Below are 56,714 nucleotides of genomic sequence, written 5' to 3' on the forward strand. Positions count from 1 at the left end.
CCCCTGGTCCGCTCCTCCTACCGCGCCGGCCGGCTCTGGGCCACCGCCATGCGCAAAAAAGGACGCGACATCCCCGCCGAACTCGCCCACATCGCCGACGGCATCCAGGACTCCGGAACCACCCGCCAGGAAGCCAGCTCCCTGCTCGCGGCGCACCAGTAGCAGCACGTATTTCCCGTGGCCAGGGGCCGGACGCCGGAACTTTTCGGCGTCCGGCCCTTTGTCGTGCATCACGTAGAATTAAGGCACTATGGCGAAATCCCCTGACTCCAGCAACAACACTCCTGCAGCCGCTGATGGCTCCAAGCGCGGTCTTTTTGGGCGCAAGCCGAAGGCCGTGAAGGAAAAGAAGCCCAGCCGGCTCAAGCAGATCCGCGAAGTCTTTAACATGACCCGCCGCCACGACCCCATGGTGCCGTGGCTCATGCTGCTGGCGTTCCTGGGCGTTGTGGCCGTCAGCCTCATTGTTGGCCTGTTGCTGAATAACTGGATTACAGGCCTGATCATCGGCATCCCGCTGGGTTTCCTGGCGGCTACCTTCATCCTGTCGCGCCGCGCCGAGCGGGCGGCCTTCGCCCAGATCGAAAACCAGCCGGGTGCGTCCGGGGCTGCCCTCAGCACGCTGAAGCGCGGCTGGATCACCGAGGAGCAGCCGGTGGCTGTGAACCCGCGTACCCAGGACGCCGTGTTCCGCGCAGTCGGGCGTCCCGGCGTCGTGCTGGTTGCCGAAGGCCCCACGCACCGCGTGCGCCCGCTGATCGAAGGCGAGCGGAAGAAGCTGGCCCGCATCCTTCCCAATGTCACCATCCACGTCATCGAAACCGGGCGCGGCGACGGCCAGGTCCCCATCAGCCAGGTGGCGAAAAAGATGAACAAGCTCAACAACGAGCTCACGAAAACCGAGGTCAGCGCCGTGTCCAAGCGCATCTCGTCGCTGGGCACCCGACTTCCGATCCCCAAGGGCGTGGACCCCTACAAGGCCCGCCCCCAGCGCGGACGCTAATCCGCTCGAAACGCCCCGGCGGCCGCCGCACTTGCGCCGGCCCCGGGGCTTTTTCGTTTTGAACGGCATTTTCGTTTGAACGGCATATTCGTTTGACCGGCGCTGTTCGTTTGAACGGCGATGCCCGTTTGAACGGCATTTACAACCCAGCCAGACCCAGCCCCTACAGAAGCCGGAGCCTCCTGTGAAACTCCCGTCCGCCGTCGTCCGTGCCTTCCGCCTGCTGGCGGTGGCCGAAGCCTGCAGCTGGGCCGCGCTCCTGGCCGGGATGTATTTCAAGTGGATCGCAGGGACCACCGAACTCGGTGTGGAGATTGCCGGCCCGGTGCACGGCGCACTGTTCATCGGCTACGGAGTGGCAGCCCTTGCGCTGTGGCGGCTGCAGCGCTGGCCGTTCAGGGTTGCCCTGTTCGCAGGGCTCTCGGCGGTCTTCCCCTTCGCCACCGTCCTGTTTGAGCGGTGGGCGCTCCGCCGGGGGCACCTCTCCCCCGCGCGGCCTCCTGCCGACAGCCAGCCACACGCGGAAAGCCGCCTACCTGCGGATGAGGACCGTGTTCATGGCCTTGTCATGGAGTCCGCGATGGTCGGGGTCGAAGATGACCGCGGGGATCACCAGGCACAGCAGGACAGTGCGGACCAGGGCGGCCAGAGGGCCGGCCGCTGACCCGTCCGGCCTCACCACGTGGATGCCCATCACACGGTGGCCGATGCTGTAGCCCAAGGTTCCAATCAGCAGGATCTGCTCCGCCGCAAAGACACCCAGCGTGGCCATGGAATTGCCGCCGAGGAACACGTTGCTGATCAGCAGCGCGATGGTCCAGTCGATGGTGATCGCCAGAATCCGCCGGCCGGCACGGGCCATGGACCCCGGGCCCGACTCGGGAAAGCCCAGGCGTTCCCCCGGGTACTTGGAAATGCCGGAAGTGTCCGGCCCGCTGAGCCACGAACCGATGTCTTTGCGATCTACCACCCACCAAGTTTACCGAGCCGCCCGCGGCCCCGCCGACGTTCACACTCTGGATAGGCATGGACCACAGTGTGGACACCGTATAGCGTTTACATATCAGTAGGTTCTGTAACCTGCCGGAAACAAAGCGGACACGGACGGGAAATCCCGAATCCCTAGGGTGGTAACAGTTGCTAGCGAGCCTGGAGCGGGGCACTTTTGTGCTACCGCCCATTGGATTGCGCTGGACCACTTGGCTTTCTAGCCAGTTATTACATATGCGTAAGGAGCATAGATGTTCAAGACTGCGGACGAAGTCCTCAAGTTCATCAAAGATGAAGATATTCGGTTTATCGATATCCGCTTCACCGACCTCCCCGGCGTTCAGCAGCACTTCAACGTGCCGGCCAAGAGCGTGGACGCAGACTTCTTCGTCAACGGCCAGCTGTTCGATGGTTCCTCCATCCGCGGCTTCCAGGGCATCGCCGAGTCTGACATGCAGCTCATTCCGGACGTCACCACCGCGTTCCTGGACACGTTCCGCATGGAGAAGACCCTTGCGCTGAACTTCTCCATCGTGAACCCCCGTACGGGCGACCCGTACCACCGCGACCCCCGTGGCGTGGCAGAGAAGGCTGAAGCCTACCTCGCCTCCACCGGCATCGCCGACACCGCGTTCTTCGCTCCCGAGGCAGAGTTCTTCGTGTTCGACAACGTCCAGTACAAGTCCTCCCCCGAGGGCAGCTTCTACAAGATCGACTCCGAAGAAGCCCACTGGAACACCGGCCGCGAAGAAGAAGGCGGAAACCTCGGTTACAAGACCCCCGTCAAGGGCGGTTACTTCCCGGTTTCCCCGACCGACAAGCAGGCCGACCTGCGTGACGCCATGTGTGTCGCACTGGACGAGGCCGGCCTCGAGGTCGAGCGCAGCCACCACGAAGTTGGTTCGGCCGGCCAGGCCGAGATCAACTACAAGTTCACCACGCTGACCCACGCGGCCGATGACCTGCAGAAATTCAAGTACGTCATCAAGAACACCGCCGACGCCTGGGGCAAGTCCGTCACCTTCATGCCGAAGCCGGTCTTCGGTGACAACGGTTCGGGCATGCACTGCCACCAGTCGCTGTGGAGCAACGGCGAGCCGCTGTTCTACGACGAGAAGGGCTACGCCGGCCTGTCCGACACTGCCCGCTGGTACATCGGCGGCCTGCTGAAGCACGCCGACGCTGTCCTCGCCTTCACCAACCCGACGGTTAACTCCTACCGCCGCCTGGTCAAGGGCTTCGAAGCCCCGGTCAACATGGTCTACTCGCAGGGCAACCGCTCCGCCGGTATCCGTATCCCGATCACAGGCTCCAACCCGAAGGCCAAGCGCATCGAATTCCGCGCTCCGGACCCCTCCTCCAACCCGTACCTGGCCTTCGCCGCCCAGCTGATGGCCGGCATCGACGGCATCCGCAACCGCATCGAGCCCCCGGCTCCGATCGACAAGGACCTCTACGAGCTCCCCGCCGAAGAAGCCAAGGATATCCCCAAGGCTCCGGGCACCCTCGAGGAAGCACTGCAGGCACTGGCTGAGGACAACGAGTTCCTGCAGGCCGGCGGCGTGTTCACCCAGGACCTGATCGATACCTGGATCGAGTACAAGTACGAGAACGAGATCCGCCCGCTGTCCCTGCGCCCGAACCCCTACGAGTTCGAGCTCTACTACGGCGTCTAGTCTGACCCCGGGAGATCCTCCTGACACCGCCAAGGGCGGCCACCGGTTACTGACCGGTGGCCGCCCTTGGCCGTTTCCCGGGCATGCCCGTTCCCGGCTAGGTGCCCGTTGCCGGGACATCCCGGTTGTCCCGTTAGGTTCCCCGGCAGGGTTCCTGCGCGTACCGTCCCCAGAGGGAATCCGGACCGGCGCCGCCGAAGGCTTCCTCATCATCGCGCAGCGCGCGGCACAGAATGAGGGAGTCGGCGAAGCTCCGCCGCATGTAGGCCTCCCAGTCCGCCCGTTCGGAGGTGAAGGCCTGGGTTCCCATCTGGTACCTGAGGTGGGCGAAGTGATCCAGGATGCGGTGGGCCGTCGCTTCCGCCCGGCCCGCCAGCTGCTCCGCCTCCAGTTTGGCCGCAGGGTCCCGGATGGCCGACGCGTCAGGCAGTTCACGGCGGTGCCAGAAATACGGCTGCAGGTCGACGTTGTCCACGAAGATCCTGTCGATCTCCTGCTGCTGGGCGTAGAGGGAGGACGCGGTGCTGCTTTCCAGCGTGCTCCTGATTCCGGCATACTGGTACGCTGCCGCGAGGAGAGTGGCCGCGACGCCCGCCCCGATCAGCAGCAGCTCGGCCCTTCGGAGCCTTCGGGCACGGCCGCTTTTCACCTGCGCGCGGGCATGGTCCGCATCCTCGCGTGCCGCATCGTGGCGCAGTTGGCGCTCCGGAAGCTGGCTCCCGACGTGCTGAGACCGGGAGCCAGCCTGTTCCGGCGAGTGCCTCCGAGACGAAGACCTTTTCAAGCCTTCCCCCCAACAAGGTTTGAAGTGCACTGCCAACACACAGAGTAGGCATGCCCCCACGCGGGCGCAACGGTTTGGCGCTGATTCTGCGACGGCTCAGCATTCAGAAGGGGGCGTACATGGTCCGCTGCGGTCCGCCCTCGCCGCCCAGATAGACGCCTCTGTCCGCAAAACCCGCCTTCAGGTAAGCACCCTGTCCGGCCGGATTGCGCTCGTTGACTGAAAGCACGACGCCGGCCTGGCCGCCTCCCAGCCTTGCCGTCAGTTTGGCGGCCGCGGCCACTGCCGCCGAGGCGGCCGCCTGGCCCAGGCCCCGGCCCTGGCGCCGCCTGTCGATCAGGAACCCGCGAAGCAGCCAGGCGGAGTCGTCGTCGGGCCAGCCGGCGAGCCGGGCTGCCCCCGACTGGAGCGTCAGCACCCCGGCTGCCCTGCCGCCCGCCTCGATGACATAGGGCCTGCGGGAACCGTCCTCGAGTCCTGCCAGCATCATGCGCAGCGGGTCGCCCACAAACTCCCGCTGGCCCGGGGCAAGTTCCAGTTCCGCCACCGCGCCCAGTTGGATGGCGCGGGCATCGGCATCCAGGTCCCGCAACGGAATGAGCCATACGTGCGGACTCATGATCCGTCAGGAGGCATGGTCCGCCCCGTCGGCGGGCGGACCTGCCGGGTCCATCCACATGACCTCCCACAGGTGCCCGTCCGGATCCTGGAAGCTGTGGCTGTACATGAACCCGTAATCCTGCACGGGCTGCGATTCGGTTCCGCCGGCCGCCAGGGCCTTGCTCACCATCTGGTCCACGGCGTCCCGGCTGTCCACGGAGAAGGCCGTGATGGCTTCGGTGGCCGAGGTCGCGTCCACGATTTCCTTGGCGGTGAACGTCTTGAAGAACTTCTCCACGAGGAGCATCACGAAGGCGTCGTCGTTGATCACCATGCAGGTGGCGTTCTCGTCCGTGTAATCCTGGTTGAACGTAAAGCCCAACGCAGTGAAGAACTGCACGGATCTGTCGAGGTCCCGGACGGGCAGGTTCATGAAGATTTGGGTAGCCATGCGCCCAAACCTAGCACCGGTTCAGTGGCCGTAGAAGACCTTCTCAAACACCGCGCGGGCCCGTCTGCTCACCCTCAGGTACTCCTCCTCGAAGGCCGTGGCCATCCCTTCCTCAAAGCCGCACCACCGTGCCACCGCCTCGAGGTCGCGCCGCGAGGAGGGCAGCAGGTCGGAAGCCCGGCCGGTCCAGATCACGTTCGCCGAACGGATCCGGCTGGCAAGCCGCCACGCGTCGGCAAGCAGGCGGGCGTCCTCGTCCTCCAGCAGCCCCAGGGTCGACGCCGCGTGAAGGGCCTTCAGGGTGGACGTTGTGCGCAGTTCGGGATGGTTTCCTGCGTGCTGGAGCTGCAGCAGCTGCACCAGCCACTCCACATCGCTCAGGCCGCCGCGTCCCAGCTTGAGGTGTCTGGCGGGATCGGCACCGCGGGGCAGCCGCTCGGATTCCACCCGCGCCTTGATCCGGCGGATCTCCCGGATGTCGGCGTCGGAGACGGCCTCCGGGTAGCGGATGGGATCGATCAGCTTCACGAAGTCCGCCGCGAGCCCGTCGTCACCGGCGATCGGCCGGGCACGGAGCAGCGCCTGCGCCTCCCAGATGAGCGACCAGCGGCGGTAGTACTCGCCGTAGGACTCCAGCGACCGCACCATGGCCCCGCTCTTCCCCTCCGGGCGGAGGTCCGCGTCCACGGCAAGGACCCGCTCAGCCATGATCGCCGGTTTGAGCGGCTGCGTCAGCAGGCTGGAAAGATGGCCTACGATCTTTGCGGCCTGCTGCTGGGCCTCGTCGTCCGACGCTCCGGGCAGGGCGCGGTGGACGTACAGAACGTCGGCGTCGGATCCGTAGCCGATTTCCTGTCCGCCCTGCCTCCCCATGGCCACCACCAGCACCGACGTCTTCAGGGGGCCGGTGGCGGAGACTATGTTTTCCGCCACGCGCAGCGCGCCCAGGATGGCGGCACGGTCCGTCTCGGCCAGCGCCGCCCCCACCTGGTCCTGGCGGAGCAGGCCGGCGCTGTCCGCAATGGCGATCCGCAGGATTTCGCGGCGGCGGATGAGCCTGATGAGGCGCATGGCGCTTTCCGGGTCCGCGTGCCGGGACATTTTCGAGGTGATCTCCTGCCACTGCGCCTCAAAGCTGAGCGGCGCGAGTTCCTTGTCCGTGCCGAGCCAGGACACCGATTCCGGCGAAACCTCGAGGAGGTCGGCGATGAGCCGGGAGTTGGACAGCACATGGCACAGCCGCTCGGCTGCCGCCGCAGAATCACGGAGCATGCCAAGGTACCAGTGCGTGGTGCCGAGGGCCTCGCTGATCCTGCGGAAGGCGAGCAGACCGGCGTCGGGGTCTACGCCCTCCGCCAGCCAGCCGAGAAGGATGGGCAGCAGTTGCCGCTGCAGGGCGGCCCGCCGGCTGACACCGGCGGTCAGTGCCTCGATGTGGCGGAGTGCGCCCTGCGGGTCCCGGTAACCGAGCGCAGCGAGCCGGCCCTGCGCGGCTTCGGGCGTCAGGCGTGCGTCCTCGCTGCTGAGCTTGGCGGCAGTGTTCAGCAGCGGACGGTAGAAGATCCGGTCATGGAGTTCACGCACGGAGCGTTTTGTCTTTTGCCACGCGGCCAGGAGTGCGTCCGGGTGCGGCCGGTCCGTTGAGAAGGGGCCCAGCACTGCCTTGGCCAGGGTGCGGAGAGGTTCCTCCTTGACCGGCATGAGGTGGGTGCGGCGCAGCTGGAACAGCTGGATGCGGTGTTCCAGCAGGCGCAGGTAACGGTACGCATGGTCGAACGCGGCCGCATCCGCCCGGCCGATGTATCCGCCGGTGGACAGGGCGGCAATGGCCGACGTCGTGTCGCGGCGGCGGAGGGATTCGTCCGATTTGCCATGTACGAGCTGGAGGAGCTGAACGGTGAATTCGACGTCGCGCAACCCGCCTCGGCCCAGCTTGATCTGCCGCTGTTCCTCGGCGGGCGGGATGTGCTCGGTCACGCGGCGGCGCATCGCCTGCACGGATTCAACGAACCCGTCGCGGTTCGCCGAGGTCCACACCAGCGGCGATACGGCCTCCTCGTAGCGGGCGCCCAGCTCTGCATCGCCCGCGATGGTCCGCGCCTTCAGGAGCGCCTGGAACTCCCAGCTTTCCGCCCAGCGGGCGTAGTAGCTCTGGTGCGAAGCCAGGGTCCGGACCAGTGGGCCGGACTTTCCTTCCGGGCGGAGGTTGGCGTCAACCTCCCACAGGCCGGGCTCACGCGCCGGGGAGGAAATGGCCCGTGAGATCCCGGAGGCAAGCGCCGTGCCGATGGTGTTGGCCCGGGCGTCGTCCAGCCCGCCCGCCTCCACCACATAGATGACATCGACGTCGGAAATGTAGTTCAGTTCGCGGGCACCGCACTTGCCCATCCCGATCACTGACAGTGCGACGTCGGCCACTTCCCCGGCGTCGAACTGTCCTGCCGCTTCGGCACGGGAGACGGCAAGGGCGGCCTCAATGGCCGCGCCGGCCAGGTCCGCGAGTTCGGCCCCGACGGCGGGCATGAAGTCCAGGGGGTCAGCCGCGCAGAGGTCCTTGACGGCCAGATCCACCACGCCCCGGCGGTAGGCCGTACGGAGCGCCTCGTAGGCCTCGGGGCCCGAGACGCCGGCCACGGGCCGGGCTGCGGTGGGGTCTGCGCGCACCGACCTGAGCAGCTGGGCCCGCAGCTCGGCCGGATCGGACTGGAGCGGTTCCGGGCTGGCGGTCACGCTGAACGCGTCGAGGTGCTCGGGGTGCCGGATCAGGAATTCACCCAGTGCCTCGCTGGCGCCCAGGACCCGGTAAAGCGGTTCGCTCACCTCGGTGTCCGCCGCAGCCAGCTTCCGCAGGTCCGGGTGCTTTTCGATCAGCCGGACAAGGGACTGCAGCGCGGCATCCGGGTTCGCCGCCATCTGCAGGCCGGCAAACAGGATGTCCTGGTCGATTCCCTCCAGTTCGGGTGCGGCGAGGAACCGTTCGCCCTTTTCGAGGTCGCTGAAGCCGGCGGTGATGAGCCGGCGGGCCAAGCTCACCCCGGCCGCCTAAAGGATGGCGAGGTTGCGCTGCAGCTCATAGGGGGTCACCTGCAAACGGTAGTCCTGCCACTCCGCCCGCTTGTTGCGCAGGAAATGTTCGAAGACCTGCTCGCCCAGGATCTGCGGCATCAGTTCCGATTCCTCCATGGCACGGATGGCGTCATGCAGGCTGGCGGGAAGGGGGTCGTGGCCCATGGCGCGGCGCTCCGCGGAGCTCAGCGACCAGATGTCGTCCTCGGCCGCTGCGGGCAGCTCGTAGCCCTCCTCGATGCCCTTCAGCCCGGCGCCCAGGAGCACGGCGTAGGCAAGGTACGGGTTGGCGGCCGAGTCGATGCCGCGGTATTCGATCCGGGCTGACTGTCCCTTGCCCGGCTTGTACAGCGGGACCCGGACCAGGGCGGAACGGTTGTTGTGACCCCAGCTCAGGTAGCTGGGTGCCTCTCCCCCGCCCCAGAGGCGCTTGTAGGAGTTGACGAACTGGTTGGTGACAGCCGTGAATTCGGGAGCGTGCTTGAGGATACCGGCGATGAACTGGCGCGCCGTCTTGGAGAGCTGGAACTCCGCGCCGGCCTCAAAGAACGCGTTGGTGTCACCCTCGAAGAGCGAGAAGTGCGTGTGCATGCCCGAACCCGGATGGGCCGTGAAGGGCTTGGGCATGAAGGTGGCGTATGTGCCCTGCTGCAGCGCCACCTCCTTGATGACGGTGCGGAAGGTCATGATGTTGTCCGCGGTCTGCAGGGCATCCGCGTAGCGCAGGTCGATTTCGTTCTGGCCCGGGCCGGCCTCGTGGTGGCTGAACTCCACGGAGATGCCCACGGATTCCAGCATGGTCACGGCGGTGCGGCGGAAGTCCTGGGCCACGCCGCCCGGGACGTGGTCAAAGTAGCCGCCCTCGTCCACCGGAACGGGTGAACCGTCGGGGCCGGGCTCCTGCGACTTCAGCAGGTAGAACTCGATCTCGGGGTGCGTGTAGCAGGTGAACCCCATGTCGGCGGCCTTGGCCAGCGTGCGCTTGAGGACGTTGCGGGGATCAGCCGCCGAGGGCTCGCCGTCGGGTGTCAGGATGTCGCAGAACATGCGGGACGTCTGCTCTGTCTCGCCGCGCCAGGGCAGGATCTGGAACGTGGACGGGTCCGGCTGGGCCAGCATGTCCGACTCGAAGACGCGGGCCAGTCCTTCGATCGCCGAGCCGTCGAAGCCGAGGCCCTCGTCGAAGGCGCCTTCGACCTCCGCCGGCGCCAGCGCCACCGACTTGAGCGAGCCCACGACGTCGGTGAACCACAAACGCACAAAACGTACGTCGCGCTCTTCGATCGTGCGCAGGACAAACTCTTGCTGGCGGTCCATGAAGGCCTCTTCTCCGGTCTACGTTCATGCCCCGGTCCGTCCACGACGAACAGGGCAGCTCACGCATCACTTTACTAAGCATTTAGGCGTGGTGCTGGCGCGGCTGCGGCGCGTAACACAGCGTTAACACTCAACCGGAGACCGGGCCGCCTTGTCCGGGCAAACCCGCTATGACGCGAATCACCCGGCTTCGCGTGGCGGCCGGTGGCTAGCACGGCGGGTCCCGGACTACGCTCTTGCCATGGCCTCAACCAGCAGTCCCGATCCAAGCACGTCCGCTGAAGTACCTGCACCCTACGGGAACGGCCCTTCGGCAGCTGCGGTGCCGCCGTCGGAATCGGCACGGAAGCCGGTCTCCCGGATCCGCACGCACCACCTGCAGCAGGCGAAGACCAGCGGCGAACATTTCGCCATGCTCACGGCCTATGACCAGTACACGGCGGAGATCTTCGACCAGGCCGGCACCGAAGTCCTGCTGGTGGGCGACTCCGCGTCCAACAATGTGTTTGGCAACGAAACCAGCATTCCCGTCACCGTAGACGAGCTGCTGCCGCTGTGCCGGGCGGTCGCACGCTCCGCGAAGCGCGCTCTCGTCGTGGCGGACCTCCCCTTCGGCAGCTACGAGGTTTCGCCGCAGCAGGCTGTGGCCACCGGCGTGCGGTTCCTCAAGGAGGGCCTGGCGCACGCAGTGAAGCTCGAGGGCGGCAAGTTCTACGCCGACACGGTCAGAGCGATGGTCCAGGCCGGCATTCCGGTCATGGGCCACATCGGCTTTACGCCCCAGAGTGAGCATTCCCTGGGCGGCTACCGCGTGCAGGGCCGGGGCGACGACGCCGCCCGGCTCGTCGAGGATGCCGCCGCGCTGGCCGACGCCGGCGCGTTCTGCGTGCTCATGGAAATGGTTCCCGCGGAAACGGCTAAGGCAGTGGACGCTGCCGTTTCGGTGCCCACCATTGGCATCGGCGCGGGCAATGCCACCACGGGGCAGGTCCTGGTCTGGCAGGACATGGCAGGCCTCCGCGGGGGCAGGATGGCCAGGTTCGTCAAGCAGTACGCGGACCTCCGGACCGTCCTGAGCGACGCCGCCAAGGCCTACGGCGACGACGTCCGGTCGGGTCAGTTCCCCGGACCGGAGCACTCGTTCTAGGGCCGGGAACCGGGTCCCTGGTCAGTCGTCGTCGCCCTTTTCCCAGGATTCATTGCGCGCCTTGACCTTCTCGAGGGCGTGCTCCGCCTCTTCGCGAGTCTTGTAGGGGCCGATCAGCTGGGTCCAGTCCGACATCGCGTCTTCCTCCACCATGTGGGTCTTGACGTTGTACCAGTACTCGGGCATCGGTGTTCCTCGCTTTCCGGTTAGCGGCACACTGCCGCCGTGATCCACGTAACGTAACCCGCAACGGTGGCCGCCGGGCGCATTAATTTACATGGCGTTCTGTGCTGCCTTATATGATCAATCTATGCCTTCCTTAGCCTCGACCGCACCCACCGGCACGCTTACTCCGGGAATCGTCAGCCCGCAGCGGCCCGTTCCCGCGTCGATCCCGCGGCCGGAGTATGTTGGCAAGCCGGGCCCGGCCAAATTCACCGGGTCAGAGGTCAAGTCACCGGAAACCATCGAGAAGATCAGGGTGGCCAGCAGGATCGCCGCTCAGGCGATCGTGGAGGTGGGCAAGCACATCCGGCCCGGCATCACCACCGACGAACTGGACCGCATCGGCCACGAGTTCCTGCTGGACCATGACGCCTACCCGTCCACGCTGGGGTACCGCGGCTTTCCCAAGTCCCTGTGCTCATCGCTGAATGAAGTCATCTGCCACGGCATTCCGGACAGCACGGTGGTGCAGGACGGCGATATCCTCAACCTCGACATCACTGCCTTCATTGGCGGGGTCCACGGTGACACCAACTACACCTTCCTGGTGGGTGACGTGGACGAGGAATCACGGCTGCTGGTTGAGCGGACCCAGGAGTCCCTGAACCGCGCCATCAAGGCCGTCGCCCCCGGACGCCAGATCAACGTGATCGGCCGCGCCATCGAGTCCTACGCCAGGCGCTTCGGCTACGGTGTGGTCCGCGATTTCACCGGACACGGGGTGGGCGAGGCCTTCCACACCGGGCTGATCATCCCGCACTACGACGCCGCGCCCGCCTACAACACCGTGATCGAGCCGGGCATGGTGTTCACCATCGAGCCCATGCTCACCCTCGGCACCATCGAATGGGACATGTGGGCCGACGACTGGACAGTGGTCACCAGGGACCACAAGCGCACCGCGCAGTTCGAACACACGCTCCTCGTCACCGAATCCGGCGCCGAAATCCTGACCCTTCCCTGACGCCAGGCAACCGCCCGCGTCATTCCGGCAAGTCACCCTTGCCCAGCCCGAGCCCCTACCCTGCCACGAACGGAATCCCATTGGCCAAGAAGGACGAAAAGACCCGCAAGAACGCCCCGCTGATCGGCATCGACATCGGCGGAACCGGAATCAAGGGCGGCATCGTCGACCTGAAGAAGGGCAAACTGATCGGCGACCGTTTCCGCCTGGCGACCCCGCAGCCGGCCACGCCGGAAGCGGTGGTCGAGGTGGTGGCCAAGGTCGTCGAGGAACTCTCGGCACGTCCGGACGCACCCGAGACTGACAGCCCCGTCGGCGTGACGTTCCCCGGCATCATCCAGCACGGTGTGGTCCACTCTGCCGCCAACGTGGACAAGAGCTGGCTCAACACGGACATTGACGCACTGCTCACGGCGCGCCTGGGCCGCCCGGTGGAGGTCATCAACGACGCCGACGCGGCCGGCCTTGCTGAAGCCCGCTACGGCGCCGGCGCCGGCATCGACGGAACGGTCCTGGTCATCACGCTCGGTACCGGCATCGGGTCCGCGTTCATCTTCAACGGCCGGCTTGTTCCCAACGCCGAACTCGGGCACCTGGAGATTGACGGGTTCGACGCCGAAAGCAAGGCGTCCGCCGTTGCCCGCGAACGTGACGGCCTCAGCTGGGAGGAATACAGCGTCCTGCTGCAGCGCTACTTCTCCCACGTGGAGTTCCTGTTCTCCCCCGAGCTCTTCATCGTGGGCGGCGGCATCTCCAAGCGCGCTGATGAGTACCTGCCGCACTTGAAGCTACGCACCCCGATCGTTCCCGCCGAGCTGAAGAATGAGGCCGGCATCGTGGGCGCTGCCCTCGAGATCGCCGTCAAGCACGAACTGGCCAAGTAAACCGGGCGGGCCGCGGTGGCGCGGCCCGCAGAACCGCTGAAGGCGGCAGACACGAGGTCTGCCGCCTTCAGCGTTTGTGACTGCACTGGAGCCGGTGGCGGCTGCGGCTTCCCCTCCGCTGCCGCCACCGGAGACTTTAGAGCGTGCTCTTCGCGGTGCTCTTTTCCGCGGAGTTCTTTTCCGTGGTGTTCTGTTCCCGCGGGCTCCTGGCCTCGGAGCCCTTGCCTTCGGGACTTCTGTCTTTTGAACTCTTGTCCTCAGCGGATTCGTGCCGGAGCAGCTCGATGGCGGATTCGAAGTCCTCGAGTGATTCAAAGGCCTGGTAGACGCTGGCGAAACGGAGGTACGCCACCTTGTCCAGCTTCTGCAGCGGGCCGAGGATGATCAGGCCAACCTCGTGGGCGTCGATTTCCGCCGCACCGGAGGCCCGGATGTTCTCCTCGACTTCCTGCGCCAGCATGGCGAGGTCGTCCTCGCTGACGGGCCGGCCCTGGCAGGCCTTGCGGACGCCGTTGATGACCTTGCTGCGGCTGAAGGGCTCGCCCACGCCGGACCGCTTGATCACGGACAGGCTGGTGGTTTCCACGGTGGTGAAGCGGCGACCGCACTCGGGGCACTGCCGGCGGCGGCGGATGGCGGAGCCATCGTCGGCCATACGGCTGTCCACCACGCGCGAGTCAGGGTTGCGGCAAAACGGACAATACACGTTTCTCCTGCCCTTCAGTCGCTGCCCGGGTCGAAGCCTGATAGCGACGCCCTATACCGAAGCCCCATGCCGAAGCCTCGTTCGACACCAGTTTACGGCCAGATCTGGCTGAATAACAAGCCTGTAATTACTACATGTAGTGGCGGACGACTACATGTAGTGGTCAGCGGGCCGCCTGGAACCTGACCGTCACCGCATCACCGTGCGCCGGGAGGTCCTCCGCGCCTGAGAGGCTGACGATGTGGCCGCTGACCTGCACCAGCGCCGCCTCCGAGTAGTTGATGACCTGGATGGCGCGCAGGAACGTGGTCACGTTCAGCCCGGACGAGAACGCCGCCGTGCCGCTCGTGGGAAGCACGTGGTTGGAGCCGGCGCAGTAGTCGCCGAGGCTCACCGGGCTGTAGTCGCCGACGAAAATCGCGCCGGCGTTTCGGATTCGCGCCGCCACCGCTGGGGCGTCCGCGGTCATAATCTCCAGGTGTTCGGCCGCGTAGGCATCGCACGCCGCGATCCCCTGATCGAGGCCATCAACGAGCACCACGCCGGACTGCGGGCCGGACAGGGCCTCGCAGACACGCTGGCTGTGCTTGGTGGAGGCAGCCTGCAGTTCCAGCTCCTCCCGGACCTCCGCCGCAAGCCGGGCGGAATCCGTGATCAGGACGGAGGCGGCCTTCGGATCGTGCTCGGCCTGGCTGATCAGGTCGGCGGCAACGAATGCCGGGCGGGCCGTGGAGTCCGCGAGGATGGCAATTTCCGTGGTGCCGGCCTCGGAGTCGATCCCCACTACGCCCTTGACGAGGCGCTTGGCCGTGGCGACGAAGATGTTCCCGGGACCGGTCACGACGTCGACCGGCTCCAGCGCTGGGGTTCCCGCTTTGCCCGGTACGCCGTAGGCGAAGGCGGCGATGGCCTGGGCTCCGCCGATGGCGTAGACCTCGTCGATGCCCAGCAGTGCCGCGGCGGCAAGGATGGTGGGGTGCGGCAGGCCGCCAAAGTCCTTCTGCGGCGGCGAGGCGAGGGCGATCGACTCCACCCCTGCGGCCAGCGCCGGCACCACGTTCATGATCACCGAGGACGGGTACACAGCCAGGCCGCCGGGGACGTACAGGCCCACGCGTGCCACGGGCACCCACTTCTGGCTGACCACTGCGCCGTCACCCAGGGAGATGTCGACGTCGGCCGGGCGTTGCCCGTCCGCAAACCGGCGGGCGCGGCTGATGGACTCTTCAAGCGCGGAGCGCACGGCAGGGTCCAGGCCGTCCAGGGCTGACTGCAGCGCCTCGGCCGGTACGCGCGGATGGGCCTGCTCCACGCCGTCGAACGTCCTGGCGAACTCTGTAAGGGCGGCGAAGCCGCGCTGGCGGACGGCCGTGATGATGTCGGTGACCTTCTGCTCGGCGTCTGCCAACGTCTGCTGCCTCGCCCGCGGCACCGCCGCGCGGAGTTCGGCCAGGCTGAGGCTGCGGCCGCGCAGGTCAACCGTGCGGAAGTCTACGCCGGCAGTGCTCGGTCGCGCCTGGCTGTTTGCGTTTGTGGGGCTGTCCGGAGAAGTGGTCACCCGTACATTTTACGCGCCGCCGTCCTGCTCCTGGTCCACGGAGGCCCGCAGGAGACCGATAATGCGCAGCACGAAGAAGCCTGCGGCGACGGCGGCAGGCCACAGAACAAGGACGGTGAGGGACCGCAGCGAGAAGGCGACGCTTGCGTTGGCCGACGTGTCCTGCGGCCCTGCCAGCAGGCGGCCCGCCAGCATGCCGGTCTGCCACGCCAGTACGGCCGCCGCCGCGCTTGCCGCGACGGACAGCAGCAGCAGCCGCCGCGTCCCGCCATCGCGGCGGCCGGACAACAGCACAGCCACCAGGCAGCCCGCAAACACAAACACTCCCGCCAGCACCAGATCCCGGGGCAGCCAGCCCTCGGTGTTGGTGCCGGAGGACAGTGCCGGGTTTCCCGAAATGAGGTTTTGCCCGCCCGGAGCCAGGAGCCACCAGAGGAACCCGGCCGGGATGCCGGCACCGGTAATCCCGGCCGCCCACGCCCAACCCCTGCCAGGCCGGGCATCGCCGGGCCCACCCTTGCCGGGCCGCCGCCGGGCGCCCGGGGCCTCGTCAGAGGAGCGGACGGGAGGGACGGGTGCAGGCTGGGTCATGAAGAAACGTTAACAAATGTGGCCGTCAAATGTTGCCCGGCATTCCGCGCCGTCTGCCTCGCCGCCCGGAGAATGTCCCATCCGCCCGGAAGCCCCATAGTCTTGTACTAGAGACTCAATCGGCACGGCTGCAGTAGGGAGATAGGTTCCAGTGACATCAGAAGATGGCGCCTTCGAGGGCACGTTCAAAGAGATGTTCCGCCGGCATGCAGCGGGCGTGGCAATCATCACCGTGAACTACGACGGAGTCCCCTACGGCTTTACGGCAACCTCCGTTGCGTCACTGTCCGCCAAACCGCCGCGCTTCACCTTCAACATGGCACGCAGTTCCAGCTCATGGCCGGCGGTGGCCAACACCGCGTACATCGGCGTGCACATGCTGGGGCTTGAGAACCAGGAGCTGGCGGACCGCTTCGCCCGCACCAAGGAGCGCTTTGCCGGCGACCACTGGGCCCACGGCCCGTATGACGTGCCGGTCCTCAAGGACGTCTCCGGCTGGCTGATCGGCAAGATCCAGATGCGCCTGTCCTTCGAAAACAATGCCGTCGTGGTGGTCGAAGTGGTGGAAGGGCAGGTTGGCGAGGACGGTTCGCCGCTGCTGTACCACTCCGGCACCTACGGACAGCCCGTTCCGCTGGACTACGAAATCTAGGGCCCTCGAAGCCTAGGCGTCCAGGCAGGCCGGGCCCAGCAGCACCTTGAGGTCCCCGAACAGTGACGGGTTCGGGTTCACCCGCAGGTGCACGGGAAGCGCCATGACCTCGATGCGGCTGTCGCCCTGCAGGTTCACCCGAACCTCGGAGTTGCCCCGGTGGTTGCGCAGCACGTCCCCCAGTTCCGTGACCACGGCCTCCGTGGCCTTGTGTGTGGGCATGGTGATCACCAGCGGTCCGTTGGTGCCCTGGCTGAGGTCCGGGACGGAGAGCTCCATGCAGTTCAGGGTTACGGCACCGTCGTCGCGCCGCTGCAGCCGGCCCTTGACCACCACGATCAGGTCCTCGGCGAGAACCGAGGCAATCGGCCCGTAGACCTGGCCGAAGAACATGACCTCCATGGAACCGCCGAGGTCCTCGATCTCCGCCCGGGCATAGGCGTTGCCGCTCGCCTTCGCGATCCGGCGGCTCAGCGAGGTGATCATGCCCGCGATGGTGACGATGGCGCCGTCGTGCGGCCCGTCCTCCGCGATGATCGAGGTGATGGACTGGTCCGCGTGCTGGCTCAGGATTCCTTCCAGGCCCTGCAGCGGGTGGTCCGAGACGTAGAGGCCCAGCATGTCCCGCTCGAAGGCGAGCTTGTCCTTCTTCTCCCATTCCGGCAGGTCGGGGATCTCGATGCTGAGCGAGGACTCGGACTCGGCCTCGTCGAAGCCGGCAAAGAGATCGAACTGGCCGATGGCCTCGTTGCGCTTGAGGGTGATGACGGAGTCGATGGCCTCTTCGTGGACCATGGCCAGCGCGCGGCGGTGGTGGCCCAGCGAGTCAAAGGCCCCGGCCTTGATCAGGGATTCAATGGTGCGCTTGTTGCACACCACGGCCGGCACCTTCATGAGGTAATCCTTGAAGGAAGTGTAGGCTCCTTCTTTTTCACGCGCAGCCACCATGGCCTCTACGACGTTGACGCCGACGTTCCGAATGGCCCCCATGCCGAAGCGGATGTCCTCCCCCACCGGGGTGAAGTTCAGGGCCGATTCGTTGACGTCCGGCGGCAGCACGGTGATGCCCATGCGGCGGCATTCGTTAAGGTAGATCGCGGACTTGTCCTTGTCGTCGCCCACCGAGGTCAGCAGCGCGGCCATGTACTCCGGCGCGTAGTGTGCCTTCAGGTACGCCGTCCAGTACGAGATCACGCCGTACGCGGCCGAGTGCGCCTTGTTGAAGGCGTAGTCGGAGAAGGGCAGCAGGATGTCCCACAGGGTCTTGACGGCCTCCATGGAGTAGCCGTTGTCCTGCATGCCCTGGGAGAAGCCGGCAAACTGCTTGTCCAGTTCGGACTTCTTCTTCTTACCCATGGCGCGGCGCAGAATGTCTGCCTGGCCCAGGGAGTAGCCGGCGAGCTTCTGCGCCACGGCCATGACCTGCTCCTGGTACACGATCAGGCCGAACGTCCCGCCCAGGATCTCCTTGAGCGGTTCCTCGAGTTCCGGGTGGATCGGGATGACATCCTGGATCTTGTTCTTGCGCAGCGCGTAGTCGGTGTGCGCGTTGGCGCCCATGGGACCCGGCCGGTACAACGCCAGCACGGCGGAAATGTCTTCGAAGTTGTCAGGCTTCATGAGCTTGAGGAGGGACCGCATGGGGCCGCCGTCGAGCTGGAAAACGCCCAGGGTGTCACCGCGGGCCAGCAGCTCATAGGACGCAGCGTCGTCCAGCTCCAGAGTTTCGAGGTCAAGGTCGATGCCGCGGTTCATTTTGATGTTTTCCAGGGCATCGGAAATGATCGTCAGGTTGCGCAGCCCGAGGAAGTCCATCTTGATCAGGCCGAGGCCTTCGGACGTCGGGTAGTCGAACTGGGTGATGACCTGGCCGTCCTGGAAGCGGCGCATGATGGGAATGACATCGATGATGGGGTCCGAGGACATGATCACGCCGGCCGCGTGCACACCCCATTGGCGTTTCAGGCCCTCAATGCCGAGCGCGGTCTCGAACACCTTGGCGGCCTCGGGGTCCGTGCTAATCAGCTGCCGGAAATCCGCCGCCTCGCTGTACCGCTTGGCGTCCTTGTTCTGGATGTCGGCAAGCGGAATATCCTTCGCCATCACGGCGGGCGGCAGCGCCTTGGTCAGCTGTTCACCCATGCTGAACGGGTAGCCGAGCACGCGGGAGGAGTCCTTCAGCGCCTGCTTGGTCTTGATGGTGCCGTAGGTGACGATCATGGCCACGCGCTCGTCGCCGTACTTGCGGGTCACGTAGTCAATGACCTCGGGACGGCGGCGGTCATCGAAGTCGACGTCGAAGTCGGGCATGGAGACACGGTCGGGGTTCAGGAAGCGTTCGAAGATCAGGCCGTGCCGCAGCGGGTCGAGGTCGGTGATTCGCATGGCGTAGGCCACCATAGAGCCTGCACCGGAGCCACGGCCCGGGCCCACGCGGATGCCGTTGTTCTTGGCCCAGTTGATGAAGTCTGCAACCACGAGGAAGTATCCGGGAAACCCCATCGAGGTGATGACGCCAAGCTCGTAGTCTGCCTGTTTGCGGACCTCGTCCGGTATCCCCGCGGGATAGCGGTACTGGAGTCCCTTGTCGACTTCCTTGACCAGCCAGGACGTTTCGTCCTCCCCCTCGGGGCAGGGGAACCGGGGCATGTAGTTGGCACCGGTGTTGAAGGACACCTCGCACCGCTCGGCGATCAGCAGCGTGTTGTCGCACGCGTCCGGGTGGTCGCGGAAGAGCTCCCGCATTTCCCGCGGCGACTTCAGGTAGTAGCCGCTGCCCGAGAACGCGAAGCGGGAGCCGCCGTTGTCGTAGGTGGGTTCGAGCAGGGTCGAGCCGGACTGGATGGCCAGCAGGGCTTCGTGCGCCTTGGCATCATGCTCGTGGGTGTAGTGCAGGTCGTTGGTGGCAACGAGCGGCAGGTTCAGTTCCTTGGCCAGCCGCAGGAGGTCGCCGGTGACGCGGCGTTCAATGTCCAGGCCGTGGTCCATGAGTTCGCAGAAGTAATTCTCGGCACCGAAGATGTCCCGGAACTCCGCCGCCGCCTCCAGCGCTTCGCGGTACTGGCCGAGCCGCAACCGGGTCTGGACCTCGCCTGAGGGGCAGCCGGTGGTGGCGATGAGCCCTTCCGAGTAGGTGTTCAGCAGCTCGCGGTCCAGCCGGGGCCACTTGCCGAAGACCGAGTCCAGCGAGGCGATCGAGGAGGCACGGAACAGATTCCGCATGCCCACGTTGTTGTAGCTCAGCAGGGTCATGTGGGTGTACGAGCCACCGCCGGAGACGTCGTCCTTGCGCTGGCTCTCGTCGCCCCAGCGGACGCGGCTCTTATCGCCGCGCGCGGTCCCGGGAGTCACATAGGCTTCGACACCGATGATGGGCTTGATGCCCTTGTCGGTGGCCTTCCGCCAGAAGTCGAAGGCACCGAACAGGTAGCCGTGGTCGGTGGTCGCCAGGGCGGGCATCCCCAGCCGCTCGGTTTCGTCGAACAGCTCGCCGAGCCTGGCGGCGCCGTCCAGCATCGAGTACTCGGTGTGGGTGTGGAGGTGTACGAACGAGTCATTGCTGGAAGTCACCGGACCATTCTAGTGCCGACCCTCAGACAATTAACGTCGGCGTGCCGGAGGCTCAAGCCTTGCCGGTGCCCAGGACCTCCAGTGCGTAGGCGAGGTCCTCGGGGTATTCGCTGGTAACGGTAACGCGTTCCCCGGTGCGCGGGTGGTCAAAGCCGAGTTCCCGCGCGTGCAGCCATTGCCGGGTGAGCCCAAGGGTTGCGGCCAGCCGCGGGTCGGCCCCATAGGTGAGGTCGCCGACGCACGGATGGCGGAGCGCTGCGAAGTGGACCCGGATCTGGTGCGTCCTCCCGGTCTCCAGGTGCACCTCCACCAGGGTGGCTTTCCCGAAGGCCTCGAGGACCTCGTAGTGCGTGACCGACGGTCGGCCGTCCTCAATCACGGCGAAGCGCCAGTCGTGGCCGGGGTGGCGGCCGATCGGGGCGTCGATGGTGCCCTGCAGGGGATCCGGCAGGCCCTGGACCACGGCGTGATAGACCTTGTCCACGGTGCGTTCCTTGAACGCCCGCTTGAGGGCTGTGTAGGCGGGTTCCGTCTTGGCCACCACCATGACTCCGGAGGTCCCGACGTCGAGCCGGTGCACGATGCCTGCACGTTCCGTGGCGCCGGACGTGGAGATGCGGTAGCCGGCACCAGCGAGGCCGCCGACAACGGTGGGCCCCACCCAGCCCGGAGACGGGTGCGCCGCGACTCCCACCGGCTTGTCGACCACCACGAAGTCGTCGTCATCCAGCAGGATCTTCAGGCCTTCCACAACTTCCTCCACGACTTCAAGGGGATCCCGGCGCTCGGGGACGGTCACGTGCAGCACGGTGCCGGAGGCGAGCTTGGCGGACTTGCCCACCGGTTTGCCGCCGCTGACGACGTTGCCTTCGGCGATCAGCGTTGCGGCGGACGAACGGGACATGCCCATCAGCTTGGCAAGACCGGCATCCACGCGGGCCCCGTCCAGCTCCTCGGGCACCACCACCCGCTCAGACATCGTCGCCGCCCTTGCGCTTTTCGACGGCGTGGTGCGATCCGTCCAGGGCGATCCCCCGCAGGGTCACCAGGCAGATGATCACCACGGAGGATACGACGGCGGAGTCGGCGATGTTGAAGATTGCGAAGTTGGGCAGCTGGATGAAGTCCACCACGTGCCCCATTCCGAAGGACGGTTCCCGGAACAGCCGGTCCGTCAGGTTTCCCAGGGCGCCGCCGAACAGCAGACCCAGCGCCAGTGCCCACCACGCGGACCCGAGCTTGCGCAGCTGGAACACGATGGCAGCGGCCACCACCACCATGATGATCGTGAACACCCAGGTCACGTTCTCGCCGATGGAGAAGGCAGCGCCGGAGTTGCGGATGTAGTACCAGTGGAGCAGCGGGGGCAGCACGGGAATCCGTTCGCCCTCCACCATGGTGCTGGTGACCCACAGCTTGGTGAGCTGGTCGAAGACGTAGGCGAAGACTGCCAGCCCGGCAAACAGGGACAGCAGGACGGCGCGCCGTGGCCGAGGTGATGATGAAGCTGGGTGCGCTGCGTCAGCGGCAAGGTCGTCAGTCATGGTGCTTTCATTCGGGAACCGTCGTTAATGGCAAAAGCCGGTGGCCGAGGAATCCTCAGCCACCGGCTTTCAGAATACGTGCTAAACGGCGGCGCTGCTGCTTTCGCCAACCTCCGGGGCGGCAACGGAACCACGGGCGTCCAGGTCGCGCAGCTGGCCCTCGATGTAGGCCTTCAGGCGTGAGCGGTAGTCGCGTTCGAAGCCGCGGAGCTGCTCTACCTTGCGCTCGAGCACGGAACGCTGCTGCTCCAGTGCACCGAGGATCTTGCGGGACTTTTCCTGCGCATCGTTGACCAGGCTGCTGGCTTCGATCTGCGCTTCAGCGATGATCTTGTCGCGCTGCTGCTGGCCCTCGGCCACGTGGCGGTCGTGCATCTGCTGGGCCATGGCCAACAGGCCGGCGGCAGACTCGGAGACGTTGCTGCTGGTGACGGCGGGCGCCTGGGCTGCAACGGGAGCTGCCTGCTCGGCTTCCTTCTTCTTGGCAGCTTCGGCGGCCTTGGCCTCTGCTTCGGCCTTCGCGCGTGCCTCGTCCTTCTCGGACTTGGACGGTGCGGGGACCTTCTCGACAACAGGGGCGACGGCGGAGGTGGCAGCCGGCGATCCGGAGCCGACTTCGGCGAGCTTCTTGCGAAGCTCCTCGTTCTCCTGGTTCAGGCGCCGCAGTTCGACGACGATCTCGTCCAGGAAGTCGTCAACTTCGTCCTGGTCATAGCCTTCGCGGAACTTGGTCGGCTGAAAGCGCTTGTTGACAACGTCTTCTGGCGTCAAAGCCATCTGGTCACCTCGTTGGTCTAGTTCGTCAGGAGGCCTTCCGGCCGTCAAAACTACGGTACCTAAATTTGGTCTGGTTCCTCTAATTCAACACCGTGGCGTCAAACAAAAGGTCTTCTGCGCCCGGGGATCCCTGCGGATCGGCCCCGGCACGGCAAGCTGATATGGAGTGCGGCAGGCTGATATGAAGTTATGCAAATGACTTGGTGACCGCCATGGCAATGCTCAGGCCGATAAACAGCACCAGGAAACCGAGGTCGAGCGAGACACCGCCCAGCCGCAGCGGCGGGATGAGGCGCCGCAGGACCTTCAGCGGCGGATCGGTCACCGAGTAGACTGCATGAGCCGCCACCAATGCTACCCCGCGAGGGCGCCATTCCCGCGCGAACATCTGAACCCAGTCGTAGACGAGGCGGACAATCAGAGCGACGAAAATGAACAGCAGGACGATATAGACGAGCCCGAATAGTATTCCCATGAGCTAACCCATTGTCTCCATGTTCATCGCGGGCACTCCTGCGCCCTGGGATTCCTGCCAGTTTTTGCTGCTCCCCTATTTCAGCACGGATGCCAGGCAGGTGCGTCCCTGCCTGGCATCCGGAGAGCCACTTTTTAGCTTTGGTTGAAGAAACTGGCGGTAGCGTCGCTTACTTTTTTGTCATCTCCGATGACTTCGACGTACGACGGCGACAGCAGGAAAACCTTATTGGTCACCCTCTCGATGCTTCCGCGCAGGCCAAAGACCAAGCCGGCGGAAAAGTCGACGAGCCGCTTGGCGTCCGCCTCCCCCATGTCCGTCACGTTCATGATGACGGGGATACCGTCACGGAAGCTTTCGCCGATGAGCTTGGCGTCGTTGTAGGAACGGGGATGGATCGTGGTGATCTGCCGCAGTCCGGTGGTCTCTTCGCGGCTTGATGCCGCACGCTTGATGGGTGTCACGGGTGCGCGGTATTCCTCTTCGGCAGCTGGTGGCGCTTCACGGGTGACCTCTCGGAGCGGCGCCGGCGCGCGGCGCTCTTCACGGTCATGCTCCATTGAGTTGTCCTCGTCCTTTTGCTGGGTGGAAAGCTCAGACTCGTAGTGTTCATCGCCGTCGGCGAGCCCAAGATAGATCATTGTCTTGCGCAGAGCGCCAGCCATGGTCGACTCCTAATCGTGTCCGGAAGCGGGCCGCCCAAAGGTCAAGACAGCATTGGAATCCCCGCCATTCACTTCCAATACGACAGACGCTACCGCACGGCCGGGCGCGAACCGAGAATATCTGAACCAATTCGGAGGTGTGTCGCACCGAATCGGACAGCCGATTCCAGGTCCTGGCTCATGCCGGCGGAAATCCCTGTGGCACCGGGGAAATCCCGCTGCAGGCCAGTCGAGATGTCCAGCAGTTTTTCAAAGGCCCGGTCGGGATCGGCCCCGAGCGGAGCTACCGCCATGACGCCCGCCAGGCGAAGGCCGTTCGCGGCTTCGAGCTGTTCCGCCAGTTGCGGCACCTCCTCAGGTGCTGCCCCGCCGCGGTGCCCTCCGGCGTCGTCATCCAGGCCTACCTGGATGAAACAGTCCAGATCGGCACGGCCATTCAGCTCCTGCTGGGCGGCCATGGCCCGGTGCAGTGCCGTCACCAGTTGGGAGCGGTCCACCGAGTGCACGGCAGTTGCGTACCGGACCACGGTCTTGGACTTCTTGCTCTGGAGCTGGCCCACGAAATGCCAGGCCAGGTCGAGGGCTTCCAGTTCCTCGGCTTTCGCGGACGCTTCCTGGTCCCGGTTCTCTCCGAAGTCCCTGACGCCAAGCACTGCCAGCCGGCGGACGTCTGCGGCAGGGTGGAACTTGCTGACGACTATCAGGCGCGGCGGGTTCTCTTCGCGGCCGGCCGCCGCGGCGGCACGGGCGATGCGCTGCCGGACGGCGTCCAGGCGCTCCCGCAGCTGCAGTGTCCGCGCGTCCCCGGCTGCGGAACTGTCAGTCATGAGTCCACACCAGACCGGCGAACCTGCCGGACCGGGAGTCGCGGCGGTAGGAAAACAAGGACTCGTTCTCAAGCGTGCAGGGTCCCCGGTACTCGATGGGAACCCCGAGGGCGTTGAGCTGGCTGGCCGCACCGGCGGGCAGGTCGAGCGCCGGCGTTCCCCATGACGTGGTTGACCTGGTGGAAGGCAGGACGGCGGCGACCTCGTCTCGGAGTTCCGCGGGCACCTCGTAGCAGCTGCCGCACACGGAGGGGCCGAGCCAGGCCCGGACGTCCGTGGCGCCGGAGGACCGCATTTCTTCCACCGCCGCCGGAATAACGCCGGAGAAGAGGCCAGGACGCCCGGCATGAACGGCCGCCAGCACCGGACCGGAAGCCCCGGAACCCACCAGGACCAGCGGAATGCAGTCCGCCACCATCACCGCAAGCGGCTGGCCGAGGGACACCAGCGCATCCGCCGTCGGTGCCAGCGGCGCAGGTTCGACAACGAGGGACACTTCGTTGCCATGGACCTGGTTCATGTACTGGAACCGCCGCGGCGCAACGCCGGCGGCGTGCTCCAGCCGGGCCCTGCGGCGATGTACCGCACTGGCGTCGTCGCCCACGTGCAGGGCGAGGTTGCCGGCATTCGTGTCGGTGAACGCCACGGACACGCCGGGCTGCACTTCAGCACGCCATAAAAACAATCAGAACTCCGGCACTCAGGGTCAGGAAACGGGGGTGGTAGCGGCCGGGCGGTTTGTCCGCCCGGCGGCCTCCTGCTTCAGGAAATCGGGCTACTTCAGGAAATCGGGGACGTCCAGGTCGTCGGACCGGCTGCCGGTGAGGTCAGGCTCGACCACCGACGGAAGGTCGACGTCGAAACCCGAGTCAGCGGGGACAGCGGTGGGGCGCTGCTGCCCCCAGCTGCTGAGGCCCGCGGCGCCGACGCCGGCGTGTACGGGCTGGACATGGACCTGCTGGCTGCCTGCGGACGGCTGGCTCTGCGGGGCGGCCGGCACGGCGGGACGCTGCGGTGCTGCGGCCGGCTGAGACTGGTCCATGGACGGCGAGGTGGCCTTGACGTCGTCGAAGCCGGCCGCGATGACGGTGACGCGGGCTTCATCGCCAAGGGCGTCATCGATGACCGCACCGAAGATGATGTTGGCCTCGGGGTGGGCGACTTCCTGCACCAGGCGCGCGGCTTCGTTGATCTCGAACAGGCCGAGGTCGGAGCCGCCCTGGATGGACAGCAGGACACCGTGGGCGCCGTCGATGCTGGCTTCCAGCAGCGGGGAGGCGATGGCGAGCTCGGCTGCCTTGACCGCGCGGTCCTCGCCGCGGGCTGAGCCGATGCCCATCAGGGCCGACCCTGCGCCCTGCATGACGGACTTGACGTCGGCGAAGTCGAGGTTGATCAGGCCCGGCGTGGTGATGAGGTCCGTGATGCCCTGGACACCGGACAGCAGGACCTGGTCAGCGGAGCGGAAGGCGTCCAGGACGGAGACGTTCCGGTCGCTGATGGACAGGAGGCGGTCGTTGGGGATCACGATCAGGGTGTCCACCTCGTCGCGGAGGGCGTCGATGCCCGCCTCGGCGGAGCCTGCACGGCGCCGTCCCTCGAACGTGAACGGACGCGTGACAACACCGATGGTCAGGGCACCAAGGGAGCGCGCAATGCGGGCAACGACCGGGGCGCCACCGGTTCCGGTGCCACCGCCTTCGCCTGCGGTCACGAAGACCATGTCGGCACCGCGAAGGACTTCCTCGATTTCGTCGGCGTGGTCCTCGGCAGCCTGCTTGCCGACCTCCGGATTGGCCCCGGCACCAAGCCCGCGCGTCAGCTCGCGTCCGACGTCGAGCTTGACGTCGGCATCACTCATCAGCAGCGCCTGGGCATCGGTATTAATAGCTATGAATTCGACACCGCGGAGACCCACCTCGATCATGCGGTTGACTGCGTTCACGCCACCGCCGCCGATGCCGACGACCTTGATGACGGCCAAGTAATTCTGCGGAGCTGCCACGTTACGTGTCCCTTGTTAGTGTCCTATTGCGAAAACTGATGGAGTCGAGCTTGAAGCCCTGAACCTTAACCTTCCAGTTGAAGGTTATAGTTATGTCAAGTAACTCACGTCTGTGACGCTATTTCCTATGCTGGCTACATTCAATAACCGCCCCCGCGTGTCGTCCTAATCCCCGCGAAATACAGCGGCTCACCGCGTCACCGGATGACGCGGCACGCTCACGTCGTAGGTGTTGACCGGGTTCGCGGGATCGGCGGGCATCTTGAGGAGCGCCTCCAGCACCCGTGCCTTGAGCTCCTTCTCCCCCGCGTTGCCCCAGACCACGGTCTGGCCGTCCAGCAGCTTCAGTTCCACGGCGTCTACGGACTTGGCCGAGGCATTGGAGAGCTTGGCAAGCACGTTGGCCGGCAGGGCGCCGAGGACCTCGGCCGTGGCCCGGAACAGGTCCTTGCCGATGGTGCCCGCGCCGCCGTCAATCAGCGGCAGCTTCACGGAGGTGGGGTCTGCGGTGGTACCGAGCTTCACGCCGTCGACGTCCACCAGCATGTACTCGTTGCCCCGCTTGACGAGGGCAACGGGGACGCGTTCCTGGACGTGCACCACCAGGACAGACGGAGGGTGGGCCTGGGTGGTGACCGATTTGATCTGGACCAATGGCTTCAGCAGCGAGTCGACCTCGGAGCCGCTGACCTGCGGCAGCGGCGTGCCCAGCAGAGGCTTGAGTGCCGCCTGCACCTGGGCAGGCTTGAGGAGCTTCGTGCCGGTGACGCTGACGCTTTGCACAGCCAGCACCGGGGAATAGACGGCGGCGGCGATGAGGCCGGCCACAAGGGCAGCCGTGACACACACCGCAACGATGATGTTGCGCCTGATCCGTCGGCCGCGGGGCTCGGGAAAGGCCAGCACGTTGTCCGGCGATGTTCTGTCCGGCTTGTCCTGCGGCGTGGCCTTCGGTGCCGTTCCCGTCGATGTCCTGAGCTTAGGTGGCGTTGCCTTCGGCGGGCTGCCGTGCTTCTCCTGGGAAGCACTCTCCGGCACGCCCTTCGAGGCGGTGATCACGGTCGGCTTGCCGCCGTCGGATCCTGCACCGGGGCCCCGGGCAGCGCCGCCCCCGCCAGCGCCGCCCGCGGCAGCACCAGCATCCCGGGCAGCACCGGAATCCCGGACAGCAGGCTTTGCCGGGCGGTAGGTGGGGCGCCGGGTGCTAGCCACCGAGGGACTCCACAATCAGCGGCCCGTAAGCGGTGACGTCCCCGGCGCCGGCGGTGAGGATGATGTCCCCCGGCTGCGCGGCGGCGGCCAGGGCGGCCACGGCTTCGCCACCGGCCCCGACCAGGCGGCCGCCAGAACCGAGGTGTTCGGTGATGAGCGCGCTGGTGACGCCCGGGATAGGATCCTCGCGGGCCGGGTAGATGTCAAGCACCAGGGCAGTATCCGCGGCGTTGAGCGCGTCGGCGAATTCTGCGGCAAACTCCCGGGTCCGGGAGAACAGGTGCGGCTGGAACAGGACGTGCACCTTGTGGTCGCCGGCCACGGACCGGGCCGCCGCCAGGGCTGCCCGCACTTCCGTGGGGTGGTGGGCGTAGTCGTCATAGACGCGAACGCCCCGGCCCTCCCCCTTGTATTCGAACCGCCGGGACGCACCCGAGAAGCCCGCCAGGGCGGAGGCCGCGGCCTGGGCGTCCACGCCGAGTTCCAGCGCCACCGCCATCGCGGCGGCAGCGTTCAGCGCGTTGTGCCGTCCAGGGACCTGCAGTGCCAGCGGGAACCGGCCGCCCGCCGTCGTGATGGCCACCCTGCCCGGTCCGCCGTCGTCCAGCCGGACGTCGGCGGCCTCGGAGGTGCCGTACAGGACAACGCGGGCGTTGCCCCGTTCTCGGGTACGCAGCGCCAGCGCGTGAGCCCCGGCGTCGTCCGCGCAGGCCACCAGCACGCCGTCCGCGGGCAGCAGTGCCGTGAACCGGTCGAAGGACTCGTACACGGCTTCGGCCGTGCCGTAGTGGTCGAGGTGGTCCGGTTCCACGTTGGTGACGACGGCGATCTGCGGCCGGTAATTCAGGAACGATCCGTCGGATTCATCGGCCTCGGCGACGAACACCTGGGAGCTGCCGTTTGCCGCGTTGACGCCAAGCGCCGGAACATTGGCCCCGATCGCGAAGGACGGGTCCAGGCCCGCGCCCTGCAGCAGCACGGTGATCATGGAGGTAGTGGTGGACTTCCCGTGGGTTCCGGCCACGGTCACCACGAGGTCGTCGCCCATCGTGGCGGCAAGGGCTTCGGAGCGGTGCAGCACTGGCAGGCCTGCTGCACGTGCTGCCTCGAGTTCCGGGTTGTCGGCGCGAATGGCCGATCCCGCCACGACGGTCTGGGCGTCCCCGAGGTTGCCGGACTCGTAGCCCACGCAGATCCGGGCACCGGCTGCGGCGAGCTCCGCCATGACCGGGAGGTCCTTCGCATCCGTTCCGCTGACGGGGATCCCGCGTGCCACCATGATCCTGGCGACGGCGGACATGCCCACGCCGCCGATTCCGATGAAGTGCACGCGGCCCAGTGCTTGCTGGCTGGGTGCTGCGTTGGTGGTCATTTGGATACCGCTTCCAGTACGAGATCGGCCATGAGCTGGTCGGCATTCCGGATGCCAAGGTTCTCCGCGTTCGCCGCCATCGCGTCGAGGCGCGACCGGTCGGTCAGCAGCGGGATAAGGCTGGTGCGGACCCAGTCAGGGGTGAAGTCCCGGTCTGCCACCAGCAGGGCACCGCCCGCATCCACCAGTCCGCGCGCATTCAGCGCCTGCTCGCCGTTGCCGATCGGCAGCGGGACGAAGACCGCGGGAACACCGACGGCGGCCACCTCGCTCACGGTGGCCGCACCGGAACGGGCGAGCAGCAGGTCAGCCGCGGCGTAGACGGTCTCCATGCCGTCCACGTACTCGAGCTGTCGGTAGCCGTCGGCGCTGAGCACATTGCCGTCGGCGTCCGCCACGGTCTTGCCGCGGCCGGTGATGTGGATGGTCTGGACGCCCGCCCGGGACAACGCCTCGAGCGAAGCGGCCACGGTGCGGTTGATGCTTTGCGCCCCGGACGAGCCCCCGGTGACGATGAGCACCGGCTTTTCAGGCTGCAGGTCCAGGCTGCGCAGCGCGCCGTCCCGGGCCGTCGCCCTGACCATGGCCGAGACTTCCCGGCGCATGGGCATGCCCACGTGCCGGGCGTTGCGCAGCGGGGTGCCCGCAAAGGCCACGGCCACGTGCCGGCTCAGCCGCGCCCCGACCCGGTTGGCCAGACCCGGCCGGGTGTTGGCTTCGTGGATGACGATGGGGATTTTCCGCCGCCAGGCTGCGATGTACATGGGAGTGCAGACGTAGCCGCCCACGCCCACGAGGACGTCCGCGCCGGCGTCGTCGAGGATCCGTCCGGCCTGCCGCACGGCGCCGGCAAGGCGTCCGGGAAGGCGCAGCAGGTCCGCGGAGGGCTTGCGCGGGAAGGGGACCCGGTCGATGGTGGCCAGTTCCAGCCCGGCGGCCGGGACCAGCCTGGTTTCCATGCCGGCGGCGGTTCCGACGGCGAGCAGACGGGCGTCGGGGCGGGCATCGCGGATGGCCGCGGCAATGGCCAGCAGCGGGTTGATATGGCCTGCTGTTCCGCCGCCGGCGAGGACCACGGACAATGACTCGGTTTTCATCAGGTGCTGGTTACGCTTTCGTACGGGATTTCTTGCGCCCGGGCAGCCGCCACGGGCCGAGCAGTTTACGGGGCCGGATGTTGGGCGCCATCTGTTCGCGGGCCAGTGACAACACTACGCCGATCGCGCAGAGCGACATCAGCAGCGCCGAGCCGCCGTAGGAGATGAACGGCAGCGGAACACCGATCACAGGCATCAGGCCGGTGACTACGGCCATGTTGACCGTGGCCTGCCCCAGCAGCCACACCATGATGGTTCCGGCGAGTACCCGGTGGAACAGGTCCTCCTGCGCAACCACCACGCGGTAGATGGCGGCGCCCAGGATGGCGAACAGGACCAGCACGACGACGGTCCCCACCAGCCCGAGTTCCTCACCGATGATGGCGAAGATGAAGTCGTTGTGGGCTTCCGGGATCCAGCTATACTTTTGCCGGCTCTGCCCGAGCCCGACACCGAACCAGCCGCCCGATGCCAGCCCGTAGAGTCCGTTGGTGGACTGGTAGTTGGCATCGATGCCGTCGCCGCAGCTCTGGCCGGTCCACCAGGACGTGATGCGGCAGACCCTGTTGGAGCTGGTCATGGCCATGAACGCAATGACGGCGCCCAGGCCCACGGCCGCGAACCCGAACAGGTAAAGGCGGACGCCGGCGAAGAAGAGGGCGGCGGCCGTGATGAGCATGATGAGCATGCCGGTGCCGAGGTCGTTCCCGACCAGGACGAGTCCGATGATCCCGCCGGCTATTGGCACGACGGGCACCACGGCGTGTCCCCAGTGGTGCAGCAGTGACGCCTTCTTGGCCAGCACCGTGGCCATCCACAGGGCCAGTGCAAGCTTGGCCGCCTCGGACGGCTGCAGGGTGAAGAACCCGCCGATGTCGATCCAGTTCTTGTTGCCGTTCACGCTGGTACCGATGACCAGCACGAGCCCCAGCAGGGCATAGGCAATGATGATGCCCGGCCACGCGAGCCTTTTCAGCCACACGACATTGATCCGGGACAGCATGAACATGCCAAAGATGCCGATTCCGGCGAACAGTCCCTGCTTGAGCGCGGCAGTGTAGGGCGACTCGCCCTGAGCAATGGCCTCCACGCTGGACGCGGAGAGGACCATCATGATGCCGATGGCGGTCAGGGCCAGCGTGGTGCCGAGGATGAGGTAGTAGGTTGAGCCGTTGCGCGACTTGCCGTTTCCCTCCAGGGCGGACCAGAAGCGCCGGTACCACCGGAGCAGCCGGCTCCCCGCGGGAATTCTGGCGGCGGGAATCCTGGCAACGGGAGTCTTGGATGCAGCACCCGGTTTAGGGTTCTCCCCCGCCCGCTGCCGGGCGGCCGCGGGACGTGTGGGCGTGCTGACCATACTTACTCCTTGCCGGTCCGGGCCTCCCCTTCCACGAGCTCGCGGACCGCTGCAATGAAGGCGTCGCCACGGTGAGCATAGGAAGAGAACTGATCCATGGATGCAGCAGCCGGGGCCATCAGCACAGTGTCACCCGAGGCGGCGAGCTGTGCCGCCGATGCGACGGCCCGTGCCATCACTGCCTCCCCGGTTTCGGCTGAATCCGGTGCGGCGTCATGTCCGGTTCCGGCTGACTGCACAATTTCAGTGTGGCCTGCCGCCTGCCTGATGACGGGGACATCCGGCGCGTGTCGCTGCAGGGACTCTTCCAGTGATGCAGTGTCCTTGCCGATGAGCACCACGGCTTTGAGGCGGCGTGCATGGTCACGGACCAGGTCGTCGTAGCTGACGCCCTTGGACAGGCCGCCGGCAATCCACACCACCGGGTCAAAGGCTGCCAGGGAGGCCGAGGCGGCGTGCGGGTTGGTGGCTTTGGAGTCGTTGATCCAGAGAACGCCGTTCCGTTTGGCGACCGGCTGGATGCGGTGGCTTCCGGGGATGTAGGCCCGCAGTCCTTCGCGCACGTGCTCGGGGCTGACGCCGTAGGCCCGCACCAGGCCCGCCGCGGCCAGGGCGTTGGCCACCATGTGGCGCGGAGCCACGGGGCCGAGGTCGGACATGGACGCCAGTTCGACGGCGCTGTCCTTCCGTTCGGGAATGAAGGCACGGTCCACGAGCAGGCCCTCCACCACGCCGAGCATGCTGATGGCCGGTGTGAGGGTGGTGAAGGCCACCGCGCGGCATCCCTCCACCACGTCAGCGTCCTCCACCATGCGCTCGGTTTCGATCTGCTCGTCGTTGTAGATGCAGGCCTTCTGCGTGTTTTCGTAGATCTTGGCCTTGTCGGCGAGGTAGGACTCGTACGAGCCGTGCCAGTCCACGTGGTCCTCGGCGACGTTGAGGCACACGCTGGCGACGGCGGAGACGGAGTCCGACCAATGCAGCTGGAAGCTGGAGAGCTCCACGGCGAACACGTCATACTCCACCGGGTCGCGGAGGGCATCGAGGATGGGCGTGCCGACGTTGCCGACCGCGATGGCCTTCAGCCCGGCGGCCCGCAGCATGGACTCGGTCAGGCCGACCGTCGTCGTCTTGCCGTTCGTGCCGGTGATGGTGAGCCAGTCGGCAGTTTTGCGGCCCTCCCGGACGCGCAAACGCCAGGCAAGTTCGACGTCGCCCCAGACCGGGATGTGGGCGCGGGCGGCAGCCGCCAGCAGGGCCTGGTCGGGACGCCAGCCGGGTGAGGTGACCACGAGGTCCGGCTTCACGCCGTCGATCTTGGGCAGCGTGCGGACGGCATCCTCCCCAAGGAGGACGTCGGCCGCGCCCACGATCCGCAGCGTGTCCGCCTTGGCCTGGGCGGTTTCCGAGGTGGCGCCGTCGACCACCACGACGCGGGCGCCGAGTTCGATCAGCGTGTCCGCGGCCGCGAAGCCCGAGACGCCGATCCCTGTGACCACGACGCGCAGCCCGGCCCAGTCGGAGTCCCAGCTGACCAGGTCTTTGAGCCTGGCCGGGCCGGTTGCTGCGGTGATTGTTGCTTCGTTCTGCGATTCGGAGCCGTTCACAGCAGGACCACCCATTCGGCGTAGAAGATGCCAAGACCCGCGGCCACGAACAGGCCGGCGAGGATCCAGAACCGGACAACCACGGTGACTTCCGCCCAGCCCTTGAGCTCGAAGTGGTGCTGCAGCGGCGCCATCTTGAAGAAGCGCTTGCCCTTGGTCACCTTGAAGTAGCCCACCTGGATGATGACGGAGAGCGTGATGAGGACGAACAGGCCACCGATGAAGGCGAGCAGCAGTTCGGTGCGGGAGAGGATGGCGAACCCTGCGATGGCGCCGCCGATCGCCAGGGAGCCCGTGTCGCCCATGAAGATCTTGGCCGGTGAGGTGTTCCACCACAGGAAGCCCACCAGTGCGGCGCTCATGATGGCGGCGAGGAGCGCCAGGTCCAGGGGATCCCGGACCTGGTAACAGCCGCCGCCGGCCTGACGGGGCGAGCCGCAGGCCTGGTTGCTCTGCCAGATGCCCATCAGCGTGTAGGCACCAAAGACCATGATGGCCGCGCCGGCGGCCAGCCCGTCCAGGCCGTCGGTGAGATTGACGCCGTTGGTGGCCGCGGTGACGATCAGGTTTGACCACACCACAAAGAGAATCGCGCCGAGCACGGTGCCGCCGAATGCGAGGTCCAGCCACGGGATATCGCGGACCAGCGAGATCTTGGTGGACGCCGGAGTGAGACCGTCAGCGTCCGGGAAGTAGAGGGCCATGACGGCGAAGATGATGCCCACCGCCGCCTGGAGGATCAGCTTGGCCTTGGCGTTCAGGCCAAGGCTGCGCTGCCGGGAAATCTTGATGAAGTCGTCGAGGAAGCCCACCAGGCCCATGCCCACCATCAGGAACAGCAGGAGAAGCGCCGAGGCCGACGGGCCGGCCGACCGGGGGTTCATCAGCCACATGATGAGGTGTGTCAGGCCATAGCTCAGCAGGACGGCGCCCACCACCACGGTGCCGCCCATGGTGGGCGTCCCGCGCTTGGTGTGGTGCGAGGTCGGTCCGTCATCGCGGATGAACTGGCCATAGCTCTTGTGGACCAGCAAGCGGATGAACAGCGGGGTGCCCACCAGAGCCAGCAGCAGGGCCAGGCCAGCGCCGATCAGAAGTGCAATCACAGCAGCTCGCTCCCTTCATTGGCAGCCGTGGGGGTGGCATTCGGGGGTAATGCTATCCGATCGCCCAAATGGCGCAGTCCCACGCTGTTCGAGGACTTGAAGAGCACCAGGTCACCGGGTTCGAGCTGCTCCTGGAGCAGCTCGTAGGCCTCGTCAACGGTCTCGGCGAAGATGCACTCATCCCCCCAAGACCCTTCCTGCACGGCGGAAACGTACAGCGAACGCGCTTCCCGGCCCACCACCAGGAGGCGGGAGATGTTCAGCCGCACCACCTGCGTGCCGACTGCGGTGTGCTCGCGGATGGAATCGTCGCCGAGTTCCAGCATGGCCCCGAGCACGGCCCAGGTGCGGCGGCCGCGGCCGAGGTCGGCCAGCGTGCGCAGGGCAGCCCGCATGGATTCCGGGTTGGCGTTGTACGCGTCGTTGATGACCGTGACGCCGTCGGGCCGTTCGGTCCGCTCCATGCGCCAGCGGCTGGCCGCCGACTGGGAGCTCAGTGAGGCGCCGATCCGGTCGGCCGGAATGCCGGCCGCGTGCGCGGCCGCTGCGGCGGCGAGGAGGTTCGCCACATGGTGTCCGCCGATCAGTTTGCTCGTGACCCTCACCGTGGGCTCCCCCGGCACTTCGAGGTCGAACTCCGGATTGCCTGAGGCGTTCGTGTCCAGGTTGGCGGCGCGGACTGCAGGAGCGTCCGGCTCGGCGTCCTGCGAGGAGAAGCCCAGCACAGCGGCCTGGGTCCGCGCGGCCATCGGGGCTACACGGAAGTCGTCAAGGTTCAGCACGGCAGTGCCGTCTGCGGGCAGCGCCTCGGCGAGTTCGCCCTTGGCCGCCGCGATGTTTTCCACGCCGCCGAATTCGCCGGCATGGGCTGTTCCCACGCCAAGCACCACACCAATCTCGGGACGGACCATGTCGGCCAGGTAGCGGATGTGTCCGATGCCGGTGGCGCCCATTTCGATGACCAGGAACCGGGTGTCAAAGCCGGCTTGGAACACGGTGAGGGGCACGCCGACCTCACCGTTGTAGGAGCCCTGGGGGGCAACCGTGGGGGCTTCAGCCGAGAGGATGCCCGCGAGCAGGTCCTTCGTCGTGGTCTTACCGGCCGAACCGGTGATGCCGATGACCGTCAGCTCCCCGCCGGCAGCCTCGCGGTGGTGGCGGATCCGCCGCACGGCCTCTGCCGCCAGGGCGCCCATGGCGAGCACCGCGTCCTCGACGACGATCGACGGATAGGTCCGGCCGGCGTCGTCCTTGATTTCGCGTTCGGTGAGGGCCAGCACCGCGCCGCGGCTAAAGGCCGCACCCACGAAGCTGTGCCCGTCCGCGCTCTCGCCCGGTTTGGCGACGTAGAGGGAGCCGGCAACGGCCTCGCGCGAGTCCGTTACGACGGATCCCGGGGTGACGTCGGGGTCGGCAAGCAGCCGGCCGTTGGTGATTTCGGCGATTTCCGCCGCAGTTAGTTCAATCATGTCGGTCTAGGACTCTATCCCGTCGTCTTGGAGAACGGTGAATCCTCGTGCCGTCAAGGCGTTCCGTAGTTCCACCCTGTCGTCGAGGGCAAGGTTCACTCCCTTGACCTCCTGCCATACTTCGTGTCCGCGTCCCGCAACCAGGATGGTGTCCTCCGGGGCCGCCAGGTTGACGGCCTCACGGATGGCGGCATCGCGCGGGAAAACTTCCATGATCCTGCAGTCCAGCTGCTCGGCTTCCTTGGCGTCCGTGGCGCCTACCAGCACCTCGGCGCGGATCGCCGCGGCGTCCTCATCGTGGGGGTCGTCATCGCTGACGATCACCACGTCGGCAAGCCGCGCGGCGGTGGCGCCCATGGCAGGACGCTTGCCCTGGTCGCGCTGGCCGGTGGCACCGAAAACGACGATCACCCTGGACGCGGACTCCCGGGACCGGACGGCTTCCAGGGCGCGTGCCAGGGCATCGGTGTTGTGCGCGAAGTCGACGACGGCGGCTGGCCGGGTGGAGACCAGCTGCATGCGGCCGGGGACTGCCACCGTGAAGGGATCGCTGGCATCGAGCGCCGCCTGCACATCGGCCGGGTCGGCACCGCCGGCGAGCACCATTGTCAGGGCCAGCGCCGCGTTGGAAACATTGAACGCCCCGGGCAGCCCTGTGTGCACGCGGAGTTCCGTGCCGTTCCTGCCGCGGAGGGTGAATTCCGTGCCGAGACCCCGGGGCTTGGGGTCGGTGACCGTCCAGTCAGCGGTTGCCGGGTCCGCGTCCGGCCCGCTGCCGGGCTGGAGGGTTGCCAGCGTGGTGACCGGAAGCTCCGTCCGGGCGGCAAGCTGCCGTCCCCATTCGTCGTCGACCGTCACGACAGCGGCCCGGGCGTGTTCGGCGGTGAACAGCTCCGCTTTGGTCCGGAAGTACTCGTCCATGGTGCCGTGCAGGTCCAGGTGGTCCTGGGTGAGGTTGGTGAACCCGACGACGTCGAACACCACGCCGTCCACCCGGCGGAACGACACTGCGTGCGAGGAGACTTCCATGGATGCGGCGTCGAGCCCGCGCTCCCGCATGAGTGCCAGCAGGGCGTGGACATCGGTGGACTCCGGCGTGGTCAGGAGGCTGGGGATCGGGTCGCCGCCGGCCAGGATCTCGATGGTGCCGATCAGTCCGGTCTTCTTGCCCATCGCCTGCAGGAGGGCGTTGATGAAGTACGTGGTGGTGGTTTTTCCGTTCGTGCCCGTGACGCCGAACATCGAGGGGCCCGGGAGGTCGGCGTCCTGGCTGCGGTAGATCAGCCTGGACAGGCGGCCCACCACGCTGCGGGGCTCCGACACCACCAGCACCGGCACGGCAATGTCGGACCCGAGCGCCAGGAGCTTCGCGCCGGCGTCGTCCGTCAGCACCGCCACCGCACCGGACCTGATCGCCGTCGTCGCGAAATCCGCGCCGTGGCGCGCCGCGCCCGGCAGTGCAACGTACAGGTCCCCGCGCTCCACGGACCGGGAGTCGAGCGAGATGCCGGTGACCGGAACGGACTCGGAAGCCCCGGGCACCGCTACGCCCACTGACTGGCCTATGACACCCAGTTCGACGGCAGCAACGGCGGTGGGCCGGAAGCCGCTCTTGGATGCCTGCCCCTCCGGGGCCTCGGCAGTGCCGGGGTCATGGTGCTGTGACAACTGAATCTCCGTTGGTGCTAGTGGACCAACGGACACGACAGAACTGTCTGTTCAGGTGTACCGCGGTCTTTCTTGGCGGGCGTTACGTGGCGTACTGCGTCATGTGGCGGCCCATTGCGTGGCGAACCCCATCACATCGCGTACTCCGTTACTTGGCGTACTGCGGCAGCCTGACGGGCGTGCCCTTGGACGGCGGAACGTTGTATGTCCGCAGTACCTGGCTCATGACCGAGCGGAACACGGGCCCGTTGGTGATGCCGTAAATGGATCCCTTGGGACGCTGCAGGACCACCTCCACAATAAACCGCGGATCGTCCATCGGCGCCATCCCCAGGATCGATGCGGTGTAGCCGCAGAAGCCGGCTGTGCCGTCATCGCACGGGGATTCGGATGTTCCGGTCTTCGCCCCCACGCGGTAGCCGTCGATAGCGGCTTCCTTGATTTCACCCTCGGTGACGGCACTTTCGAGCATGTCCCTGACGTGTTTGGACGTGTCCTTGGAGATGATCTGCCGGGACGGTTTGGCCGGCACTTTCTCCTCGGTGCCGTCAGGGCTGATGTAGCTGTCGATCAGGCGGGGCTGCAGCATGACGCCGCCATTGGCGATCGTTTGGTAGGCGCGCACGGTCTGAAGGGTCGACTGGGATACGCCCTGGCCGAAGAGGACCGTGTACTGCTGACGGTCATCCCACTGTGCAGCCGGGGTCAGGATGCCTTTGGCTTCCGCCGGAAGGCCGATGTCCGGAGCCTCGCCGATGCCGAACTTCTGCAGCCAGTCGTGCCTTTGGTCCCGGGTCAGGCGGCTGCCCGCCATCACCGTCCCGGTGTTCATGGAGTAGCCGATGATGCCGGCGAGGGTCCGTTCCTCTGTGCCGTGTGAAAACGCGTCATCAAACTGCTGGCCGTCAATAACCAGGGACGGCGGAATCGTAAACCTATCCAGCGGGCTGGACTTGCCTTCCTGGATCAGCGCAGCAGCCGTCAGTGGCTTTTCCACGGACCCAGGCTCATACGCCGCGGTGACGGAGCGGACGCCGCGGTCCTTCGCCGCCACCTGGCCGGGGTCGTTGGGATCAGGCGTGTTGGTGTCGGCCATGGCGATGATGTTGCCGGTCTTCACGTCCGAGACGATGATGACGCCCCACTCGGCGCTGAGCTTGTCCGCCTGGGTCTGGATGGCCTGCTGGGCGAAATACTGGATGTCGGAGTTCAGCGTGAGTTTGACGTCCTTGCCGTCCTGCGCGGGCGTTAGTTCGTCGATGCCCACAGGAATGCGGAGGCCGTCGGCTCCGATTTCGAACACGCGCTTGCCCGGGGTGCCGCGCAGTATCGCGTCCTGGGTCTGTTCGAGCCCGGCCTGACCGGTGGTTCCGTTCTCCAGGAAGCCCACGATGCCGCCGGCCACTGAGCCATTCGGGTAGACGCGCTTGCTGGTGCCTTCGGAGAAGATACCCGGGATCTGCAAGTCCGAAACCCGGTTTTCGACGTCGGGCCGGAGGTCCTTGGCCACGATGTAGTAGGTCCTGGTTCCGGTGACGGATTTACGCACATCCTCCACGTCCATCCCCAGGACGGCGGCCAGTTCGGAGATCCCCTGGTCGCGGGACACTGTGACCAGTTCGTCCTTGCCGTCCACATTTTCAAGCCGTTTGAAGGATTCAGTCTTGGTATTTACAGACTGGTCAACAGTGATGTTGTAGCGGATGACACTGTTGGCCAGCACGGTGCCGTTGGCGTCCAGGATGCTGCCGCGCTCGGCCGGCAGCACGGTGGGACGCAGCCGGTTGTCCAGGGCAGCTTCCGCCATGCCGCCAACGTCCAGTCCCTGCACCAGGAAGAGCTTGCCGCCAACGACCACCAGCAGTGCAAGCATGATGCTGAGTCCTAGACGGAGCCTTTTGGTGGCGTTAGCAGCCTTCTTCTTGCTTGCCTTGCTCTTGCCTTGCGCCACGCTCATCCCCTACTGCTTGCCATGCGGGCCAAAAGCCGCCTGTTCCTGCCCTACTGCCCCGGCGTCCTTTGCTCCGGCGCCGGAATGGTTCCCCCGTTAAGGGCGGCCGGCTTGGCGGCAGCCGCCGGCTTCGCAGCTGCCGGGGTCTCCGGCCCGGCAGCCGCCTTTTCACCGGAGGCCGTTTCACTGGCGGCGGGCGCCCTGCTTGCCAGCGGTTCGCCCGAGCTGGCAGGCGGGACCACGTTCAGCTGACCCGGGACGGCAGGGGCGGCGATGACCGCTCCGGCCGAGTCGCCCTTGACCGCCGGCTTGGCATCCCCGCTGACGCTCAGCGTGGAAAGGTCGATCTGTCCCTTGCCGGTGGAAGCAACCATTCCCAATTCTGCGGCCTTTGCAGCCAGATTCTGGGGAGCCTCGAAGTTTTGCACCTGCTGTGTCAGATCCTGGTTCTGCTTGGTGAGGGCAGTCTGCTCGGCACGCAGCTTGACCAGCTGGTACTGGGCCGTGGATACAGAGATGTTGAGCACCAGCACCGCGATCAGCGCGGCGGCCAGCATGCCGAAGCAGAGAACAACAAAGGGCGCGCGGCGCTTCCTCGGTGCGGACCGGACCAGGGACAGCGGCGTGCGCGCCTTGCGGCCCGAACCCGGAAGTCCGGCCTCTATCCCCTGGACGCTCGGGCCGGACGGAAGGGCGAGGTTCTTGGCAGCTGCTGCGCTCATGTTGCTCTCCTGGCTCTGATGCGTTCCACTGCGCGCAGCCGGGCTGATGCTGCGCGCGAATTCTCTGCGATCTCGACGGCGGTAGGCACCTCGGTGCCTTTGGTCAGGGTTTTCAGTTCGGCCTTGTGCTCTTCAAGCTCCACCGGGAATCCGAGCGGAGCTGAGGACTTGGAGCGGGTCTGGAAGACGCCCTTGACGATCTTGTCTTCCAGGGAGTGGTACGACATCACTACGACGCGGCCGCCGAGCGCGATGGCGTCCACCGCCGCCGGGACCGCCCTCTCGAGAACTTCGAGTTCCTCGTTCACCTCGATGCGCAGCGCCTGGAACGTGCGCTTGGCCGGGTGTCCGCCGGACTTGGCAGCGGCGGCCGGAACTACCGCCCGGATCTGTTCGACGAGTTCCCCCGTCGTGGTGAAAGGCTTGGTTGCCCTGGCGGAGACGATCCTGTTCGCGATACGGCCCGCGAACTTTTCCTCGCCCCACTTTCGGATGATCCTGACCAGTTCCTCTTCGCTGTACGTGTTAACGACATCTGCTGCCGTCTGGCCGCGGCTGGTGTCCATCCGCATATCCAAAGGGGCGTCGAAGGAATAGGCGAAACCGCGTTCGCGCTCGTCGAGCTGCAGGGACGAGACCCCAAGATCCATCAGGATGCCGTGGACCTCGGGAATGCCCAGGTCCTCAAGCACGTCGGCGATTTCATCGTAAACAGCGTGGACGAGGTCCGTGCGGTCCGCGAAGGGCCGGAGCCTTTCACCTGCCAGCGCCAAGGCCTCCTCGTCCCGGTCGATGCCCACGAGGTGCAGGTCCGGAAAGCGCTGGAGCATGGCTTCGGAGTGCCCGCCCATGCCGAGCGTGGCATCGATGGCCACGGGGGTCTCGCCGCGCTGTCGCGCCGCCTCGAATCCGGGCGCCAAAAGATTGATGCACCGGTCCTTCAGGACCGGCACATGGCGTTCGGACGTAGGCTTCGGCTGGTCGGGTTCTGTCACGCCTTCGTCCTTCCTTGAGCGCCTGGAATGGTTCCTTGGGAGTCGTTTCTTGGGCCAGATCCCCATCCGCGCCTATCCTCCTGGCTGCCTGGCTCCGGGGAAGTGAGCCAGGTAGCCGACAAGGATGGGCGGCTGGAGATCTCGACCAAGAAACGAACTGGTTCGGGCCGGCCTAAAGGATGCCGGCGATGGGGTTGTCGGTTTCAGAGAAGGAGGTTTCCTTCTCCGCCAGGTACGCATTCCAGGCTTGGGCGTCCCAGATCTCAGCCCGGGTGCCGGCCCCAATAACAGCCAACTCCCTGCCAAGCCCTGCGTACTCCCGGAGCGCGGGAGGTATGGTCACGCGCCCCTGCTTGTCAGGTACCTCGTCCGAGGCTCCAGAGAGAAAAACCCGGATGTAGTCACGAGCCTGCTTATTGGAGATCGGAGCCTCCCGGATCTGCTCGTGTACCCTCGCGAATTCCTGCTCGCTGAAGACGTAGATGCAGCGCTCCTGGCCTCGCGTGAGAACAAGTCCGCCGGCAAGCTCCTCACGGAACTTGGCGGGAAGAATGATTCTGCCCTTTTCGTCAAGACGCGGCGAGTGTGTCCCAAGGAACACGTCCCACCGCCCGTCTGCCGTCAGAAGCCGAACAACCCCCGCGCTGCCACTACCCTCTTACGCGCTCCACTTTACTCCACTTCTCCCCACAGTCAACGCGGCGCGGGCATTTCTCTGCAGTTTGGACAAACATTTTTCCGCGGAATGGCGCGGATTTTGGCCCGGGGGTGGAGAGTGGAGGAAATTGCCTCGGCCTTTCGGTGGCGGCCGGGCCGGGATCACGGATGGAAACAACGGTTCCGTGCCGAAATCCGCGGTTTAAAGCGGAATGACCCGCCGCAGCGGGTCATTCCTGGACTATTGGGGCCCACCCGGGATCTCCCGGGTGGTGCAATGTGGAGGGTGGTACGAAGTGGAGGTGGTGGGAAGTGGAGCGCTGGCTCAGGACTCCCCGCGGCGCCTTTCGTCCCATCGTTCTTCGAGGCTGTTCATGAAGGAACTCTTGCTCTTCGATTTGCGGCCATGACCGCCAGCCTTTGCTTTGCCGGCCGCAACGCTGCGCATCGTGGCAAAGTAAACTCCGGCACCCATGACGACGAACCCGAGAACCCCTACGAAAATGTTCTGGAGGGAGACCCCCACCAGGAGGAGCAGCACCCCGGCCAGCGTGGCCAGTACGCCAATTACGATGTGCCGGGTGGACCAGCTGCGGCCGGGGTCCGAGCCCATGGAATTGGCGAACTTGGGATCGTCCTCATGCAGTTGCCTCTCGAGTTGCTCGAGCAGCTTCTGTTCGTGCTCCGAGAGCGGCATCACGACCTCCTTAAGTAGGCCAACGTCCAGACAGGTCGGAACCGGTTGTTCCTGCCTCGTCAACGACCGGCATGCCATCCAGGTTCCCGGCCTGCCAACGCCGGCAGGTTCAGGAATTCAAGCATACTGACGCGGCGGGTCAGGTGATCCACACATGTCCAGACGTTCGAAATCTTTGTATCTATAAGGATAGTTTGTTGGGCGCTGTTCTGAAAGACGCTGTTCACGGGCGGCAACAGAGTCTGGGCCTTGAATTGACACGGATCTGCGGCCATGAACACGGTTTCCCGCGCAGGCTTATGTCGCCGGAATCACGTCAGGCCGGAATCACGTGAGGAACTGCCGCTCCCCGGCTCGAGCAACCGGGCCGGAAGCACGGATTTGCTGCCGAATTTCTCCGCCACCTTGTCCAGGGCCTGCTCAGCGGCCCGCCAGTTGTCATCGCGCCTGTCCAGGCTCAGCTGAAGGGAGGTCTGGGCGGCCGGTTCCAGCTGCTCGGCGCGGACACCCACCAGCCTGACGGTCAGGGGTCGGCTGCCCAGTGACTCCAGCAGCTGGGTGGCCACCACATAGATGAGCTGGGCGCTGTCCAGCGGTGTGTGGACCGTGCGGCTCCGGGTCACGGTGGAGAAATCCGTGTACCGCAGCTTCAGTGCCACCGTCCGGGCGACCAGTCCGGATGCGCGGAGCCGCTCGGCAGTGCGGTGGGACAGCCGCAGCAGCTCCCGGTGCAGCAGGGCATCGTCCGCCGTGTCCGCCGCGAACGTTTCCTCCGCTCCGATGCTTTTCTCAACCCGCACCGGGGTGACCGTCCGGCTGTCGATACCCCAGGACAGACGGTGGACGTGCTCGCCGGTGGCGCCCAACACCTTCTTGAGCGAAGAGACAGGCGTCGCGGCGACATCCGCCACGGTACGGATTCCCATGCGGGCCAGCACCTCCGCGGTCTTTCCCCCGACACCCCACAGGGCATTGACCGGCAGGCTGTGAAGATACGGCACGGTCTGCTCCGGCCGGATGAGCAGCAGCCCGTCCGGCTTGCATCGGGTGGAGGCGATCTTGGCCACGAACTTGCTGGCGGCGATCCCGACGGATGCCGTGATGCCCAGTTCGCTGGCAACCCTCCGCCGGATCAGCTGTCCGATGTCCAGCGGCGCACCGAGCCTCCGGATGGCGCCGCCCACGTCCAGGAATGCCTCGTCAACACTGAGCGGCTCAACGAGCTCCGTGATGGACTCAAATATGGCCATGAGCTGGCCGGACACTTCGTAGTACACCTTGTGTCGGGGCTCGATGATGATGGCCTGCGGACAAAGGCGGCGGGCCACGGCCATGGGCATCGCGGATTTCACGCCGAATTTGCGCGCCTCGTACGAAGCGGACAGCACTACGGATCGCTCCGCCGGGAAGCCCACGATGACCGGCCGGCCGCGCAGATCAGGGCGCGCGCGGAGTTCAACCGAGACAAAAAAGGCGTCCATGTCGACGTGCATGATGCTCGCCCGCCGAAGGTCCCGCAGCCGCGCTTCCGCCTGCTCTCTGTCTTCGTCCGGCCCCACATCTGCAATCCTATGCCCTGCACCTGACTAAACTGGAGGCTGAATCCGGCATCAACACCCAGGAGGACCGCACCTGTGAAGGTCATTGGAACGCTCATGCCTGCCCGCATTGGGCTGCTCGCCGCTGGAGCGGCCGTAGTGGCGGCAGCGTCAGCGTGCACGGCACAGGCACCCGGTTCCGCACCACCCGCGACGGCACCTGCCTCCGCCGCTGCTGCGGCAACCAACACGGCGACTGCCACGGCGTCCGCGACCCCAACCGCCACTCCGAGCGCAACACCGGGCACATCAGCCACCGTGGGGGCGCTCGTCGCCGGCTTCCCGTCAAAGCTTCTTCCCGTGATGCCGGGGTCCAAGGTGGTGGCCAGCAGCTTCGACAAGTCGACAACTCCGGCCACCGCCGCACTGGTGGGTTCAACAGCGGCAAAGCCGGCCGCCGTCGTCGCCTATTACACCAAGGCCCTGGAGGCACAGGGCTTCAAGGCCGTTCCCGGCAACGTGGTGGGCGGCGTGGCGTCCAAGGACTTCGTGCGGGCGGGAAGCGAGACAGTCAACATCGCAGTTCCGGCAACCGGCGGAGTTTCCACCTTCACCATCGGCGCCAACGTGACGCCCGGGTCGGTCAAGTGATGGTGGCCGAGCAGCTTCGCGTGGAGCAGGCGGACTTTGTGGCCGCCGTAGCGGGAAAGCTCACAGACTTCCTGACCACCCGGCAGTCGATCATGACCGCGATCTCGCCGGACATCGATCCCATCATGGGGTCCATCTCCAATCTGGTCACCGGCGGAAAGCGACTTCGCGCCCTCATGTGCTACTGGGGATGGCGCGGAGCCGGCGGCCCTGCCTCCGCCCAGGACATCGTCACGGCAGGTGCGGCTCTTGAGCTGTTCCAGGCCGCCGCCCTGATCCACGACGACATCATCGACCGGTCGGACACCCGCCGGGGCGGGCCCAGCGTGCACCGCCGCTTCAGCCAGCTCCATGAGTCCCAGGGCTGGGCCCTCGACAGCGAACGTTTCGGCCACGCGGCTGCGATTCTGGCGGGCGACCTCTGCCTGTCCTTCAGCGAGGAAGCCTTCACCGACATCGGAGAAACGGCGGCCTCAGGAAGCAGGGCACGGCTGATCTTCAACCTGATGCGCTCGGAGGTCATGGCCGGGCAGTACCTGGACATCCTCGAAGAGGTGGCCGGGCCGGTGCGCGACCGCGCCGGGGCCGTCAGCCGCGCCCAGTCGATCATCCGCTTCAAGTCGGCCAAGTACTCGACGGAGCATCCGCTCGCCCTGGGCGGGGCGCTCGGCGGCGCCTCAGACGAACTGCTCCGGGGCTACTCCGCCTTCGCACTCCCCCTTGGCGAAGCTTTCCAGCTTCGCGACGACGTGCTGGGCGTCTTCGGCGACCCGGTCACCACCGGCAAACCCGCAGGAGACGATCTCCGGGAGGGCAAGCGGACCGTCCTCGTGGCCTTTGCGCTGGACATGGCCACTCCCGAGGAGTCCGCGTTCATCGACTCAAAGCTCGGCAGCCCCGAGCTGGGCGGGGACGACGTGGCCGAGATCCGCCGCATCATCGCAGACTGCGGGGCACTGCAGGCCACGGAAGTGCTGATCGGGGAGTTCGGTGATGCGGCATACGCGGCACTCGAGCTGCTGCCGCTGGAAGACCTCCCCAAGACCGCGCTGCGCCGGCTTGCTGAGGCGACAGTGAGCCGGGCCGCCTAATCGGCTGGCCCGGCCCGTTTGCCGCTGGGTTGGTTACCAGGCTGGGTTCTTATTACCAGGCGGTGTTACTTACCACGCCAGCAACTGTGCCCGGCGGCGGATTTCGGTCTTGCGGCCGTCGCGGAGCGCATCGATGGGGCGCCCGCGCAGTGAATCGTCAGGGGTGAAGAGCCACACGATGAGCTCCTCGTCTGAGAAGCCTGCGTCCGCCAGCACCACAATCGTGCCCTTGAGGCTGTCCACAACGTGGCCGTCCTGGATGAAGGCCGCGGGCACCGAACGGATCCGGCGTTCGCCGATCCGCAGGGCCGCCAGCGCCCGCTCGTCAAGGAGCCCGTGGACTTTGGTAATGGACACATCCAGCAACTGGGCGACGTCGGGCAAGGGCAGCCAGTCGCCTACGAGGGTTTCTACAGTACTCACGGGTCAAGGTTGCCACGGCGGGCGCCCGCAAGCCTAGTCGAAACAGCCCGCATGCGCGCACGCTCCGTTTTCGGGCGCGACACTCCCAGTCGGACGGATGTTCCGGCTCAAATCCAATTCTTGTGCTAACCGGGAAATCGTGAGAGATTCACATAGATAACATTCGCAACACAATTAACATCAGTAACATTGGTATCACGAGCAAACTGGCATGACCGACAGCATTCGCCGCTGAGAAGAGGATCTTTCCCATGACGACGACCCGCTCCACCAAGCAGCCACCCCGGCCGGGCCTGCCCCTGATCGCGGCCGCGACGGCCACGCTGCCTGCCGTCATGCTTTCCTCCCTTGCGGTCGCCCAGCCTGCCGCGGCCGATGCCCAGCCCAAAACCGTACCCGCGACCCTCGCCGCCGCCATCGAGGCCCAGGCAGCAGCAGTCAAAGCGGGCATCATCCCGGCGGCCTCCGTGCCGGCCGCGATCCCGGCGGGCTTTCAGCCCACCAGCGTCACCCCTATGGCCCACACTGTGGTCCGCGGGGACACCGTCAGCGGTATCGCCGGCCGGTACGGGCTGAGCACAACTGCCGTGCTTAAGCTCAACAACCTGAAGTCGAACTCCGTGATCTACCCCGGGCAGCGGATCAAGCTGAAGGCGGCCTCGGCTCCGGCCGCCCGGACCACAGCGGCGCCAGCCTCCACCGTTTCACGGACCTACACGGTCAAGGCCGGCGACACGCTGGGCGGCATCGCCGGGCGACACGGCGTCAGGCTCTCCCAGGTGCTCAGCTGGAACGGGCTGAAGGTGACATCGATCATTTACCCGGGCCAGAAGATCCGGCTGGGCACCGGCAGCGCTGTTGCGGCGGCCCCGGCCAAGGCGGCAGCACCGGCCGCCACCCGCTCAGCCTCCTACGTCATCAAGGCGGGCGACACGCTGTCCGGCATCGCAGCAAGGCACGGCGTCAGGCTCGCGGACATCCTGTCGGCGAACCGGCTGAAGGTCACCAGCGTCATCTACCCGGGCCAGAAGCTCGTCATTCCCGGGAAGGCCAGCGCCGTCCAGCCGGCATCCAGTGTCACGCCGCTCGTGCCCAGTTCCTTCCTCGGCTACACCTACCCGCCGGCCGTGGTCAGCTCGGCCAACAAGAACAAGGCCCTGCTCAACGCCTCGCCGGTTCCCTCGCTCGCCCAGATGCAGTCCATCGTGGCTGACACGGCGCGGCGGATGGGCGTCGATCCGGCACTGGCGCAGGCCTTCGCGTACCAGGAATCCGGGTTCAACCAGCGTGCGGTTTCGCCGGCCAACGCCATCGGCACCATGCAGGTCATCCCTTCCTCCGGCGAATGGGCATCCGACCTCGTGGGCCGCAAGCTGAACCTGCTTGACCCGTACGACAACGCCACCGCGGGAATCGCGATCATCCGCCAGCTGATCCGGACCAGCAAGAACCTGGACTACGCCATCGCCGGCTACTACCAGGGCCAGTACTCGGTCAACAAGCACGGCATGTACACCGACACCAAGCACTACGTCGCAGCCATCAAGGCACACCGCAAGACCTTCAGCTGAGCTCTTCAGCTGAGCTCCCGGCCGGGATACCGGCCGCTGTGGAGCATAACGATACGGGTCCGGATCGCATGTTGATTCGGACCCGTTTCGGTGCAGCACTTAGTATCGAAGAGTGCAGGAAAACGCTTTAGGCAGTCTCGTCGGGTCGCTGGTGGACAACCGCTACCGGGTGAAGTCCAGGTTGGCCCGGGGCGGGATGTCCACCGTCTACGTGGCCACGGACCAGCGGCTGGACCGTGATGTCGCCCTGAAAGTCCTGCATCCGCACCTGGTCAACGACGGCAATTTCCTCGACCGGCTGGCGCGGGAGGCACGGGCAGCCGCGAAACTTTCACACCCCCATGTGGTGGGCGTCCTCGACCAGGGGCACGACGGAGACACCGCCTACCTCGTGATGGAGTACATCAAAGGGCATACCCTCCGCGATGTCATCAACAGCAAGGGCGCCTTGTCCCCCCGGCTCGCCCTGGCACTCATCGATCCGGTGGTGGAAGGCCTGGGGGCTGCCCATGCCGCCGGCCTGATCCACCGCGACGTCAAGCCGGAGAACGTACTGATCGCCGACGACGGCAGGATCAAGATCGGCGACTTCGGCCTTGCGCGGGCCGTGACGACGTCAACCAGCACAGGGGCCCTGATCGGCACTGTCGCATACCTCTCCCCCGAGCTGGTCCTCGGCAAGCCGGCCGACGCGCGGAGCGACATCTACTCCACCGGCATCATGCTGTTCGAGATGCTCACGGGCCGCCAGCCTTTCGACGGCGAAGTCCCCATCCAGGTGGCCTACCAGCACGTGAACTCCGCCGTGGGTGTTCCCTCCGGCCTGGTTCCGGGCCTCGCCGGGGAAGTAGACGAACTAGTGCAGTGGTGCACCGCCAGCGACCCCGAGCAGCGGCCGGTGGACGGCAATGCCCTGCTTACCGAACTCCGCCACATCCGGACCAACCTCACCGACGCCGAACTGGATCTGCAGCCCCCGGCAGCGGTTCAGGCGGCCGCGGCGGCAGGATCGGCTCCCGACGCCGGTCCGCGCGGCATGAGCGCGCCACCGGCCCCCGCCCGGATGCCGTCCCGCATGCCGGGAAACCCTCCCGGTCAGGAAGACCAGGCAAGCCACACTGAGCTGCTGGCTCCCATTCACGGCGATAATGCCGGCCCGGCACGCCCCACCGAAGTCATTTCGCGCACCAGCAACCCGACCACAGTGTTTTCCGCGCCCGCCGCATCGAACCCCGCCTCATCAAACCCCAGGCCGGTCCTCCCGCCCTACGGGTTCGACGACGACGACGGGGAGGCTGCCCCGCTCCCCCTGAGCAAGCGGGAGCAGCGGAAGCTGGACCGCCACGAGCAGAGGGAACAGTCCCGCGCAGCAGCCACTCCCGTCCGCACGCTCCGGGAAGGGAATCCCCGGCGCAGGGGCGCGCTCTGGATTGTGGTCCTGGTGATCCTCGCGCTGCTGGCCACGGGGGCGGGGTGGTTCTTCGGGATGGGACCGGGTTCCCCCGGCACCGTGCCGGCCGTGGCGAACAGGACCGTGGCGGAGGCGCAGCAGCTGCTCCGGGACGCAGGTTTCCAGTCCAGCACCCGGGACGTGTTCGACGACGACGTCAAGGCCGGGCTCGTGGTGGGATCGGAGCCCGACGCCGGTACAGAAATCCGCAAATTCCAGCAGGTCTCGCTGTTCGTGTCCAAGGGACCGCAGCTGTTTCCCCTGCCGCAACTGACCGGCAAGACGCTCGATGCGTCCAAGGAGGCACTTAACGGCGCCGGGATGGCGCTGGGCAAGGTCACCGAAAAGTTCGATGAGGAAGTGCCGGCCGGCACGGTGCTTGGCCAGGCTCCGGCGTCGGGAACGCCCGTAAGGCATGGCACACCGGTGAGCCTCACCGTCTCGAAAGGCCCGCAGCCCATCCCGGTGCCGGACGTGCGGGGGCAGGACCAGGACGTGGCCTTCCGCGCCATCGAAGCGGCCGGCCTGAAGGCCGTGTTCGCCGACGAAACGGTGCACGACAAGGACGTTCCGAAGGGCGCCGTGGTCAGCCAGGAGCCTGCTTCGGGAACCCTGACCAGGGGCCAAACCGTCACGCTGACGATTTCCGAGGGCCCCAAGCTCGTGAAGGTGCCCAACTACATCGGCAAGCAGGTCCGCGAGGCCCGCGAAGCCCTCGAGAAGCGCGGGTTCCAGGTCCGCGTCAATGAAATCCTCGGCGGTTTCTTCGGCACAGTCCGGGATCAGGATCCCGTGGACACCGAGGTGCCCGAAGGCTCCGTCGTCACCCTCACCGTGGTGTAGCCGGGACGACAACAAAAAGACCGGCGCCGGGGGAATCCCCGGCGCCGGTCTTTGCTCAGTCAGGTGGGCAGCCGCCCGGTTTACCTGCGGGTGAGCGCGCCGGCCACGAGGAACGCCATCTCCAGCGACTGCATGTGGTTCAGGCGGGGGTCGCAGACCGACTCGTACCGGTCAAGGAAGGCTTCCTGGTCGATGGGGTCGGCGCCGCCGAGGCACTCGGCCACGTCGTCCCCGGTCATCTCGACGTGCAGGCCGCCCGGAACGGTTCCCAGGCTGTGGTGCACTTCGAAGAACCCGCGCACCTCGTCAATGACGTCGTCGAAATTCCGGGTCTTGTAGCCGTTGGGGGAGGTGACGGTGTTGCCGTGCATCGGGTCCGTGACCCACAGGACCTGGGCACCGGACGCGGTGACCTTCTCCACGAGCGACGGGAGCTTCTCGCGGATGTTGCCGGCACCCATGCGGGTGATGAAGGTGAGCCGGCCGGGCTCGCGGTTGGGATCCAGCTTGTCGATGAGGCGCAGGGCGTCGTCGCCGGACGTGGACGGGCCCAGCTTGACGCCAATCGGGTTGCGGACCCGGGACAGGTAGTCCACGTGGGCGTGGTCCAGCTCGCGGGTACGCTCGCCGATCCACAGGAAGTGGCCGGAGGTGCCGTAAGGCAGGCCGGTGCGGGAGTCGATGCGGGTCAGGGCACGCTCATAGTCGAGCAGCAGGGCCTCGTGGCTGGCAAAGAACTCAACCCGTTTGAGGGCCTCGAAGTCGGCGCCGCAGGACGCCATGAACTTAATGGCGCGGTCGATGTCGCGCGCAAGGGACTCGTAGCGGGCGTGCGCCGGGTTCTCGGTGAAGCCCTTGTTCCAGGTGTGGACCAGGCGGAGATCCGCAAAGCCGCCCTGTGTAAAGGCGCGGATGAGGTTCAGCGTGGAAGCGGAGGTGTGGTAGGCGCGCAGCATGCGGCTGGCGTCGTGGGCGCGCGACTCCGGGGTGAAGTCGTAGCCGTTGACGATGTCGCCGCGGTAGGCCGGCAGCGTCACGCCGTCACGGGTTTCGTCGTTTGAGGAGCGCGGCTTGGCGAACTGGCCGGCCATGCGGCCCATCTTGATGACGGGCATCGCTGCACCGTAGGTGAGGACCACCGCCATCTGCAGGATCGTCTTCACACGTGCGCTGATCTTGTCCGCCGTGGCACCCTCAAAGGTCTCGGCGCAGTCTCCGCCCTGCAGGAGGAAGGCTTTGCCCTGGGCTGCCGCGGCGAGACGCTCGCGCAGGATGTCCACTTCGCCCGCGAAAACGAGCGGCGGGAGGGCCGACAGCTCTTTGACGGATGCGTTGAAGACTTCGGAGTCCTGCCAGCTGGGCTGCTGCGAGATGGGAAGGTCCCGCCAGTTGTCGAGTCCCGGATAGTTGGCAGCACCGCTCTGTGAAGTGCTGGTCAGGGAAGAGGCAGGTTTTGCAGATAGCTCAGTCACACTACTAAGAGTAGATGGCCGGACGGGCTTGGGGACACCCGGACTGTCATCCGCCCGGCGGCGCCGTCACAGATGCGGACCGGCACGGGCGCCTAGGCTGACCGGGACGAACCGGCCTCCCCCGGATCTTCGCCCGACTTTCCCGCCAGCCTGAGCTTGACCACCGAGGCGTACTCGTCAACGTATTCCTGCCCGGAGAGCCGCATGAGCTCGTACATGACCTCGTCCGTGACGGACCGCTGGATCAGCCGGTCGTCGGCCAGGCCCGCATACCTGCTGAAGTCCAGCGGCTTGCCGAAGATCATGCCGATGCGGCGGATGTTCGGCAGCCGCTTCCCGATGGGCTGGACCTTGTCCGTTCCGATCATCGCCACCGGGATGACCGGAACGCCGGCCTGGAGCGCCAGCCGCGCCACCCCCACCTTTCCGCGGTACAGCCGCGAGTCGGGGCTGCGCGTGCCCTCCGGGTAGATGCCCAGCAGCCCGCCGTGGGTCAGCACGTCCATGCCCGCCTCGAGTGAGGCTGCCGAGGCCGCTCCGCCGGATCGGTCCATGGGGAGCTGGTTGGTCAGCCGGAAGAACATTGCGGTCAGCCGGCCCTTGAGCCCGGTGCCCGTGAAGTACTCGGATTTGGCAAGGAAAATGACGGGCCGCGGCACCATCAGCGGCATGAAGATCGAGTCCGAAAATGACAGGTGGTTGGAGGCAATAATCGCTGCCCCCTCGGATGGAATGTTGTCCAGCCCCTTGACCCACGGCCGGAAAAGTGTGCGGACCACCGGCCCCAGGAAGATCCGCTTCATCACCCAATAGAACACGTGTCTTACCTCTCCGGAAGGCTGTCGCCGGGGCGTTCACGGGGCCCGGCGGCACTGCAATGCAACCCTACTCTAGTGAGAATTGTCCGGAACAGTGACACGATGGTTTCATGACAGAAAGCAGCGACCGCCCAAGGCCCGCCGCTTTCAGCTACGCGGGACACGGAGCCAACGCGCGGATCGGAATCGCGATCTCGCACGGCTTTACCGGCAGCCCGCTCAGCATCCTGCCGTGGGCCGAATACCTGGCCGCGCAGGGCTTCGCCGTCACTGTTCCGCTGCTCCCAGGGCACGGGACCAGCTGGCAGGATCTTGCCAGGACAGGCTGGCGGGAGTGGCACGGCGCCTTCGAACGGGCCTATCTGGACCTCGCCGCCAGGACCGAGGAATGCTATGTGGCCGGCCTCTCGATGGGCGGTGCCATCGCCCTGCTCACCGCATCCCGCCACACCGTGGCGGGCGTCGCCGTCGTCAACCCCGGCCTCAGCTTCTATGACCGGCGCGTCCGGGTCATCGGCTTGCTGAAGTACATCCAAAGAACCACCGTCCCCATACCGGAGGACAGTCCGACGGCGGCGGCAACCGACGACGGCGATTACTCCCTGACGCCGTTGGCGGCGGTTCACCAGTTGAAACGGCTGTTCGCTGCCGCCACCCGCGGACTGCCGCGGATCACCGCCCCGGTGCTGGTCTTCAAGTCGGACAATGACGCGGTGGTGCCCCCGAGCTCGCTCAGCCTGATCCGGAAGCGCCTCACCTCGGCGGCCCTCGACGTGGTGCCGCTTCGGAACAGCGGCCATGTGGCTACGCTGGACACGGACGCCCAGGAAATTTTCGAGTCCTCCGCAAGGTTCTTCCAGCTGCATTCCCGAAGCCACATACCGTCGGAGAAGTCATGACCGCAGTTCCCGATCACAGCCCGTTCAGCAGCGCCTTCACGGGCGAGGGACCCTCCATCGGCATCGCCCTCTCCCATGGGTTCACCGGGAGCCCGCACAGCCTGCGTTCGTGGGCCCAGTCCTTTGCCGATGCCGGCTTTGCCGTCCGGATGCCCCTGCTGCCGGGCCACGGCACCAGCTGGCAGGAGCTGTCCCGCAGCCGCTGGCAGCACTGGCACGGCGCGATGGACGCCGCGTACCTGGAGCTCGAGTCCGAATGCGACCTCGTTTTCGCCGCCGGCCTGTCGATGGGCGGCGCCCTGGCACTGCGCCTCGCCGCGACCCGGCCCGTGGCCGGAGCCATCGTGGTCAACCCCGGGCTTGTCATCGATGACCGCCGGGCCCCGCTGGCCGGGATCCTCAAGCTGGTCCTCAAGAGCACCCCGGCCATCGCCAACGACATCCGGAAGCAGGGTGTCGACGAGGGCGCATACTCGCGGACCCCGGTCGCAGCGGCCCACGAGCTGAATAAGATGTTCAAGGACACGGTCCGGCTGCTGCCGCGCATCACGGCGCCGGTGCGCGTGTTCCGCTCCACGGTGGACCATGTTGTGTCGGATTCCAGCATCATGGCCCTGCAGCGCGGGCTTACCCACGCCCCGCTGCAACTCACCCGGCTCGACAACAGTTACCACGTGGCCACACTGGACCACGACGCCGACCAGATCTTCAGCGGCTCTGTGGACTTCATCCGCTCCGTAGTGGCGGGCATCCGCCAGGGGTCCGCCGACTCCGCGACAGCCAGCCAGAAGGGCGCCACCGATGAATAGGCACGATTCGAATTCATCCGATCCGAGTGCCAACCAGGACGACGCCGTCTGGCTTGACCTGGTGGCCAGGCTCACGGCCGACGACACGCCGGTCCCGGATGCAGAAGGCGTCCCAAACGTCCCCGGCGAATCCACCGGGCCCGGTTCGCCGCGCCATCACGGCGGCCCCCGGCACAGCGCGGCTGCGAGCGACGACGCTGCCGGCGGCGCGGACCCTGCACCGGCATCAGGTTCCGCCGGCGCAGCAGGCCCTGCCCCGGCGGAACAGGCGGACGCCGGTTCCGGGACGGCAGGCGCTGCAAGGCACTTCACCGACTTCGATCCCCTGGGCCTGGCGCCCCGTGCGCCCCGCGAGCTGTCCGCCGCCGAGCGGCAGCAGGCTGCTGAGCAGGCCAAGGCCGCCGAGCGCGAAAAGGCTGCCCGGTCCGGGCAGGCCGAGGTTCCGGCCGGGGCCGGGGATCCGCGCGCCTACAGCATCGAGGACGACGACGGCGAGTTCGTCCCGGAGGAGCCGCCCAAGCTTTCAGCGACGGACCCGCTGACGATGCTGGCGTGGCTGGGCGCCGTGGGTGCTCCGGTTGCCCTGGTCCTGTCGTCCATGTTCTGGCGCTCTGCGCCGCTCCTGGCAATCCTGGGCATGGTGGTCATCTTCATCGCGGCCGTGGTGTATCTGATTATGAAGCTGCCGCAGGAGAAGGACGAGAACGACGACGGTGCCCGGGTCTGACGCTTCAGTCAGCGGTGCGTGCGGCTGCTGGCGCGGGAGAGGTCGGCAGCGCCGATCAGGCCGGCGTTGGGCCCCAGGGCGGCCAGGTCGATTGCCGCGGCCGGACGGAATCCGCGGCCCGTGAGGTTGCGGGCGAACGCCTTGCGCGCCGGGGCCACCAGCAGTTCGCCGGCCGCGCAAAGCCCGCCGCCGATCACGAACTTCCCCGGATCGAGGGCTGCGGCAAGGTTCGCCAGCCCCAGCCCAAGCCAGTCCCCGACGTCCTCGAGGAGCTCCCGGGAGGCGGCGTCGCCGGCGATGGCCAGCTCGGTCACCGTGGCTCCGGTGATGCGCTCCGCGCTTCCGTCCACGGCCTTGAGAAGTTCCTGCGCCACCGGTGAGTTCGCCAGGGCCAGTTCCCGGGCCTCGCGGCCAAGGGCGTTGCCTGAGGCGTACTGTTCCCAGCAGCCGCGGTTGCCGCATTCGCACCGGTGTCCGCCCGGCATGATGATCTGGTGGCCGAACTCCCCTGCCACGCCGAACCTGCCGCGCTCAACGCGTCCATCCATGACCATGGCTCCGCCGATGCCGGTGCCGAGGGTGATGCAGACCAGCCGGTCCTGCCCCTGCCCGGCACCAAAGCGCCACTCTGCCCAGGCAGCGGCATCGGCGTCGTTAACCAGCATGACGGGACGGCGGAGCAGGTGCTGCAGGTTTTCGCGCAGCGGTTCGTTCCGCCAGGCGAGGTGCGGACTGAACAGCACCGTACCGCCGTCGAGATCCATCCAGCCGGCGGCGCCAATGCCCACCGATCTGATCCGGGCACCGGCGCTCAGTTCCTCGACAAGTTCCACGATGACGCGCTCCACTGCTCGCGGATCGCTTCCCGGCGTGGAGCGCCGGGCCTCGCGCAGGATGTGGCCCTCGGCGTCCACCACGCCCGCGGCAACTTTCGTGCCGCCTATGTCGATGCCGATGGCAAGACCCCGGCGGCCCAGCCGCAGCTGCTGCCGGAACAAGCGGTGCCCAGCCAACTGTCCGCCGTATCCCGTTACCGCGCGCCGTGACGTCGAATGCCGTGCCCCTGCCTGCCGTAACGCTCCGCGCCTGGACGCCCACCCTCCGGCCAGGCCACTCCGGCTTGAGTCAAGGGGCGGGACTGGCTGCTCGCTGGGCGGGGAGGGCTGCATAGTCCCCCATTCTAGGTGCCGCCGCGGAGCCTCCTCACGACTGCGACAGACGTGCGACACGCGCCCCGGACTGGCGGCATGCGCCACTCCGCCGTAAAGTTACTGACGGGTAACCTAGGCCACCCGGTCTCCGGCGGGTGACGTACTAAGGTTAGGACTACCCGCTGCGGCCAACGGATATCAAAGGAGCTAACGTGCGCGAATTCAGCGTTCCGCCCTTGGCGAACGTCCCCCTGGACAGCAACATCACGGACTTCGTACTGCGCCAGGCAGCGAAGGCCTCCAACCCTGCCCTCTTTTCGCGCCTCGACTCCGCCGGCCATTGGCAGGACATCCGGGCCAAAGAATTCCTGGCCGACGTGTCCGTCCTCGCCAAGGGGCTCATCGCCAGCGGCATCGGTGCAGGCGACCGCGTGGGCATCATGTCCCGCACCCGGTACGAATGGGCACTCATCGACTTCGCCATCTGGTTCGCGGGTGGCGTTTCCGTTCCCATCTACGAAACGTCATCGCCCTCCCAGGTCGCCTGGAACCTGGGCGACTCCGGCGCCGTCGCCGCATTCGGCGAATCGGACCACCATGAAACCATCATCCGGCAGGCGGCTGTCACGGAGGGCCTCACGGCGCTGGCCCACGTGTGGCAGCTGGAGGGGGACGGCCTCGACACCGTGCGAGCAGCCGGCGCCGCAGTCAGTGATGAGGAACTCGACGCACGGCGCCGCACCGCCGGGCTCCGCGACCTTGCCACCATCATCTACACCTCGGGCACTACCGGCCGGCCCAAGGGCTGCGAACTCACGCACGGGAACTTCGTGGAACTGTCCGAGAACGCCCTGGCCACCTCACTGGGCGGCGTAGTCAACGAG

51 protein-coding genes and 2 pseudogenes (1 of these 53 running past the window's edge) are annotated in these 56,714 nt (G+C 66.5%); 16 read left to right on the forward strand and 37 right to left on the reverse strand.

Annotated features, from left to right (window positions below):
* The 3 genes and pseudogenes from ACFTSA_RS18755 to ACFTSA_RS18765 form a co-directional block, all read left to right on the forward strand.
* A pseudogene (locus tag ACFTSA_RS18755) lies at nt 1–162 on the forward strand (lipoyl synthase); the annotation flags it as partial.
* An 88-nt stretch (nt 163–250) separates the two neighbouring features.
* On the forward strand, nt 251–1,003 hold the full coding sequence (locus ACFTSA_RS18760) for a DUF4191 domain-containing protein (protein WP_377953193.1): 753 nt from the start codon (nt 251–253) through the stop codon (nt 1,001–1,003).
* A gap of 184 nt (nt 1,004–1,187) precedes the next feature.
* A pseudogene (locus ACFTSA_RS18765) lies at nt 1,188–1,520 on the forward strand (DUF3817 domain-containing protein); the annotation flags it as partial.
* Nucleotides 1,521–1,535: 15 nt separating this feature from the next.
* On the opposite strand, the gene ACFTSA_RS18770 reads toward ACFTSA_RS18765, so the two are convergent.
* Nucleotides 1,536–1,973, reverse strand: a complete 438-nt coding sequence (locus tag ACFTSA_RS18770; protein WP_377953195.1) for an RDD family protein — start codon at nt 1,971–1,973, stop codon at nt 1,536–1,538.
* 271 nt (nt 1,974–2,244) lie between these two features.
* On the opposite strand from ACFTSA_RS18770, the gene glnA (ACFTSA_RS18775) reads away from it, so the two are divergent.
* Complete coding sequence (glnA, locus tag ACFTSA_RS18775) at nt 2,245–3,669, forward strand: type I glutamate--ammonia ligase (RefSeq protein WP_331573456.1); 1,425 nt, start codon at nt 2,245–2,247, stop codon at nt 3,667–3,669.
* 133 nt (nt 3,670–3,802) lie between these two features.
* Here glnA (ACFTSA_RS18775) and ACFTSA_RS18780 read toward each other — a convergent pair whose 3' ends face one another.
* The 5 genes from ACFTSA_RS18780 to glnA (ACFTSA_RS18800) all read right to left on the reverse strand — a co-directional run bounded on the left by ACFTSA_RS18780 (nt 3,803) and on the right by glnA (ACFTSA_RS18800) (nt 9,887).
* Nucleotides 3,803–4,318, reverse strand: coding sequence for a hypothetical protein (locus ACFTSA_RS18780; RefSeq protein WP_377953196.1), 516 nt, complete (start codon nt 4,316–4,318; stop codon nt 3,803–3,805).
* Between the two features lie 238 nt (nt 4,319–4,556).
* The gene (locus tag ACFTSA_RS18785; protein ID WP_377953197.1) at nt 4,557–5,072 is read right to left on the reverse strand and encodes a GNAT family N-acetyltransferase; all 516 of its coding nucleotides are present in this window, start codon (nt 5,070–5,072) and stop codon (nt 4,557–4,559) included.
* Between the two features lie 6 nt (nt 5,073–5,078).
* Nucleotides 5,079–5,504 carry a VOC family protein gene (locus ACFTSA_RS18790; protein ID WP_377953198.1) on the reverse strand — a complete coding sequence of 142 codons (426 nt, stop codon included), beginning with the start codon at nt 5,502–5,504 and terminating at the stop codon, nt 5,079–5,081.
* Nucleotides 5,505–5,525: 21 nt separating this feature from the next.
* Entirely contained in the window at nt 5,526–8,537 is a 3,012-nt protein-coding gene (locus tag ACFTSA_RS18795; protein ID WP_377953200.1) for a bifunctional [glutamine synthetase] adenylyltransferase/[glutamine synthetase]-adenylyl-L-tyrosine phosphorylase, read from the reverse strand.
* Between the two features lie 9 nt (nt 8,538–8,546).
* Nucleotides 8,547–9,887 (reverse strand): type I glutamate--ammonia ligase, encoded by a 1,341-nt coding sequence (gene glnA, locus ACFTSA_RS18800; protein ID WP_377953201.1) that lies wholly within the window; start codon nt 9,885–9,887, stop codon nt 8,547–8,549.
* 241 nt (nt 9,888–10,128) lie between these two features.
* Here glnA (ACFTSA_RS18800) and panB point away from each other — a divergent pair, with 241 nt between their 5' ends.
* The gene (gene panB / locus ACFTSA_RS18805) at nt 10,129–11,034 is read left to right on the forward strand and encodes a 3-methyl-2-oxobutanoate hydroxymethyltransferase (protein ID WP_377953202.1); all 906 of its coding nucleotides are present in this window, start codon (nt 10,129–10,131) and stop codon (nt 11,032–11,034) included.
* Nucleotides 11,035–11,055: 21 nt separating this feature from the next.
* Here panB and ACFTSA_RS18810 read toward each other — a convergent pair whose 3' ends face one another.
* Nucleotides 11,056–11,220: an SPOR domain-containing protein gene (locus ACFTSA_RS18810; RefSeq protein ID WP_190603389.1), complete on the reverse strand. Its 165-nt coding sequence runs from the start codon at nt 11,218–11,220 to the stop codon at nt 11,056–11,058.
* A 124-nt stretch (nt 11,221–11,344) separates the two neighbouring features.
* Here ACFTSA_RS18810 and map point away from each other — a divergent pair, with 124 nt between their 5' ends.
* Together map and ppgK are read left to right on the forward strand one after the other, a co-directional pair.
* Nucleotides 11,345–12,223 carry a type I methionyl aminopeptidase gene (map, locus tag ACFTSA_RS18815; protein ID WP_377953203.1) on the forward strand — a complete coding sequence of 293 codons (879 nt, stop codon included), beginning with the start codon at nt 11,345–11,347 and terminating at the stop codon, nt 12,221–12,223.
* An 80-nt stretch (nt 12,224–12,303) separates the two neighbouring features.
* Nucleotides 12,304–13,107: a polyphosphate--glucose phosphotransferase gene (gene ppgK, locus ACFTSA_RS18820; RefSeq protein WP_377953205.1), complete on the forward strand. Its 804-nt coding sequence runs from the start codon at nt 12,304–12,306 to the stop codon at nt 13,105–13,107.
* A 136-nt stretch (nt 13,108–13,243) separates the two neighbouring features.
* On the opposite strand, the gene nrdR is transcribed toward ppgK, so the two are convergent.
* From nrdR to ACFTSA_RS18835, 3 genes are all read right to left on the reverse strand, one after another.
* On the reverse strand, nt 13,244–13,813 hold the full coding sequence (gene nrdR, locus ACFTSA_RS18825; RefSeq protein WP_377953207.1) for a transcriptional regulator NrdR: 570 nt from the start codon (nt 13,811–13,813) through the stop codon (nt 13,244–13,246).
* Nucleotides 13,814–13,976: 163 nt separating this feature from the next.
* A complete protein-coding gene (gene hisD / locus ACFTSA_RS18830; RefSeq protein WP_377953209.1) occupies nt 13,977–15,371 on the reverse strand; it encodes a histidinol dehydrogenase in 1,395 nt (464 codons plus the stop codon).
* A gap of 9 nt (nt 15,372–15,380) precedes the next feature.
* The gene (locus tag ACFTSA_RS18835; protein WP_377953211.1) at nt 15,381–15,962 is read right to left on the reverse strand and encodes a hypothetical protein; all 582 of its coding nucleotides are present in this window, start codon (nt 15,960–15,962) and stop codon (nt 15,381–15,383) included.
* Between the two features lie 193 nt (nt 15,963–16,155).
* Between ACFTSA_RS18835 and ACFTSA_RS18840 the strand changes: the two genes are divergently transcribed.
* On the forward strand, nt 16,156–16,614 hold the full coding sequence (locus tag ACFTSA_RS18840) for a flavin reductase family protein (protein ID WP_306926770.1): 459 nt from the start codon (nt 16,156–16,158) through the stop codon (nt 16,612–16,614).
* A 12-nt stretch (nt 16,615–16,626) separates the two neighbouring features.
* Here the strand turns inward: ACFTSA_RS18840 and dnaE are convergent, their stop codons facing one another.
* The 23 genes from dnaE to dinB form a co-directional block, all read right to left on the reverse strand.
* Nucleotides 16,627–20,184: a DNA polymerase III subunit alpha gene (gene dnaE, locus ACFTSA_RS18845; protein WP_377953213.1), complete on the reverse strand. Its 3,558-nt coding sequence runs from the start codon at nt 20,182–20,184 to the stop codon at nt 16,627–16,629.
* A gap of 52 nt (nt 20,185–20,236) precedes the next feature.
* Nucleotides 20,237–21,163, reverse strand: coding sequence for an RluA family pseudouridine synthase (locus tag ACFTSA_RS18850; RefSeq protein ID WP_377953215.1), 927 nt, complete (start codon nt 21,161–21,163; stop codon nt 20,237–20,239).
* A complete protein-coding gene (lspA, locus tag ACFTSA_RS18855; RefSeq protein WP_377953217.1) occupies nt 21,156–21,728 on the reverse strand; it encodes a signal peptidase II in 573 nt (190 codons plus the stop codon). The genes ACFTSA_RS18850 and lspA overlap by 8 nt, the downstream gene beginning before the upstream one ends.
* 81 nt (nt 21,729–21,809) lie before the next feature.
* Nucleotides 21,810–22,505, reverse strand: a complete 696-nt coding sequence (locus ACFTSA_RS18860) for a DivIVA domain-containing protein (RefSeq protein WP_377953219.1) — start codon at nt 22,503–22,505, stop codon at nt 21,810–21,812.
* A gap of 187 nt (nt 22,506–22,692) precedes the next feature.
* A complete protein-coding gene (locus ACFTSA_RS18865; RefSeq protein ID WP_377953220.1) occupies nt 22,693–22,980 on the reverse strand; it encodes a YggT family protein in 288 nt (95 codons plus the stop codon).
* A 134-nt stretch (nt 22,981–23,114) separates the two neighbouring features.
* Nucleotides 23,115–23,645: a cell division protein SepF gene (locus ACFTSA_RS18870; RefSeq protein ID WP_377953221.1), complete on the reverse strand. Its 531-nt coding sequence runs from the start codon at nt 23,643–23,645 to the stop codon at nt 23,115–23,117.
* Nucleotides 23,646–23,734: 89 nt separating this feature from the next.
* Entirely contained in the window at nt 23,735–24,472 is a 738-nt protein-coding gene (locus ACFTSA_RS18875) for a YggS family pyridoxal phosphate-dependent enzyme (RefSeq protein ID WP_377953223.1), read from the reverse strand.
* Nucleotides 24,465–25,157, reverse strand: coding sequence for a peptidoglycan editing factor PgeF (gene pgeF, locus ACFTSA_RS18880; protein ID WP_377953224.1), 693 nt, complete (start codon nt 25,155–25,157; stop codon nt 24,465–24,467). The genes ACFTSA_RS18875 and pgeF overlap by 8 nt, the downstream gene beginning before the upstream one ends.
* A gap of 90 nt (nt 25,158–25,247) precedes the next feature.
* Entirely contained in the window at nt 25,248–26,477 is a 1,230-nt protein-coding gene (ftsZ, locus tag ACFTSA_RS18885; RefSeq protein ID WP_377953226.1) for a cell division protein FtsZ, read from the reverse strand.
* A gap of 189 nt (nt 26,478–26,666) precedes the next feature.
* Nucleotides 26,667–27,689, reverse strand: coding sequence for a cell division protein FtsQ/DivIB (locus tag ACFTSA_RS18890; RefSeq protein WP_377953227.1), 1,023 nt, complete (start codon nt 27,687–27,689; stop codon nt 26,667–26,669).
* The gene (gene murC, locus ACFTSA_RS18895) at nt 27,682–29,061 is read right to left on the reverse strand and encodes a UDP-N-acetylmuramate--L-alanine ligase (RefSeq protein WP_377953228.1); all 1,380 of its coding nucleotides are present in this window, start codon (nt 29,059–29,061) and stop codon (nt 27,682–27,684) included. The genes ACFTSA_RS18890 and murC overlap by 8 nt, the downstream gene beginning before the upstream one ends.
* Nucleotides 29,058–30,158, reverse strand: a complete 1,101-nt coding sequence (gene murG, locus ACFTSA_RS18900) for an undecaprenyldiphospho-muramoylpentapeptide beta-N-acetylglucosaminyltransferase (RefSeq protein ID WP_377953229.1) — start codon at nt 30,156–30,158, stop codon at nt 29,058–29,060. Before murG ends, murC begins: the two co-directional genes overlap by 4 nt.
* 10 nt (nt 30,159–30,168) lie before the next feature.
* Nucleotides 30,169–31,515, reverse strand: coding sequence for a putative lipid II flippase FtsW (gene ftsW, locus ACFTSA_RS18905; protein ID WP_377953231.1), 1,347 nt, complete (start codon nt 31,513–31,515; stop codon nt 30,169–30,171).
* 2 nt (nt 31,516–31,517) lie between these two features.
* Nucleotides 31,518–33,137 carry a UDP-N-acetylmuramoyl-L-alanine--D-glutamate ligase gene (gene murD, locus ACFTSA_RS18910; RefSeq protein WP_377953232.1) on the reverse strand — a complete coding sequence of 540 codons (1,620 nt, stop codon included), beginning with the start codon at nt 33,135–33,137 and terminating at the stop codon, nt 31,518–31,520.
* On the reverse strand, nt 33,119–34,228 hold the full coding sequence (gene mraY, locus ACFTSA_RS18915) for a phospho-N-acetylmuramoyl-pentapeptide-transferase (protein WP_377953234.1): 1,110 nt from the start codon (nt 34,226–34,228) through the stop codon (nt 33,119–33,121). Before mraY ends, murD begins: the two co-directional genes overlap by 19 nt.
* On the reverse strand, nt 34,225–35,697 hold the full coding sequence (gene murF, locus ACFTSA_RS18920; protein WP_377953235.1) for a UDP-N-acetylmuramoyl-tripeptide--D-alanyl-D-alanine ligase: 1,473 nt from the start codon (nt 35,695–35,697) through the stop codon (nt 34,225–34,227). Before murF ends, mraY begins: the two co-directional genes overlap by 4 nt.
* A gap of 6 nt (nt 35,698–35,703) precedes the next feature.
* Nucleotides 35,704–37,365 carry a UDP-N-acetylmuramoyl-L-alanyl-D-glutamate--2,6-diaminopimelate ligase gene (locus ACFTSA_RS18925; RefSeq protein WP_377953236.1) on the reverse strand — a complete coding sequence of 554 codons (1,662 nt, stop codon included), beginning with the start codon at nt 37,363–37,365 and terminating at the stop codon, nt 35,704–35,706.
* Nucleotides 37,366–37,513: 148 nt separating this feature from the next.
* Nucleotides 37,514–39,322, reverse strand: coding sequence for a peptidoglycan D,D-transpeptidase FtsI family protein (locus ACFTSA_RS18930; protein WP_377953238.1), 1,809 nt, complete (start codon nt 39,320–39,322; stop codon nt 37,514–37,516).
* A gap of 44 nt (nt 39,323–39,366) precedes the next feature.
* Nucleotides 39,367–40,038, reverse strand: a complete 672-nt coding sequence (locus ACFTSA_RS18935; protein ID WP_377953239.1) for a hypothetical protein — start codon at nt 40,036–40,038, stop codon at nt 39,367–39,369.
* A complete protein-coding gene (gene rsmH, locus ACFTSA_RS18940) occupies nt 40,035–41,033 on the reverse strand; it encodes a 16S rRNA (cytosine(1402)-N(4))-methyltransferase RsmH (protein WP_331573523.1) in 999 nt (332 codons plus the stop codon). The genes ACFTSA_RS18935 and rsmH overlap by 4 nt, the downstream gene beginning before the upstream one ends.
* Before the next feature lie 172 nt (nt 41,034–41,205).
* The gene (mraZ, locus tag ACFTSA_RS18945) at nt 41,206–41,634 is read right to left on the reverse strand and encodes a division/cell wall cluster transcriptional repressor MraZ (RefSeq protein ID WP_076798037.1); all 429 of its coding nucleotides are present in this window, start codon (nt 41,632–41,634) and stop codon (nt 41,206–41,208) included.
* Nucleotides 41,635–42,015: 381 nt separating this feature from the next.
* Nucleotides 42,016–42,387 carry a DUF3040 domain-containing protein gene (locus ACFTSA_RS18950; protein WP_102973963.1) on the reverse strand — a complete coding sequence of 124 codons (372 nt, stop codon included), beginning with the start codon at nt 42,385–42,387 and terminating at the stop codon, nt 42,016–42,018.
* Between the two features lie 311 nt (nt 42,388–42,698).
* On the reverse strand, nt 42,699–43,880 hold the full coding sequence (dinB, locus tag ACFTSA_RS18955; RefSeq protein ID WP_377953298.1) for a DNA polymerase IV: 1,182 nt from the start codon (nt 43,878–43,880) through the stop codon (nt 42,699–42,701).
* Between the two features lie 141 nt (nt 43,881–44,021).
* Between dinB and ACFTSA_RS18960 the strand changes: the two genes are divergently transcribed.
* Together ACFTSA_RS18960 and ACFTSA_RS18965 are read left to right on the forward strand one after the other, a co-directional pair.
* Entirely contained in the window at nt 44,022–44,576 is a 555-nt protein-coding gene (locus tag ACFTSA_RS18960) for a hypothetical protein (RefSeq protein WP_377953241.1), read from the forward strand.
* Nucleotides 44,573–45,667, forward strand: a complete 1,095-nt coding sequence (locus ACFTSA_RS18965; protein ID WP_377953242.1) for a polyprenyl synthetase family protein — start codon at nt 44,573–44,575, stop codon at nt 45,665–45,667. Before ACFTSA_RS18960 ends, ACFTSA_RS18965 begins: the two co-directional genes overlap by 4 nt.
* 69 nt (nt 45,668–45,736) lie before the next feature.
* On the opposite strand, the gene ACFTSA_RS18970 is transcribed toward ACFTSA_RS18965, so the two are convergent.
* A complete protein-coding gene (locus ACFTSA_RS18970; RefSeq protein WP_331573537.1) occupies nt 45,737–46,090 on the reverse strand; it encodes an Rv2175c family DNA-binding protein in 354 nt (117 codons plus the stop codon).
* Between the two features lie 251 nt (nt 46,091–46,341).
* Here ACFTSA_RS18970 and ACFTSA_RS18975 point away from each other — a divergent pair, with 251 nt between their 5' ends.
* Together ACFTSA_RS18975 and ACFTSA_RS18980 are read left to right on the forward strand one after the other, a co-directional pair.
* The gene (locus ACFTSA_RS18975; RefSeq protein ID WP_377953244.1) at nt 46,342–47,661 is read left to right on the forward strand and encodes a LysM peptidoglycan-binding domain-containing protein; all 1,320 of its coding nucleotides are present in this window, start codon (nt 46,342–46,344) and stop codon (nt 47,659–47,661) included.
* A 112-nt stretch (nt 47,662–47,773) separates the two neighbouring features.
* Complete coding sequence (locus tag ACFTSA_RS18980) at nt 47,774–49,954, forward strand: PASTA domain-containing protein (RefSeq protein WP_377953245.1); 2,181 nt, start codon at nt 47,774–47,776, stop codon at nt 49,952–49,954.
* 80 nt (nt 49,955–50,034) lie between these two features.
* Here the strand turns inward: ACFTSA_RS18980 and ACFTSA_RS18985 are convergent, their stop codons facing one another.
* Together ACFTSA_RS18985 and ACFTSA_RS18990 are read right to left on the reverse strand one after the other, a co-directional pair.
* On the reverse strand, nt 50,035–51,426 hold the full coding sequence (locus ACFTSA_RS18985; protein WP_331573543.1) for a class II 3-deoxy-7-phosphoheptulonate synthase: 1,392 nt from the start codon (nt 51,424–51,426) through the stop codon (nt 50,035–50,037).
* A 92-nt stretch (nt 51,427–51,518) separates the two neighbouring features.
* Entirely contained in the window at nt 51,519–52,244 is a 726-nt protein-coding gene (locus ACFTSA_RS18990) for a lysophospholipid acyltransferase family protein (protein WP_377953247.1), read from the reverse strand.
* Between the two features lie 110 nt (nt 52,245–52,354).
* On the opposite strand from ACFTSA_RS18990, the gene ACFTSA_RS18995 reads away from it, so the two are divergent.
* Genes ACFTSA_RS18995 through ACFTSA_RS19005 form a run of 3 tightly spaced genes read left to right on the forward strand, consistent with a single transcriptional unit; the run spans nt 52,355 to nt 54,679 of the window.
* On the forward strand, nt 52,355–53,143 hold the full coding sequence (locus ACFTSA_RS18995) for an alpha/beta hydrolase (protein ID WP_377953248.1): 789 nt from the start codon (nt 52,355–52,357) through the stop codon (nt 53,141–53,143).
* Nucleotides 53,140–53,952, forward strand: coding sequence for an alpha/beta hydrolase (locus ACFTSA_RS19000; RefSeq protein WP_377953249.1), 813 nt, complete (start codon nt 53,140–53,142; stop codon nt 53,950–53,952). The genes ACFTSA_RS18995 and ACFTSA_RS19000 overlap by 4 nt, the downstream gene beginning before the upstream one ends.
* On the forward strand, nt 53,945–54,679 hold the full coding sequence (locus tag ACFTSA_RS19005; protein ID WP_377953250.1) for a hypothetical protein: 735 nt from the start codon (nt 53,945–53,947) through the stop codon (nt 54,677–54,679). Before ACFTSA_RS19000 ends, ACFTSA_RS19005 begins: the two co-directional genes overlap by 8 nt.
* Nucleotides 54,680–54,687: 8 nt before the next feature.
* Here the strand turns inward: ACFTSA_RS19005 and ACFTSA_RS19010 are convergent, their stop codons facing one another.
* The gene (locus ACFTSA_RS19010) at nt 54,688–55,848 is read right to left on the reverse strand and encodes an ROK family glucokinase (protein ID WP_377953252.1); all 1,161 of its coding nucleotides are present in this window, start codon (nt 55,846–55,848) and stop codon (nt 54,688–54,690) included.
* Nucleotides 55,849–56,042: 194 nt separating this feature from the next.
* Here ACFTSA_RS19010 and ACFTSA_RS19015 point away from each other — a divergent pair, with 194 nt between their 5' ends.
* On the forward strand, nt 56,043–56,714 hold the 5' end (the start) of the coding sequence (locus ACFTSA_RS19015) for an AMP-dependent synthetase/ligase (RefSeq protein WP_377953253.1). The gene runs 1,149 nt beyond the window's last position; 672 of the gene's 1,821 nt are visible here — the first part of the coding sequence; the start codon lies at nt 56,043–56,045; its stop codon lies off the right edge, out of view.

The sequence above is a fragment of the Arthrobacter sp. NPDC057013 genome (genome assembly GCF_042674585.1).
In the GTDB taxonomy this organism is placed as follows: domain Bacteria; phylum Actinomycetota; class Actinomycetes; order Actinomycetales; family Micrococcaceae; genus Arthrobacter.

What these genes read in the sequence shown, in the direction of transcription:
- ACFTSA_RS18870 (WP_377953221.1), bottom strand. Translation starts at nt 23,645, where the DNA reads ATGGCTGGCGCTCTGCGCAAGACAATGATCTATCTTGGGCTCGCCGAC.
- ACFTSA_RS18875 (WP_377953223.1), bottom strand. Translation starts at nt 24,472, where the DNA reads ATGACTGACAGTTCCGCAGCCGGGGACGCGCGGACACTGCAGCTGCGG.
- ACFTSA_RS18865 (WP_377953220.1), bottom strand. Translation starts at nt 22,980, where the DNA reads ATGGGAATACTATTCGGGCTCGTCTATATCGTCCTGCTGTTCATTTTC.
- ACFTSA_RS18950 (WP_102973963.1), bottom strand. Translation starts at nt 42,387, where the DNA reads ATGCCGCTCTCGGAGCACGAACAGAAGCTGCTCGAGCAACTCGAGAGG.
- ACFTSA_RS18930 (WP_377953238.1), bottom strand. Translation starts at nt 39,322, where the DNA reads ATGAGCGTGGCGCAAGGCAAGAGCAAGGCAAGCAAGAAGAAGGCTGCT.
- ACFTSA_RS19000 (WP_377953249.1), top strand. Translation starts at nt 53,140, where the DNA reads ATGACCGCAGTTCCCGATCACAGCCCGTTCAGCAGCGCCTTCACGGGC.
- ACFTSA_RS18860 (WP_377953219.1), bottom strand. Translation starts at nt 22,505, where the DNA reads ATGGCTTTGACGCCAGAAGACGTTGTCAACAAGCGCTTTCAGCCGACC.
- ACFTSA_RS18785 (WP_377953197.1), bottom strand. Translation starts at nt 5,072, where the DNA reads ATGAGTCCGCACGTATGGCTCATTCCGTTGCGGGACCTGGATGCCGAT.
- murF (WP_377953235.1), bottom strand. Translation starts at nt 35,697, where the DNA reads ATGATTGAACTAACTGCGGCGGAAATCGCCGAAATCACCAACGGCCGG.
- ACFTSA_RS19010 (WP_377953252.1), bottom strand. Translation starts at nt 55,848, where the DNA reads ATGCAGCCCTCCCCGCCCAGCGAGCAGCCAGTCCCGCCCCTTGACTCA.
- glnA (WP_331573456.1), top strand. Translation starts at nt 2,245, where the DNA reads ATGTTCAAGACTGCGGACGAAGTCCTCAAGTTCATCAAAGATGAAGAT.
- ACFTSA_RS18835 (WP_377953211.1), bottom strand. Translation starts at nt 15,962, where the DNA reads ATGACCCAGCCTGCACCCGTCCCTCCCGTCCGCTCCTCTGACGAGGCC.
- dinB (WP_377953298.1), bottom strand. Translation starts at nt 43,880, where the DNA reads ATGCACGTCGACATGGACGCCTTTTTTGTCTCGGTTGAACTCCGCGCG.
- ACFTSA_RS18995 (WP_377953248.1), top strand. Translation starts at nt 52,355, where the DNA reads ATGACAGAAAGCAGCGACCGCCCAAGGCCCGCCGCTTTCAGCTACGCG.
- ACFTSA_RS18935 (WP_377953239.1), bottom strand. Translation starts at nt 40,038, where the DNA reads ATGAGCGCAGCAGCTGCCAAGAACCTCGCCCTTCCGTCCGGCCCGAGC.
- ACFTSA_RS18975 (WP_377953244.1), top strand. Translation starts at nt 46,342, where the DNA reads ATGACGACGACCCGCTCCACCAAGCAGCCACCCCGGCCGGGCCTGCCC.
- ACFTSA_RS18810 (WP_190603389.1), bottom strand. Translation starts at nt 11,220, where the DNA reads ATGCCCGAGTACTGGTACAACGTCAAGACCCACATGGTGGAGGAAGAC.
- ACFTSA_RS18840 (WP_306926770.1), top strand. Translation starts at nt 16,156, where the DNA reads ATGTTCCGCCGGCATGCAGCGGGCGTGGCAATCATCACCGTGAACTAC.
- map (WP_377953203.1), top strand. Translation starts at nt 11,345, where the DNA reads ATGCCTTCCTTAGCCTCGACCGCACCCACCGGCACGCTTACTCCGGGA.
- glnA (WP_377953201.1), bottom strand. Translation starts at nt 9,887, where the DNA reads ATGGACCGCCAGCAAGAGTTTGTCCTGCGCACGATCGAAGAGCGCGAC.
- murD (WP_377953232.1), bottom strand. Translation starts at nt 33,137, where the DNA reads ATGGGTGGTCCTGCTGTGAACGGCTCCGAATCGCAGAACGAAGCAACA.
- ACFTSA_RS19005 (WP_377953250.1), top strand. Translation starts at nt 53,945, where the DNA reads ATGAATAGGCACGATTCGAATTCATCCGATCCGAGTGCCAACCAGGAC.
- murG (WP_377953229.1), bottom strand. Translation starts at nt 30,158, where the DNA reads ATGAAAACCGAGTCATTGTCCGTGGTCCTCGCCGGCGGCGGAACAGCA.
- ftsW (WP_377953231.1), bottom strand. Translation starts at nt 31,515, where the DNA reads ATGGTCAGCACGCCCACACGTCCCGCGGCCGCCCGGCAGCGGGCGGGG.
- ACFTSA_RS18790 (WP_377953198.1), bottom strand. Translation starts at nt 5,504, where the DNA reads ATGGCTACCCAAATCTTCATGAACCTGCCCGTCCGGGACCTCGACAGA.
- ACFTSA_RS18760 (WP_377953193.1), top strand. Translation starts at nt 251, where the DNA reads ATGGCGAAATCCCCTGACTCCAGCAACAACACTCCTGCAGCCGCTGAT.
- murC (WP_377953228.1), bottom strand. Translation starts at nt 29,061, where the DNA reads ATGACCACCAACGCAGCACCCAGCCAGCAAGCACTGGGCCGCGTGCAC.
- lspA (WP_377953217.1), bottom strand. Translation starts at nt 21,728, where the DNA reads ATGACTGACGACCTTGCCGCTGACGCAGCGCACCCAGCTTCATCATCA.
- panB (WP_377953202.1), top strand. Translation starts at nt 10,129, where the DNA reads ATGGCCTCAACCAGCAGTCCCGATCCAAGCACGTCCGCTGAAGTACCT.
- ACFTSA_RS18850 (WP_377953215.1), bottom strand. Translation starts at nt 21,163, where the DNA reads ATGTCTGAGCGGGTGGTGGTGCCCGAGGAGCTGGACGGGGCCCGCGTG.